Origin of the sequence: Curtobacterium sp. NPDC098951 (assembly GCF_044759965.1) — a bacterium.
In the GTDB taxonomy this organism is placed as follows: Bacteria; Actinomycetota; Actinomycetes; order Actinomycetales; family Microbacteriaceae; genus Curtobacterium.
In genome coordinates, this window is record NZ_JBIWAG010000003.1 from 595,614 (window position 1) to 644,859 (window position 49,246).

Sequence of the window (49,246 nt, forward strand, 5' to 3'; positions counted from 1 at the left end):
GGGGGGGGCCCCCGGGGCGGGGGGGGGGGGGGGCGGGGGGGGGGGGGGGGCGCGCCCCCCCCCCCCCCCCCCCCCCGCCTCCGGTGCGTGCGGCTGTCCGCCTACTTGCCGGTGGCGTCGTCCGACGGCGTGGCCTCGGGGGTCTCGACCGGCAAGGTGATCTCGCTGGTCGGCTCCGGCGAGGAGGTCGGCGCGAGGGTCGCGTACTCCTCCTGCTGGCTCGTCAGCACCGGGACGCTCGCCGAGACGCCCTCGGCGCCCGAGTACGAGAAGTAGACCTTGACGAGGGAGCCCGGCTTGGTGTCGGCGTCGTCGAAGACGACCTCGCGCGATTCGCCGGCGGCGGTGCCCTGCGTGGTGCCGTTGTCGTTCTGCGTCGACGTGGTGGCCTGCTCGGAGGGCTCGGCGGCACCGCCGAGGTCGATGTGCGTGTTCGCCGGGACGGTCACGGTCTGGGTGTCGCCGCCGACCTCGATCGAGAGCGTCACCTCGCCACCGTTGTTCACGAGCGTGCCCACGAAGCGGGCACCCTCGGAGTCGTCGGCGATGAGGAGGGCGTTGCGGATGTCGACCTTGCCCGTGGTGACGTTGACGCCGTCGGTGATCTGCTTGATCTCGGCCGTCTGTGCGGGCGACATGAACTCGCAGCCGGTGGCGCCGAGCGCGATGGTTGCCGCAACGGCGACGGACACGAGTACCCGAGCTCGCAAGAGATTCCTCCGGAAGATCACGATGTGGACCGGACGGTCCGGATCCATCCTACCGATGAGCGCGGGTGCCAGGTGTCACGAGCCCATTACCCGAACAACGCTTGTGGTAAACTGGGTGTCTCGGAACGGAGCCTGATACATGCAATTCGAGGTCGGCGAGACCGTCGTCTACCCCCATCACGGGGCGGCAACCATCTCTGAAGTCAAGACGCGCGTCATCAAGGGTGAGGAAAAGGTCTACCTGAAGTTGCGGGTCACCCAGGGTGACCTGACGATCGAGGTCCCGGCGGACAACGTCGACCTGGTCGGGGTCCGTGACGTGATCGGCAAGGAAGGCCTCGACAAGGTGTTCGAGGTCCTGCGTGCCCCCTTCACCGAAGAGCCCACCAACTGGTCGCGCCGGTACAAGGCGAACCTCGAGAAGCTCGCTTCCGGCGACGTCATCAAGGTGTCCGAGGTCGTCCGCGACCTCTGGCGTCGCGACCAGGACCGCGGCCTGTCCGCGGGTGAGAAGCGGATGCTGGCCAAGGCGCGCCAGATCCTCATCTCCGAGCTGGCGCTGGCCGAGAAGACCGACGAGGACAAGGCATCGACCGTCCTCGACGAGGTCCTCGCCTCCTGAGCGCACCGAACCACTGAACACGACCCCGACCGTTCTGTTCCCCTCCGGGGTGGACAGGGCGGTCGTCGTCGTTGCGGCCGGTTCCGGCACCCGGCTCGGCATCGGGACGGCCAAGGCGTTCGTCCCCGTGGCCGGCACGCTGATGCTCGCGCGGGCGCTCGAGCCGCTGTTCGCCCTGCCGTCGCCGACGCTCGTCGTGGTGGTCGCGCCGGCGGCGCTCCTCGACGACTGCCGACAGCTGGTCGCGTCCGTCGCCGGGGCTGCGGTCGCGTACACGGCCGTCGTCCCCGGAGGCGCGGATCGCCATGCCTCGGTCGAGGCCGGCCTGGCAGTGCTGCCGGACACCGTCACCGCGGTGCTGGTGCACGACGCGGCGCGGTGCCTGACGCCGGCCGCCCAGTTCGAGCGGGTCTTCGACGCGGTGGCCGGATCGCTCGCTGCCGGTGCCGGTGCCGGGTTCGTCCCCGCGCTGCCCGTCACGGACACCGTCAAGCGCGTCGAGGGGGACGTCGTCGTCGAGACCGTCGACCGCGCGGCGCTCGTCGGGGTGCAGACCCCGCAGGGCTTCCCGCTCGGAGCGCTCCGGCGGGCGTACGCGGTGTCCGAGCGCGCCGAGACCGACGACGCCGGGGTGTTCCAGGCCGCCGGTGGCACGGTGCGGTCCGTCCCGGGCGACGCCGACGCCTTCAAGATCACCACGGCGTGGGACCTCGGCCGCGCCGAGTCGATCGTCCGCGCCCGCAGCAGTGCGCCCGTACACACCCGGGTCGGCCTCGGGGTGGACGTGCACGCGTTCGACGACGCCTCACCGTGCCGGGTGGGGCTGCTCGACTTCCCCGGCGAGCCCGGGCTCTCCGGGCACAGCGACGGGGACGCGGTCGCGCACGCGGTCTGCGACGCCCTGCTCTCGGCGGGCGGACTCGGCGACATCGGCGGGACCTTCGGCACCTCGGATCCCGCCTACGCCGGTGCGTCCGGTGACGTCTTCGTCCGGGGCGCGGTCGCGATGCTGGCGTCCGCCGGACTCGTCCCCATGTCGGTCACCGTGCAGGTCATCGGGAACCGCCCGCGCATCGGCGCCCGACGCACCGAGATGCAGGACGCGCTCGGAGCCGTCGTCGGAGCCCCGGTCGCGGTCTCGGGCACCACGACCGACGGTCTCGGCTTCACCGGGCGCGGCGAGGGGCTCGCCGCGATCGCGACGGCCGTCGTCCGGGCGGCATGACGTCCGTCGTCCCGGCGACATGACGTCCGTCGTCCGGGCGGCCTGACGTCCTAGGCTTGGGGGCGTGACCGTTCGCCTCTACGACTCCCGCGCCGCTGCCGTCGTCGACCTCGTCCCGCTGGTCGACGGACAGGTGAGCATGTACGTGTGCGGTCCGACCGTGCAGTCGTCGCCGCACATCGGGCACCTCCGTTCCGCCCTCGTGTACGACATCTGGCGCCGCTGGCTCACCCACCGCGGCCTGCACGTCACGCTCGTGCGGAACGTCACGGACATCGACGACAAGGTGCTCGACCTGGCCGCCGGCACCGACGAGCCGTGGTTCGCACGGGCCTACCGCGTCGAGCTCGAGTTCACGGCCGCGTACAACGCGCTCGGCATCCTGCCCCCGACGTACGAGCCGCGGGCGACGGCGAGCGTGCCGCAGATGCACGACATCATCGCCAGGCTCATCGACCGTGGGCACGCGTACGCCGCCTCCGACGGCTCGGGCGACGTCTACTTCGACACCGGCAGCTGGGCGTCCTACGGTGCGCTCACCCGGCAGCGCCGCGAGGACATGGTCGAGGCCGCCGACGCCGACCCCCGCGGCAAGCGCGACCCCCGGGACTTCGCGCTCTGGAAGGGTGCCAAGCCGGGTGAGCCGTCGACCGCGAACTGGGACTCGCCCTGGGGACCCGGCCGACCGGGGTGGCACATCGAGTGCTCGGCGATGTCCCGCCGGTACCTCGGCCCGGCGTTCGACATCCACGGCGGTGGTCTCGACCTGCGCTTCCCGCACCACGAGAACGAGCTCGCGCAGTCCACGGCTGCGGGGGACGCGTTCGCGTCCTACTGGCTGCACAACGGGCTCGTGACCGTCGAGGGGCAGAAGATGTCGAAGTCGCTCGGCAACTCCATCTTCGCCGCCGACTTCCTCGGGTCCGCTCGGCCCGTGGTCGTCCGGTACTTCCTCGGCGCCGCGCACTACCGCTCGTCGATCGACCACCACGACGGCTCCCTGGCCGAGGCCGAGGCGGCGCTCGACCGCATCGACGGATTCCTGGCACGGGCCGCCGCGCGGCTCGAGGGCGTCCACCTGGCCGACGCCCCGGGTGTGCCCGATGCCTTCGCTGCGGCGATGGACGACGACCTCTCGGTGCCACAGGCCCTCGCCGTGCTGCACGAGACCGTGCGCGCCGGGAACGCCGCCCTGGACGCGGACGATGCGGATGCGCTCGGAACCGCGTACCATCAGGTGGCTGCGATGGTGGAAGTGCTCGGCATCGACCCGCGAGCCGCCCACTGGTCGGGCGGCGGCCACGACGCATCGGCCGCACCGCTCGCAGCACTCGTCGAACGCCTCGTGCAGGAGCGCGCCGACGCCAGGGCGGCACGCGACTTCGCCACGGCGGACCGCGTGCGCGACGACCTCGCATCCGCGGGCATCACGATCGAAGACACCGCAGCAGGTACACGCTGGAGCATCGCCTGACAACGGCAGTGCCGGACAGGAGAGAGCAATGAAGAACGTCTCGGGCAGCAAGAAGGGACGGCCGGGCGCCGTCCGCTCAGGCCGCAAGGGCAACAAGCAGGTCGGCTCCGGCGGCCAGGGCGCACAGGCGCTCGAGGGTCGCAAGCCGACCCCGAAGGCCGAGGACCGTCCGTACCACCCCGCCGGCAAGCGCAAGGCCGCGAAGGAGCGCTTCGAGGCAGCCCGTGGGCGTCACGGCGCGTCGAGCTCGCAGCAGCAGCGCTCCGGCCGCCCGCCGCAGCGCAAGACCGACGACTCCGAGCTGGTCACCGGCCGCAACTCGGTGCTCGAGGCCCTGCGCACGAAGACCCCCTCGACGACGCTCTACATCGCCGCCCGCATCGAGGTGGACGACCGCGTCAAGGAGATCCTCGCGCTCGCCAACCACCGCGGCGTCCCGATCATGGAGATCATGCGTCCGGAGCTCGACCGCATCACCGGACACGACAGCGTGCACCAGGGCGTCGCGCTCAAGGTCCCCGCGTACGAGTACGCCGTGGCCGAGGACGTCGTCGAGCGGGCGTTCGCGAAGGACGAGGTCCCGCTGCTCGTCGCCCTCGACGGCATCACCGACCCGCGCAACCTCGGTGCGATCATCCGCTCCACCGCGGCGTTCGGCGGCCACGGTGTCGTCGTTCCGCAGCGTCGGTCCGTCGGCGTGACCGCGTCGGCGTGGAAGACCAGCGCCGGTGCCGCCGCCCGCACGCCCGTGGCGATGGCCCCGAACCTCACGCAGACGCTCAAGTCGCTCAAGTCGATGGGCCTGTTCGTGCTCGGCCTCGACGGCGACGGTGACGTGGAACTCGACGGCCTCGCGCTCGCCGACCGACCGATCGTGATCGTCGTCGGGTCCGAGGGCAAGGGGCTGTCGCGCCTGGTCACCGAGACCTGCGACGCGATCGTCTCGATCCCGATCTCGAGCGCGACGGAGTCCCTCAACGCGGGCATCGCCGCGAGTGTCACCCTGTGGGAGGTCGCCCGGCGCCGTCGCGCCGAGTAGCCGCGCACGTCCGGCGCCCCGCGATCGTCCGGCGAGCGTGCAGGACACGCCGTCTGCGCGACGTCCGTCGGGCAGGATCTGCCGCTCGGATCGCACGAACGTGACAGAGAAGGCCCGCTCGCGGAATCGCGAGCGGGCCTTCCGCGTCTGCGCGGCGCGGCGCGGGGAGCGGGCGCGCGTCAGACGCCGGCGCGCCAGTCCTCGACGTCCTCGGACTCCGCCGCGTCGTCGACGACCGGGATCGGCAGCGTCATCGAGGACGTCGGCGGGTTGATCAGCAGCCGCTCGTCGCGGCGGTGCCGGAGCACGTCGTTGATGTACGCGGTCGTGGCCTCGGGGAGCGACACCGAGCGCTCCTCTTCCTGGGACATGAACCAGCGGTGCTCGAGCAGTTCGTGGAACACCTCGGCCGGCTCGAGCCGCCCGCGCAGGTCGCGCGGGATCGAGCGGATCACCGGCTCGAACACCCGCGAGACCCACTCGTGCGCCACCATCTCCTCGTCGAGGAGGTCGCGGCCGTTGCGCGCCCGGTACGAGTCGAGGTCGTTGAGGAGCCGTCGCGCCTGGTTCTCGCCGGCGTCGAGGCCGGTCAGACGCAGCAGCCGTCGCTGGTGGTGGCCGGCGTCGACGACCTTGGGCTGGATGCGGACCTGCGACCCACCCTCGGTCGTGTGGATCGACAGCTCCTCGATGTCGAAGCCGAGCGCGTTGAGGCGTTCGACCCGGTCGTTGATGCGCCAGCGTTCCCGGACGTCGAACTGCTCGGTGCCGGTGAGTTCCTTCCAGAGCGTCCGATACTGCGCGACGATCCGGTTCGAGACGTCCACGGCGTCGGCGTTCTCGTCGAGGCGACCGCCGGCCTCGAGGTCGAGGAGCTCGCCGGCGATGTTCACGCGCGCGACCTCGAGGTCGTTCTCCCGCTGCCCGTTCGACAGGCCGCCGGGGTAGAGCTTGCCGGTCTCGGCGTCCACGAGGTACGCGGCGAAGGCTCCGGCGTCGCGGCGGAACAGCGTGTTCGAGAGCGAGACGTCGCCCCAGTAGAAGCCGATGACGTGCAGCCGGACGAGCAGGAGCGCGAGGGCGTCGACCAGGCGGGTGGCGGTCTCGGGTCGGAGCGTCTGCGAGTACAGGGCGCGGTAGGGCAGTGAGAAGCGCAGGTGTCGGGTGACGAGGACGGGGTGCAGGGCCTCGCCGTCGGCGCTGACCCGGTTCGTGATCACCGCGACGGGGTCGACGCACGGCACGTCCATGCGCTGCAGCGTGCGGAGCATCTCGTACTCCGAGCGCGCCACCTCTTCACCGGTCTCCTTCACGGCGACGACGTACCCGCCGAGCTGCACGAACCGGACGAGGTGCCGGGAGATGCCCTTCGGGAGCGCGACGATCGTGGAGTCCGGCCAGTCGGCCAGCGGGAGGTCCCACGGCAGGTCGAGGAGTCCGGGGTCGACGGTGGCGGCGGTGATGGACATCGAGTCGGGCACGGTTGGTTCCTCTGGTACGTGTGCGACGGACGGGAGGCGCGGTGCCAGCTGGCACCGCGCCTCCTGTTGGGACCTTCCAGCGTTACGCGCTGACGACGGCCTTGTCGTCGAGGCGTTCGCCCGACTCGGTGTCGAATGCGTGCACGTGGCCCTGCTTCGGCGTGACGACGATCGTGTCACCGATCGACGGGTGCGAACGCCCGTCGACGCGGGCGACGATGTCGACGCGCGACCCGTTGACGTCGGCGTGACCGTAGAGGTAGCCGTCGGCGCCGAGCTCTTCGACCACGTCGACCGTGACCGGCAGGCCCTCGCCCGACTGTGCCACGACGACGTCCTCGGGGCGGATGCCCACGGTGATCTGGCCGGAACGCGCGTTCGAGAGCGTGTCGCGGTCGATCGGGTGGTTGAGCGTGCCGAACTTGATGCCGCCCTCGACCACGTCGGCCGGCAGGAGGTTCATGGCCGGCGAGCCGATGAAGCCGGCGACGAACACGTTGTTCGGCTTCTCGTAGAGGTCGCGCGGCGAGCCGACCTGCTGCAGGATGCCGTCCTTGAGCACCGCGATGCGGTCACCCATGGTGAGGGCCTCGGTCTGGTCGTGCGTGACGTAGACCGTGGTGACACCGAGGCGACGCTGCAGCGAGGCGATCTGGGTGCGGGTCTGGACGCGGAGCTTGGCGTCGAGGTTCGACAGCGGCTCGTCCATGAGGAACACCTGCGGCTGACGGACGATCGCGCGGCCCATCGCGACGCGCTGACGCTGACCACCGGAGAGCGCCTTCGGCTTGCGGCCGAGGTACTGCTCGAGGTCGAGGAGCTTGGCGGCTTCCTGCACGCGGGTGGCGCGCTCGTCCTTGCCGACGCCGGCGATCTTGAGCGCGAAGCCCATGTTCTCGGCGACGGTCATGTGCGGGTACAGCGCGTAGTTCTGGAACACCATCGCGATGTCGCGGTCCTTCGGCGGGACGTCCGTGACGTCGCGGTCGCCGATGCGGATCGCGCCGGAGTTGACCTCTTCGAGGCCGGCGAGCATGCGCAGGGAGGTGGACTTGCCGCAGCCCGAGGGGCCGACGAGGACGAGGAACTCGCCGTCGGCGACGTCCAGGTCGAGGGAGTCGACCGCGGGACGGTTGCCTCCGGGGTAGAGACGGGTTGCCTTGTCATAGGTGACGGACGCCATGAGCGTTCGGTCCTTCCTTCACCGGCAGGTACGTGCCGGACGATCCGAGTGAAGCGGTTGCCCGTGGGGGGCCCCGGATGGTCGCCGTCGACCATCGAGGTTCATACAACACGATCTCTCCCTGGAACGCCAGCGTTCACACCTGGTTGGGTGGTTCCCACCGGGCCCCGGTACGATCGGCGGGTCCGTCCGGCCCGCGGGGGAGGCCGTCCGGACGACGATCAACGTGAGGACACTCGACGCATGACCAACCGCCCCGAGGGTGACGCCCGCGCCGCGCGGAACGAACGACGCGAAGCCGCCCGACAGCGCGCCCAGCGTGCCCGTACCCAGCAGAAGCGCCGCCAGCGCGGACTCCGACTCGGCCTGCAGATCGGCATCGGTGCCGTCCTGCTCGCCGCCGCGACGGTCGTGACCCTCGTGCTCGTCGACTCGGTGCAGCCTGCCGGCCCCGGCCCGGCAAACACGTCGCAGGGCGGCATCACCATCGGGCAGGACCTCAAGGCGGTCACGCCGACGTCCGGGTCGCCAGCCCCGACCTCGACCGACGCCGCCGGTTCCGTGCGCATCACGATGTACATCGACTACCTCTGCCCGATCTGCGGCCAGTTCGAGGACGCGAACGGCGAGTACATCCAGAACCTCGTCGACTCCGGGGCCGCGACCGTCGACATCCACCCGATCGCGATCCTCTCGAACCGGTCGCAGGGCACGAAGTACTCGCTCCGTGCCGCCAACGCCGCCGCCTGCGTCGCCGACAACTCGCCGGACCAGTTCTTCGCCGTCAACCAGGCGCTGTTCGCGAAGCAGCCGGAGGAGGGCACCGCCGGCCTCACCGACGCGCAGCTGACCAAGGTCGTCACGGGTGTCGACGGCGTGCAGAAGCGCTCCGCGATCACGAAGTGCATCGAGGACCAGACGTACAGCAAGTGGATCGACGAGCGGACCACCGCGGTGACGAGCGGCGACATCCCCGGCTCGTCGCTCCAGGAGTTCCCGGGCACGCCCCTCGTGCTCGTGAACGGGCAGCGTTACGAGCTCACGTCACCGATCACGAACGACGACTTCCGGACGTTCGTGGTGACGGCGGCCGGCGCGACCGACGCGACGCCGACCCCGACGCCGACGCCGAGCGCCACCCCGACCGCGTCCCGGACGCCGAGCGCCACCCCGTCGAACTGAGCGGGTCCGGCCCGGCCTACAGGGACGAACCCGGCACGCTGAACGTGTCGCACGCCGTGGCGCCGCGCTGGTAGCCGCGCAGGAACCAGTTCTGCCGCTGCTCGCTCGACCCGTGCGTGAACGAGTCCGGGTCCACCCGGCCGCTCGACCGCTCCTGGATGCTGTCGTCGCCGACGGCACTCGCGGCGGACAGGGCGTCCTCGACCTGGCTCCGGGTGATCGGTTCGAAGAAGGTCCGGCCGTCCGCGTCCTTCGTGGTCGCGGCGTCGCCGACCCACGCACCCGCGTAGCAGTCCGCCTGCAGTTCGACGCGGACGCTGCCGGACGACGCCCCGGTCCCGGAGCGGTCGGTGTTCGCGAAGGTGCCCTGGAGCTGCTGGACGTGGTGGCCCCACTCGTGCGCGACGACGTACATCTGGGCGAGCGGGCCACCGGACGAGCCGTACGTCGACTGCAGGTCGTCGTAGAAGGCGGTGTCGAGGTAGATCGCCCGGTCCGGCGGGCAGTAGAACGGACCGGTCGACGCCGACGCCTGCCCGCACCCGGTGCTCGTCGACCCGTCGAACAGGACGAACCCGGGGGTCGTGTAGGCGATGCCGAGCTTCCGCGACTCGGCCGTCCAGTAGCCGTCGAGCGACTCGGCGGCACCCTCCATGCGGCACTCGATCTGCAGGTTCGCGTCACGACCGGTCCGGCACTCGGCGGCCGCGTCGACGGTCCCGCCCTCCTGCTGGATCTGCGTCGTCCCACCGCCCCCGTCGATGAACCCCGTCAGGTCGACGCCGGTGAACTGTGCGATGAGGAACACGACGATGGCGCCGACACCGACCGCCCCGCCGCCGATCGCAGCGCCGCGCCCGCGCCCGCGCCGCGTGACCTTGCCGCCTTGCAGCTCGGAGTCGTCGTTGAACGTCATGCCCCGAATGTACGGATGCCCGGGACATCGTGCCCGGTGCCGGGAGTAGACCGGAGGACATGCCCGTCCTCGACGAATCACACCCCCTGTTCCTCTTCGCGATGGACCAGCGCTCCTCGCTCCTCGAGCACACCTACGACGAGTCCGGCGGCGAGCCGCGGGACGAACCAGAGGCCGAGCGCGTGCGCGCCGGCAAGCAGCTCGTGTACCGCGGCGTCCTCACGGCGCTCGCCGCCGGGGCCGCCCGTGACCGCACCGGCGTCCTCGTCGACGAGCGCTACGGCGCCGACGTCGCCCGGCTCGCCAAGGAGGCCGGCCTCCAGCTCGCGATGCCGATCGAGCGGTCGGGCCGCGAGTGGTTCGAACTCGAGTACGGCGACGACTGGACCGCCCACGTGGACGCGTTCGACCCGGACTGGGTGAAGGTGCTCGTCCGGGACAACCCCGACTTCGACGCGGACCGCCGGGAGCGGCAGGCGTCCGACCTCGCCCGGGTCGCCGCGACGCTGCACGACGCGGGGCGGCCCTTCCTGGTCGAGCTGCTCGTACCGGCCACCGACGAACAGCGGGCGTCGGTCGAGGACTACGACCGCGACCTCCGCCCGGACCTCGTCGTCCAGGTCGTCGAGTACCTGCAGGACCACGGCGTCGAGGCGGACGTGTGGAAGCTCGAGGGCCTCGACACGCGCGCGGACGCCGAGCGCGTCGTCCGGACCGTCCGTCGGGACGGCCGCGACCGGGTGCAGTGCATCGTCCTCGGTCGGGACGCCCCCGCGGAGCAGCTCGACCACTGGCTGCGGACCGCCGCGCCGGTGGACGGGTTCGTCGGGTTCGCGATCGGTCGCAGCAACTGGGAGGAACCGCTCGACGACGTCGTCCGCGAGCACCTCGACACCGAGGCGGCCGAGGGGCTCATCGCCGCGAACTACCGGCACTTCGTCGACACCTGGCTCGAGGCGCGTCCCGACGTCGAGCACGGCGTGGACGCCGGCGGGGTCTGAACCGTCAGGTGCGGACCAGCGGCTCCACGGCCTGCAGGTCCGCACCGATCCCGACGTCGACCAGCTCGATCCGACCGGCGAGCGTCGCGCCCGGTCCGCGGAGGAGCCCGGCCTTCACCCCGGAACGTCACCGTGACGTCCGCCTGCAGCACGTGGTCGTCCGCGATCGCTCCGGTGTCGACGTCGATCCCGCTCGGCACGTCGACGGCGACCACGAACGGCGCGCGCTGGTCCCGTGCGAGCTGCCGGACCGCCGCCACGACCTCGCGCGCCGGGGAGCGGAGGGCCGCGGCACCCCGCACGCCGATCCCCAGGATCCCGTCGAGCACCAGGTCGGCGTCGAGCGCGGCGTCGGTCGCGACCGCCGCCGGACCACGGTCGCCCCAGCGGGCGACGGCGGCGAGCACGTCCGCCGCCGGGCGGGCCTGCCCCGGCGCACCCGACGGGTCGTCCACGAGCCGGGCGCCGGCGTCCAGCGCCGCTGCCAGGCCGGCCGCGTGGACCCGCGAGCCGACGCGCAGGACGGTGACGCGCCTCCCGTCCGCCGCCAGGCGTGCACCCGCGAACAGGGCGTCACCGCCGTTGTCGCCGCTGCCCACCAGCAGCAGGACCGACCCCGGGCCGTCTCCCGGACGCACGGCCGGGTCGTCGAGCAGGTCCCCGACGATCCGGGCCAGCCCGTCCGCCGCACGCTGCATGAGGGGCTCACCCGCGTCGAGGTGCGGCCGCTCCGCCGCCCGGATCTGATCGCCGCCGTAGCCGTCCATGCCGACCACCCTGCGCCGGTAGCCTGGAGGGGACATGTCACTCGTCCCCGAAGCGCCCCGTCCCCGCGTCGTGATGTCACCCGACGGGCTGAAGATCGCGACCTACGACTTCGGCGACCCCGAGGCACCGGCGGTCGTCGCCGTGCACGGGTTCGCCTCCGGGGCGCTGCTGAACTGGCACGCCTCCGGCTGGACGCGCGACCTCGTCCGGTCCGGCCACCGCGTCGTCGCCCTCGACCAGCGCGGGCACGGCGCCTCGTCGAAGCCGCGCGACCCGTCCGCGTACTCGATGGACCTGCTCGTGGCCGACGTCACCGCCGTGATCGACACCTACCTGCTCGACGACGTCGCGTTCCTCGGGTACTCGCTCGGCGCCCGCGTCGGCTGGCACACGGCCGAACGACTGCCGGACCGCATCACCCGCGCGGTGTTCGGCGGCATCCCGGACGCCGACCCGATGCGCCGCGTGCGCGTCGACCAGGCCAAGGCGTACCTCGCCGACGGCACGCCGATCGAGGACCGCGTGACGAACGGCTACCTCACGATGGCCGGGAACGTCGACGGGAACGACCTCGGCGCGCTCGTGGCGATGGTCGAGGGGATGCGCGACAGCATCGAACCGACGCCCGGGAACGCCCCCGCGCAGCCGGTGCTCATGGCCGCGGGCAGCGAGGACGGCATCAAGGACAGCGCCGTCCGGCTCGCGGCGGCCGCGCCCGACGCGTCCTTCTTCGAGATCCCGGGGCGGAACCACTTCAACGCGCCGACCTCCCGGGCCTTCCGGGACGCCGCGATCGCGTTCCTGACGGACCCGGACGTGTCCGCCGCGCGCTGAGGGGTACTCGCAGGTCCTCGCGGGCACGTTCGGCCGCGCGTACCGTCCCGGCCATGGACTACAGACTCCTCGGCAACAGCGGGACATCGGTGTCGACGCTGACCCTCGGCACCATGACGTTCGGCAGCGAAGCCGACGAACCCACCTCGCACACCATCATCGACACGTTTGTCGCCGCGGGCGGCACGCTCGTCGACACGGCGGACGTGTACTCCGGCAACGAGTCGGAGCGCATCATCGGGCGGTGGCTCGCCGCGCACCCCACCGAGGCGCAGCAGGTCGTCCTCGCGACCAAGGGGCGCTTCCCGCAGGGCGACGGGCCGAACGACCTCGGACTGTCCCGCCGGCACCTGCGGGTGGCGCTCGACGCGTCGCTCGAGCGGCTCGGCGTCGACCACATCGACCTGTACCAGATGCACGCCTGGGACGCCCTCACCCCGATCGAGGAGACCCTGCGCTTCCTCGACGACGCCGTGGCGGCCGGCAAGATCGGCACCTACGGGTTCTCGAACTACCTCGGGTACCAGATCACGAAGGCCGTGTACGAGGCGAAGGCGCACGGGTGGGCTCCGCCCGTGACCCTGCAGCCGCAGTACAACCTGCTCGTGCGCGACATCGAGCACGAGATCGTCCCGGCGTGCCTCGACGCCGGCATCGGTCTGCTCCCGTGGTCGCCCCTCGCCGGCGGCTGGCTCTCCGGCAAGTACCAGCGCGACGAGGCCCCCACCGGCGCGACGCGCCTCGGCGAGAACCCGTCGCGCGGCATGGAGGCGTGGGAGGCCCGGAACGGCGACGAGCGCACCTGGGCCGTCCTCGACGCGGTGTCCGACATCGCCGACGCGCACGGTGCCTCGCGGTCGCAGGTGTCCCTGGCCTGGCTGCTCGCCCGACCGGCGGTGACGAGCGTCATCCTCGGCGCCCGCACCGTCTCGCAGCTCGAGGACAACCTCGGCGCCGCCGACCTCGTGCTCGACGACGCCGAGCTCGCCCGGCTCACCGAGGTCAGCGCCCCGCGCATCGACGACTACCCGTACGGCACCGCCGGCGTCGCCCAGCGGGAGCGGAAAATCACCGGCGGGCGCTGAGCGTCCTCCGAGGAACGCGTGCGGCTTCCCGCGAGCTTGACGACGGGTGTGGACACTGCGTCGTCACCGGTGCCACGATCGCTGGAACGACCGGCTGGTTACCGTGTCGAGCGCTCGGAACGCCCCTGATCCGCGTCCCGACGCGCCGAAGGCCCCGGGTGCATCCACCCGGGGCCTTCGTCGTCGGGGCCGGCAGCGGGACTCGAACCCGCAACCCCCGTATTACAAGTACGGTGCGCTACCAATTGCGCCATGCCGGCTGACGCGCCCATCCTAGCGGCGGACGCGTCGGGCCTCACCCGCGGAGCGGCGCGTGCCTCACCCGCGGAGCGGCGCGTGCCTCACTCGCTCTTCTCGGAGAAGTTCAGCGAGATCGAGTTCATGCAGTAGCGGTCACCCGTCGGCGTGCCGAACCCGTCGGGGAACACGTGGCCGAGGTGCGAGCCGCAGTTGGCGCAGCGGACCTCGGTGCGGGCCATGCCGAGCGAGTTGTCCTCGAGGAGCTGCACCGCGTCCGGGTCGACCGACTCGTAGAACGACGGCCAGCCGCAGCCGGAGTCGAACTTCGTGCCGCTCTTGAACAGCTCCGCGCCGCACGCCGCACAGGTGTAGACGCCGGCGCGCTCCTCGTCGAGGAGCTCACCCGTCCACGGGCGCTCCGTCCCGGCCTGCCGGAGGACGGCGTACTGGTCCGGGGAGAGCTCCTCGCGCCACTGGGCGTCGGACTTGTCGACGTTGTATGCCATTGCTTCCTCCTGCTCTCGTCGCCGTTGCCGGACGACCACTTCGGGCCGTTGTCGGACGACCACTTCGGTAAACTCCAGACGATGTCCGAACATTCCGTGCACCACGCCCGTTGGGACCGTCTCACGACGGACGAACTGTACGGCATCGTGGTGCTCCGGAACCGCGTGTTCGCACTCGAACAACGCGTGACGGCCGAGGACTTCGACGGCCGTGACCGCGAACCGGACACCGAGCACTGGTGGTTCGGCACCGACGACGATGCGGTTGGGTACCTGCGGCTCATCCGTCCGGCTGCCGACGAGGTGCACCCCGACGGTGCCGCGGCGCCCGCCTGGGTGATCGGTCGGGTCGCCACCGACCCCGCGCACCGCGGGAGCGGGATCGCCGGTCGACTCGTCGCCGCGGTGCTCGACGCCCACGGACACGAGCCGTTCGTGCTGCACGCCCAGGAGTACGTCGCCGGGCTCTACGAACGCCACGGCTTCAGCCGCTTCGGGGAGCCGTACGACGAGGCCGGCATCCGGCACGTCGGCATGCACCGCCCCGGTGTCACCCCGACCGGGCGCTGATGGACACCCGCGCCCGGTACGCCGCCTACGCGGACCGCATCGCTCCGACGTCGCCGACGTACGCCGCGTGGGCGCGTTCGCTCGACGACGGGGTGGTCGCCGCGCTCGCCGAGGTCCCGGAGTCGAAGCGGCAGCCGGAGCTCCTCTTCGCGGTCGCCCGCCGCCTGGGTGCGGACCCGGCCGACGCCGGTGCGCTCCGCACGCTGGTCCGGGAGGCGCGACCCGCCCTGGTCTCGGCCCTCGCCTCCGCAACGGTGCAGGCGAACGACCCGCGACGCCTCGCCCCGGTGGTTCCCCTCTTCGCGGCGCTCGCCGCGCGGGTCGGCGGTCCGCTCGGCCTCGTCGACGCCGGTGCGGCGGCGGGGCTCTGCTCGATCCCGGACCGGGTGACGCTCGACTACGTCGTCCGCACCGACGCCGATCGCGCCCCGCGGCGAACCGTGCACCCCGGAACGACGGGGCGCGGTGTCCGGCCGGGGGCGCGGACCGCGGTCGTCCGGATGCACACCGCGCCCGGGGAACCCGCCCTGCACCTCGTCGCCGAGGCCCGCGGGGCCGTGCCGGCTCCGGCAGCGGGTCCGATCGACGTCCGGGCGCGTGTCGCCCTCGACCCGAACCCGATCGACCTGGCTCGACCCAGGGCGTTCGACCGGCTCGTCGAGGCCGTCCCGCCCGAGGCGACGGACCGCACCGCCCTGATGCGCGAGGCGCGGCGCGCGACGCTCGCCGTGCCTCCCGTCCGCATCCGGGGCTCCCTGCCGGGCGACCTTGACCGTGCACTCGACGCCCTGCCGGACGACGTCACCCCGGTCGTCCTGACCACCGGGACGCTCGTGTACGTCCCCGGGGCGGACCGCCAGCGCGTCGTCGACCGCATGCGTGAACGCGGCGTGCACTGGATCGCGCTGGAACGCACGGGGATCCTCGCCGGGGTCGCCCGGACCCTGCCGGACGACGTCGACCCCGCCGATCCGGGCGCGTTCGCGACCGCGTCGCTCGACGGTGTGGCCGCGGCCGTCTCCGATCCCTTCGGGGTCCGCGTCCGGTGGCTCGCCGACCCGAACCTGTGACCGGTCTTCGCGACAGTCCAGCGGCGTGCCAGGGTCCGGATGCCCTCCACCCCTACGATGTGCGAGACCCGCCCTGACCGCGATCGGAACCGCAGTGACCGCCACACCCGCCCACGAGCGCAGCGCTGACCAGCTCAGCGCCGACCCGCTCAGCGAGCTCGCGAGGCACGTGCTCGCGTTCGAGCAGGAGCGGGCGCGGCACGACCGCACGAAGGAAGCGGAGATCCGGGTCGAGTTCGACATGTCGCCGGCTCGGTACTACCAGGTGCTGAACCGCGTGATCGACTCGCCGGCGGCGCTCGCGTACGACCCGCAGCTGGTCTCCCGGCTGCAGCGGCTCCGGTACGCGCGCACCAGTGCCCGGGCAGCGCGCACCTTCGTCGCGCCCGGCCCAGCACCCGAAGGACGTGAAGAGGAACGATGACGACGAGATACCCCCGAGACCGGTTCGACGACGTCGCCGACGGCCCGCGGGTCGGGGCGCACCGTGGGGCGCAGCGGCGGGGACGCGGCTGGATCGCGTTCGCGTGGGCGGCCCTCGCCACCGGTGTCATCGTCGCGATCGGCGTCGGGGCGCTCGCGCTGCTGAACGGCACCTACTCGTTCGACAGCGCCGGATCGCCGTCCGCGTCGGCCTCGGCGTCGGCGTCCGCCTCGGCGAAGCCGTCGGCATCCGCGTCCTCCCCGGCGTCCCAGGCCCCGGCGGCGGCGACCCCGGCCGACCAGGGCGCGACGACGCTCGTCGTGCTGAACGGCACGTCGACGACCGGCCTCGCGGCGAAGGGCAGTGCGGCGCTGACCGCTGCCGGGTGGAAGGTGACCTCGACCGGTGACGCCGGCACGACCGGGACCACCGCGACGATCGTCTACTACCAGCAGGCGGCGCAGGCCACCCTGGCCCAGGGGATCGCGAAGTCGCTCGGGGTGACGGCCGTGCAGCAGTCGGCGGCGTTCCCGAACGCGGACATCAGCGTGGTGCTCGGCGCGGACTACGCCGGCTGATCGGTCCGGACGCATTCCGTCGGTCCCGACGCATTCCTGGGTGCGTTCTCCGGACGATTGATCGTGCATTTGTGACGAGTGTGTTTCCGGCACGTTGATTCTTGTCGGAATCGACGTTGAACAACGTCACACCTCTTGCCCTGTCGGCATTGTTCGGCAAGAGTCGTGCCGGGACGGCGACAGCGCCGTCCGCATCAGCACCACCGCAGGGAGCAAGAGATCATGGCCAACGGAACCGTGAAGTGGTTCAACGCCGAGAAGGGCTTCGGCTTCATCACCGTCGATGGAGGGGGCCAGGACGTGTTCGTGCACTACTCGGCAATCGACATGTCGGGTTACAAGGTCCTCGAGGAGGGCCAGGCAGTGACGTTCGACGTCGGCACCGGGGCGAAGGGGCCGCAGGCCGAGTCCGTCCGTCCCGCCTGAGTCCGAACCACCGCGAACGCGTCGTCCCCACCGGGGCGGCGCGTTCGTCGTGTCGGGACCGGTGCGTGACGCGCCGCTCGCGCCGGGGCCGGCGTGTGACGGGCCGGTGCGTGTCCTGGGAACTCGACCCGCGCCTCCCGGCGGTGTTGCACTCGACCCCTGCGAGTGCCAGAATCGGCGTTGGCACTCGCTCACGCTGAGTGCCAGCACGACCCCCATGACGACGTCCGGGAGGGACGAGAAACTCACATGGCTAAGATCATTGCTTTCGACGAGGAGGCCCGCCGTGGCCTCGAGCGCGGCCTGAACATCCTGGCTGACGCCGTGAAGGTGACGCTCGGCCCGCGCGGCCGCAACGTCGTCCTCGAGAAGAAGTGGGGCGCCCCCACGATCACGAACGACGGTGTCTCCATCGCCAAGGAGATCGAGCTCGACGACCCGTACGAGAAGATCGGTGCGGAGCTCGTCAAGGAGGTCGCCAAGAAGACCGACGACGTCGCCGGTGACGGCACGACCACCGCGACCGTCCTCGCCCAGGCCCTCGTCCGCGAAGGCCTCCGCAACGTCGCCGCCGGTGCCGACCCCGTGTCGCTCAAGCGCGGCATCGAGAAGGCCGTCGCCGCCGTCTCCGACCAGCTCCTCGCCAACGCGAAGGACATCGAGACCAAGGACCAGATCGCCGCCACCGCGTCGATCTCGGCCGCCGACCCGACCATCGGCGCGCTCATCGCCGAGGCCATCGACAAGGTGGGCAAGGAAGGCGTCGTCACCGTCGAGGAGTCGAACACCTTCGGCACCGAGCTCGAGCTCACCGAGGGCATGCGCTTCGACAAGGGCTACCTGTCGCAGTACTTCGTCACCGACCCCGAGCGTCAGGAAGCCGTCTTCGAGGACGCCTACATCCTGATCGTCAACTCGAAGATCTCGAACATCAAGGACCTCCTGCCGGTCGTCGACAAGGTGATCCAGGCGGGCAAGCAGCTCCTGATCATCGCCGAGGACGTCGACGGTGAGGCCCTGGCCACGCTCGTCGTGAACAAGATCCGCGGCATCTTCAAGTCCGTCGCCGTCAAGGCTCCGGGCTTCGGCGACCGCCGCAAGGCCATGCTGCAGGACATCGCGATCCTCACCGGCGGCCAGGTCATCTCGGAAGAGGTCGGCCTCAAGCTCGAGAACGCGACGCTCGACCTGCTCGGCAAGGCCCGCAAGGTCATCATCACCAAGGACGAGACGACCATCGTCGAGGGTGCCGGCGACGAGGAGCAGATCGCGGGCCGCGTCCGTCAGATCCGCTCCGAGATCGAGGCGACCGACTCCGACTACGACCGCGAGAAGCTCCAGGAGCGCCTCGCGAAGCTCGCCGGTGGCGTGGCCGTCATCAAGGCCGGTGCCGCGACCGAGGTCGAGCTCAAGGAGCGCAAGCACCGCATCGAGGACGCCGTCCGCAACGCGAAGGCCGCCGTCGAGGAGGGCATCGTCGCCGGTGGTGGCGTCGCGCTCATCCAGGCGTCCGTCGTGCTCGACACCCTCGAGCTCGAGGGTGACGAGGCGACCGGTGCGAACATCGTCCGCGTCGCGATCGACGCGCCGCTCAAGCAGATCGCGCTGAACGCCGGTCTCGAGCCTGGTGTCGTCGCCGCCAAGGTCCGCGAGCTCGAGTCGGGTCACGGCCTCAACGCCGCGACCGGTGAGTACGTCGACCTCGTCGCCGCGGGCATCATCGACCCGGCCAAGGTCACGCGCTCGGCGCTGCAGAACGCTGCGTCGATCGCCGGTCTGTTCCTCACGACCGAGGCCGTCGTCGCCGACAAGCCCGAGAAGTCCCCGGCCATGCCGGCCGGCGACCCCACGGGTGGCATGGACTTCTAGTCCGTCGTTCCGGAAGGGCCCCGCACGCTGCGCGTGCGGGGCCCTTCCGCGTGCGCGGGGTGGGGGTGGGGGGGGGGGGGGGGGCGTGCGGGTGCGTGTGCGGTGCGCGGGTGCCGGCCGGCCGTTGCACCGAGCGGCCGAAATACGTCACGCTCGGGGCGCTCCGGCGGCGTATCTCGCCCGCTCGGCGCTCAACGCGCGGCGCGTCCTGCCCGCCCGGTCCGCGGGTTCCTCACGCACAGGAGGCGCGGCCCGGCGGTTCTCCACAGGTTGCGGTTCCGAGAGCTCACGCCGAGCGCCTCGTCGAGACGATTGAGCGCATGCGTGATGCTTCCCGTCTTCCGGATCCGTTCCGCCATGCGCCGTTCCGTGTGCGGGACGCCCTCGCGCGGCACGTCCCTGCCGGCCGACTCCGCCGACGCGACCTCGAATCGCCCGTGCACGGTGTGCGCACCCGGGCGGGCTCGGCCACCAGTCGGATCGATGCGATAGCCGTGGTGCTCCGAATCGATCAGCACTTCAGCCACACGAGCGCCGCGGTCATCTGGGGTGCCCCGTTGCCGTCGGCTGTCCGGGAAGGGCCGGTCCACGTCACCTCGACCTCGGACACCGCGATGCGCCGCAACGGAGTGGTGGGCCATCGCTCCGCAGCACCGGACGTCCGGCAGCGTGGCGGCAAACGGGTGAGTGCGCCGGCGCAGGCCTGGTTCGAGTGCGCCGGGATCCTCGACCTTGTCGATCTCGTGGTGCTCGGCGACCACTTCGTGGGGCGGAGTGGACTCTCGACCGTCGATGAGCTGGCGAATGCGATCCGGCCTGGTGCGCGGGCGTCTCGAGCGGCACGCGCAGCGCTGGCCCTGGTCCGTGTCGGTGCAGAGTCAGCGATGGAGACGCGCTTCCGGCTCGCTGTGGTCCACGCGGGATTCGCCGAGCCGCAGCTCAACATCGACGTCCTCGATGAGGCCGGTGTCTTCCTCGGACGAGTCGACATGGCGTGGCCGGAGTACCGGATCGCACTGGAGTACGACGGCGACCACCACCGGGAGCAGGAGACCTTCCGGCACGATCAACGCCGCCGCAACGGCTTCGAGGTGAACGGGTGGCTCGTGATCCACGTCACCGCCGCGGATGCCGCGCGCCCGGCTGTCATGTTCGAGCGACTGCAGCAGGCGTTCGTGCTGCGAGCGGGCGGGACACGCCGCAACCTCGATGCCGAGCGGGCGCTTCTCGCCGATTCGGAGCGCCGAGTGTGACGTATTTCGCCCGCTCGACGACGCGTGCCGGCGGGGCGGGGCGGGGCGGGTGCGGTGGGCTCGGGCCCGGGCCCGCGCGGCGCCCGCGTCAGGCGCCGGCGGGCGCGGGGGCCGCGGGCGGGGTGTAGTCGCGGGGGAGCAGGGGGAGCCACACGCGGAAGGTCGCGCCGCCGCCCTCGGTGTCGAACACCTCGACCGAGCCGTTGTGCGCCGCGACGATGCCCGAGACGATGGCGAGACCGAGCCCCGAACCACCGGTGTCCCGGGCCCGCGAGGTGTCGGCACGCCAGAAGCGCTGGAAGATCTTGTCGCGCAGCTGCGGCGGGATGCCCTCACCGTGGTCGATCACGTCGATGTGGGCCATCCCACGCTCGTCGTCCACGCCGATGCCGATCTCGATCGGGTCGTCCTGCTCGGTGAACCGCATGGCGTTGCCCATCAGGTTCGTCACGATCTGACGGATCTTGTTCTCCTCCGCCAGGACGATCGGCGGACGCTTCGGCAGCACGACCGTGGGCAGCGGCGTCGTCTCGTCGGTCGGAGCGGACACGCCGTCGACGCCCATCGCGCGGGTCCGACGAGCGCGCAGGCGGGCGATCGTCTGCCGCGAGAACGCGATCGGCCCCGTCGTGTTCGCCGAGCTGGGCGACGCCGGGGGCCCGTCGACCGAGCCCGGAGCCAGTGCCGGCGCGGACCGGACCGCGTGCGGCACGCTCTCGCCGGTGACGGAGTCCTCGACGAGCACCTGGATCTCGCGGTCGGGGTTCGAGGCCATCGTGTCGAGCGCGGAGTCGCGGGCGATCGCCACGAGGTCGACCGGCCCGAGCTCGAGCGGCTTCGACTCGTCGATGCGGGCGAGCTGCAGCAGGTCCTGCACGAGGAGACCCATGCGCTGGGCCTCCTTCTCGATGCGGTCCATCGCCTGGGCGACGTCCTCTTCCTTGCGGAGGGCACCCATCCGGTAGAGCTCGGCGTAGCCCCGGAGCGACACGAGGGGCGTGCGGAGCTCGTGCGAGGCGTCACCGACGAACCGGCGCATCTGGTCGATGGTGCGCTGCCGGTCCTCGAACGCCGAGTCGATGCGCTCGAGCATGGAGTTCAGGGACCGGTTCAGTCGACCGACCTCGGTGTTCGGGGTGTCGGCTTCGAGACGCTGGTTGAAGTCCCCGGCGGCGAACCGGGCCGCGGTGTCCTCGACGTCGCGCAGGGGGTCGAACGTCGCCGTGACGAGCAGTCGGGTGAGCATGGCGCCGAGCAGGATCACCGAGATGCCGAACCCGAGGAAGATCACGGTGAACCGGGCGATCGTCTGGTCGGTGTCGGCGCTCGACACCGCGACCAGGACGTACCCGGTCTGCGTGGTGCCGCTCGACTGGTCCTGCAGCGACGCCGGGATGACCTGGGCGCGCCACTCGTGGTCGTGCTGGCTGTCGTAGAGCGAGAACCGGACGCCGCTCTGCGCCGCGGCCGCGAAGTCGAGCTGCCGGATGTCGGGCCGGCTCGAGGCCTTCGTCTGGCAGATGCGGTCGCTGCCGGCGTTGTACGCGGCGACGTAGGCGCTCTGCGAGAGCACGACGGAGAGCTTGCAGTACTGCTCGCCGTCGCTGATGTTCTGGCCTTCGAGCTGCTCCGTGGTGTTCTTCACGCTGGTGTCGAGCTGGGCCATCAGGTACGTCGACAGCACCGTCATCGTGCCGAGCCCCGCGACGAGCAGCCCGAGCGCCACCAGGAGCACCGTGATCCCGGTGATCTTGGTGCGCAGGGAGATCCCGTCCCACCAGCGGCTCATTCTCGTGTGCATGCTTCCCCAACGATAGACAGCGGTCGCCCGGTGAAACCGGACGACCGCCGTGAAGTCGAGCCCCGAGGAGCCCGGACGCGCTACGAGGCCTTGGAGGCCTTCAGCATGTAGCCGAACCCGCGCTTGGTCTGGATGATCGGCTCGGCCGAGTACTGGTCGAGCTTGCGGCGCAGGTAGGAGATGTACGACTCGACGATGCCGGCGTCGCCGTTGAAGTCGTACTCCCACACGTGGTCGAGGATCTGCGCCTTCGACAGCACGCGGTTCGGGTTGAGCATGAGGTAACGGAGCAGCTTGAACTCGGTCGGGGAGAGCTCGATCTGCGCGTCGCCGATGGTGACCTCGTGCGTGTCCTGGTCCATCGTGAGCTCGCCGGCGCGGATGATCGCGTCTTCCTCGTCGTTCATCGTGCGACGGAGGATCGCCTTGATGCGGGCGACGATCTCGTCGAGCGAGAACGGCTTCGTGACGTAGTCGTCGCCGCCGACGGTGAGGCCGGTGATCTTGTCCTCGGTGTCGTCCTTGGCGGTGAGGAACAGGATCGGGGAGGTGTAGCCCGACGACCGCAGGCGCTTGGTGACGCCGAAGCCGTTCATGTCGGGCAGCATGACGTCGAGGATGATCAGGTCCGGCTCTTCCTCGAGCACGGCGGAGATCGCCTGTGCTCCGTTGCCCACTGCGCGCACGGCGAAACCGGCGAAGCGCAGCGAGGTCGTCAGGAGGTCGCGGATGTTCGGCTCGTCGTCGACGATCAGGATCTTGGGGCCATCGCTCATGGTCCTATCTTCTGACCGTTCCCTAGTGGTTTCCTGAGAGCGGTTGGTGCGTCAGCCAACGACCGCCTGGACCTGATCGGCGTCGAGGATCGTGTAGGAGTACCCCTGCTCGGCGAGGAAGCGCTGTCGGTTCTGCGCGAAGTCCTGGTCGACGGTGTCGCGCGTCACCAGCGTGTAGAACGACGCCGGCAGCCCGTCCTTGTTCGGGCGCAGGAGTCGGCCGAGTCGCTGGGCCTCCTCCTGCCGGGAACCGAACGAGCCGGACACCTGGATCGCGACCGTCGCGTCGGGCAGGTCGACCGAGAAGTTCGCGACCTTCGAGACGACGAGCACGTCGATCGTCCCCTCGCGGAAGGCCTGGTAGAGCCGCTCCCGCTCGTCGACGGGCGTCGCACCCGTGATCTCGGCGGCGTCGAGGGACGCAGCGAGGTCGTCGAGCTGGTCGATGTACTGCCCGATCACGAGGATCTGCTCACCGCGGTGCTTCTCGATGAGCTCGCGGACCACCGGGGTCTTCGCCGGTGAGGTCGCCGCGAGCCGGTAGCGCTCGTCGTCGCTCGACGCGGCGTACTCGAGGCGGTCCTGGTGGGGCAGGTCGATGCGCACCTCGTAGCAGGCTGCGGGGGAGATGTACCCCTGCGCCTCGATCTCCTTCCACGGGGCGTCGTAGCGCTTCGGTCCGATGAGGGAGAACACGTCGCCCTCGCGGCCGTCCTCGCGCACGAGGGTCGCCGTGAGACCGAGTCGGCGCCGCGCCTGGAGGTCGGCGGTGAGCTTGAACACCGGTGCCGGCAGCAGGTGCACCTCGTCGTAGACGATGAGGCCCCAGTCGAGGGCGTCGAGGAGCGACAGGTGCGTGTACTCGCCCTTCCGGCGGGCGGTGAGGATCTGGTACGTCGCGATCGTGACGGGCCGGATCTCCTTCACGCTGCCCGAGTACTCGCCGATCTCGTCCTCGGTGAGGGTGGTGCGGCGCAGCAGCTCGGACCGCCACTGCCGGGCCGAGACGGTGTTCGTGACGAGGATGAGCGTCGTGGCCTTGACGGTCGCCATCGCGCCGGCACCGACGAGCGTCTTGCCGGCGCCGCACGGCAGCACCACGACGCCGGAGCCCTGTGCGAAGAAGGTGTCGACCGCCTGCTCCTGGTACGGCCGCAGGTGCCAGTCGTCGGTGTCGAGGTCGATCGGGTGCGGCTGGCCCGGCGTGTAGCCGGCGAGGTCCTCGGCCGGCCAGCCGAGCTTCACGAGCTCCTGCTTGATCTGCCCGCGTGCCCACGGCAGGAGCTCGACCTCTTCCGGGGACCGCATGTCGCCGAGCAGCGGCTTGATCCGCTTCGAGCGGATGACCTCGGCGAGGATGGTCGGCTCGGACGCGGTGAGGAGGAGCACCGGCTGCCGTTCGAGCTCCTCGGTGGGGGAGTTCGCGACGGCGGGCGCGTCTGGGCGTTCCTCGCGCCGGATGACGAGCCGACCGTAGCGCGCCACCGTGTCGCGGATGTCCACCGTCACGCTCTGCGGGACGGGGAACTTCGCGAAGTGCTCGAGCGTGTGGATCATGCTCTCGGCGTCGTGTCCGGCGGCGCGCGCGTTCCAGAGGCCGAGCCGGGTGATGCGGTACGTGTGCACGTGTTCCGGCGCGCGTTCGAGCTCGGCGAACACCGCGAGGTCGTGCCGTGCGTCCTCGGCGTCGGGGTGCGCCACCTCGAGGAGCACGGTGCGGTCGCTCTGCACGATCAGCGGTCCGTTCATGACGGATCAGCCTAGGCCGCTCGGCTGCGAGCCAGCGCGGATCGGCTCAGCGGTGGATCAGGCGTCGCTCTCGACGGCCACCACGAGGGAGAGCGGGAGCGTGCGCTCGACGTCGGCCGCCGTGTCGCGCCCCCGCACCCGGCCGGCCGCGACCGACGTCGGCACGATCGAGAACGGCCGCTCGGAGCCGTCCGGCATGCGCACGGTCAGGCGGATCGGCGTCCGCCCGCGGACGGCCAGGTCGATCTGCCGTCCCAGCCACTCCTGTTCGGGCTCGGCGTCGCCCCGCTCGGTCGTGACGCGGAGCCGCTCCACGAGTGCGTGCGCCGCCTGCTCCGGGTTGCGTCCGGTGGTGCGTCGTCGGACGGGAGGAACGGATCCCGCCGCGGGGCGGGCTGCGGCCGTCAGGACGGCCGGGTAGCGCTGGTCCTCGAGCGCCGTGTGGACCACGTGCGGCGGGTAGCGGGTCACCAGGGTCGTGAGGTCGCTGCGCTCCCACGCCAGCTGGCGGAGCTCGGCGTCCACACCGACCAGGTCGAGCTGGTCCGGGGTGCCGTGCACGCGGGCGCCGATCCCCTCGGGCCCGACGTCGACCACGATGCTGCCGTCGCGGGAGGACACCTGGTCGACGAGGTACGACAGCGGCTGCGGGACGTCCGTCGCCGACAGCCGTTCGAGCAGGGCGACGACGTCCTGCCGGGTGTGCCCGGCCCGGAACGCCCGGCGGAGCGAGTCCTCGGAGATGCGGTACCGCGCGGCGAGACCCGGGGCCTCGAGCACGGCGACGGTCCGGAGCGCCGCGTCGTCGACCGGGGCGAGCGGCCCCGGGGCGATGACGGTGAGGTCGTGCTGCAGGTACACGGCGTCCACCGTGCGGGGGAGGTCCTCGGCCGCGGGGGTCGGGTCCCCGTCGAGCAGTGCGCGCCCGGTGCTCGTCACGAGCCCGTCGTCGGTCACGCCGAGCGCCGCCGCGGTGCCCGCGACGTCGAGCAGCACCGCGTCGAGCCAGCGCGAGCCAGCGGGGTAGGCCCATCGGCCGACCGACACGAGGTCGCGGAGGTCGTCGCCTGCCACGTCGAGCACCGTCCGCACGGCGGGGTCGAGGGCGTCCCGCCACGCCGAGACGAGCGTCGACCAGCGGTCCGGCCAGCCGGCGACGAGCCAGGCGTCACCCGGTGCCGTCGTCGCCCACGTGCCGTCACCCGGCGCGGCGAACCCGACCCGGTCGAGCAGCGCCAACCGGTCGGGCACGAGGGTCGGGTCCGCCCCGGCCCGATCGCCGAGCGTCTTCGCGAGCGGCGTGCCGATGCCGCCCTTCACGAGCTCGCGGACGGCGCCCTCGGACACCGCCCGCAGCAGTTCGGCGAGCACGGTCATCGTCTCGAAGGCGCGCTCCGCGCCGGTCGTGCGCGACCGCTCGTCGTCGTCCGTCCCGCGGGCGGGAGTGACGGGGCGGGGCTGCGCCGCGCCTCCCGGGAGTCCCGCGACCTCGTCGTGGGCGGCCAGCCGGGCCGACACCGCGTCGTCGACGCCGCCGTCCTCGTCGGCGAGGCCCAGCGCGACCGCGGGGGCGAGGTCGTCGGCCGACCCCGCGCCGTCGCGCAGCGCGAGCAGCGTCCGGCGGGGCAGGTGCTCGATCGCGGCGTCCACCGCGTCGTCGGTGCGGAGCGCCTCGGCGAGGTCGAAGAAGTCCGAGATGCGCAGCGGACCGGTCTCGGCGAGGACCGCCGTGGGGAGTCGACGCGCCACGACGAGCCGTTCGAGGGCGTCGTCGGGCATCGCCCGGAGCCGGGCGGCCAGGTCTGCGGTGGTCGTCATCGTCCGCCGCGATCGTTCGACGCGGGCCTCAGCGACTCGCTCGGTTCTCACGGGCACGTCGAGTCCAGACGATGCCGAGGAGCACGAAGAGGAGGACCATGCCGATCGGGAACCCGTACAGCGGGATCGCGAGCACGACCGGCCACGGCATGGAGCCCGCGGCGCCCGGGGCCGTCAGCCAGACGACGATCATCGCGACGAAGCAGAGCAAGCCGAGGATGATGATCCCGCCGACCATGAACGCGAGGGCGCGTTCGGTACGATTGAACGTCACCGGGGGTTGCGCGGAGTCCTGCGTGTTCCCGGCGGATCGGGTCGGCTTGGCCATCGACCCAGGATATCCGACGCACCACGGCCGTTCCACGATCACGAGGAGACCGACGAATGCCCACCGGCAAGGTCAAGTTCTACGACGACCAGAAGGGGTTCGGGTTCATCACCGGCGACGACGGCGAACCCGTCTTCCTGCACGCGTCCTCGCTCCCGGACGGCGTCACGTCGGTGAAGGCCGGTTCGCGGCTCGAGTACGGCGTCGTCCAGGGGAAGAAGGGGTCGCAGGCGCTGTCCGTGCGGCTCCTCGACCCGCAGCCGTCGCTCGCGAAGATGTCACGCCGATCGGCGGACGACATGGCCGTCATCGTCGAGGACCTCGTGAAGGAGCTCGACCGGATCAGCGGGGACTTCCGGCACGGCCGGTACCCGAAGAACGGCACCCGAATCGCTGCGATCCTGCGGCACGTCGCTGACCAGTTGGACGCGTGATGACCGATACCTCCCCCGTTGCCCCGGCTCCCTCCGAGGACCTCACCGCGCTCGCCCGGACGGCGCTCGTCGAGGTGACCCCCGAGTCGACCGTCGGCGCGTTCGCCGGCACCGTCGACGAGGGCGACGGCGTCGTCTCGGTGCTCTTCGCCAACCGGATGGCCGGCTACCCCGGCTGGCGCTGGACCGTGTCGATCGCCCAGGTCGCCGGTGACGAGCCGACCGTGCTCGAGGTGGAGCTCATGCCGGGCGACGGTTCGCTGGTCGCACCGGAGTGGGTGCCGTGGTCCGAGCGGCTCGCCGAGTACCGGGCCGGGCAGGACGCCGACGGCGCCGCGGGCGAGCACCCCGACGAGGACGACGAGTTCGACGGCGACGAGGATGAGGACGACGACGCGGACGAGGACGCCGACTACGACGACTCGGACGACGACGAGTCCGACGACGACGAGTCCGACGACGAGGACGACTTCGACGCGGACGAGGACGACCTCGACGAGTCCGACGACGACGACATCGACGGGGTGGACGTCGACGAGCTCGACGGCTCGACGGAGGACGACACCGACGACGCCCCCGAGCAGGACGCACCCGCCGAGCCCGTCCGCGGCCGCCGACGGACCCAGCGGGTCCGCCCCGTCGACCCGGACGCCGACCTCGAGCTCGATCGACTGGACGCCGGCGAGGTCGACCCGGAGCACCACCGCTCCTGACCGGTGACCGACCGGTCCCCGGGACGGACAGGAGGCGCGGTGCCAGCTGGCACCGCGCCTCCTGTCACGAGGACCGACCGCCTCAGCGCAGGGCGTCCACCGTGAAGTCGATCGCCCGCACGAGCTTGGCGACGTCGTCCGGGTCGATCGCGGTGAAGGTCGCGATGCGCAGCTGGTTGCGACCGAGCTTCCGGTACGGCTCGGTGTCCACGATCCCGTTCTGGCGGAGGGTCGCGGCCACGGCCTTCGCGTCGATCGCGTCGTCGAGGTCGATCGTGGCGACGACCTGCGACCGGGCTGCGGGGTCGGTCACGAACGGCGTCGCGTAGTCGACCGACTCGGCCCAGTCGTAGAGCGTGGACGACGAGGTCTTCGTGCGCGCGTCGGCCCAGCCGAGCCCGCCGGACTCGTTGATCCAGCGGACCTGGTCGTCGAGCAGGATCAGGGTGGCGAGTGCCGGGGTGTTCAGCGTCTGGTCCAGCCGCGAGTTGTCGACGGCGTTCTTGAGCGACAGGAACTCGGGGACGTAGCGGTCGCTCGCGGCGATCCGCTCGACGCGCTCGATCGCCGCGGGGGAGAAGAGCGCGAGCCACAGGCCGCCGTCCGAGGCGAAGTTCTTCTGCGGGGCGAAGTAGTAGACGTCCGTGGCGCCGACGTCGAACCGGGCACCACCGGCGGCGCTCGTCGCGTCGACCACGGTCAGGGCGCCGGGGTCACCCGCGGCGCGGACGACCGGGGCCATGACGCCCGTCGAGGTCTCGTTGTGCGGGTAGGCGTAGACGTCGACGCCCTCGACCGGCTCGAGCGACGCGAGGGATCCGCCGGGGGCCTCGACCACGTGCGGTGCCTCGAGCCAGGGGGCACCCGCGGCCTTGGCGAACTTCGAGCCGAACTCGCCGAAGGACAGGTTCTCGGCACGGCGCTCGATGAGCCCGAACGCGGCGGCGTCCCAGAACGCGGTCGAGCCGCCGTTGCCGAGGACGACCTCGTAGCCGTCGGGCAGCTCGAAGAGGTCGGCGAGGCCGGCGCGGAGGCTGCCCACGAGGTCCTTGACGGGCTTCTGACGGTGGGAGGTGCCGAGGATCGTCGCGCCGCGGGTCACGAGGGACTCGAGCTGGGCGCCACGGATCTTGGACGGTCCGCAGCCGAATCGGCCATCGGTCGGGAGGAGTTCGGCGGGGATGACGATGTCTGCCATGCACCGATCCTAACGAGCGGTATCCCAGCGCGAGTGACCGTGTACCGGCCGGACGGGGCGGGCCGACACCGCGCCTCCTGGCCGCATCACGCACGTCCTTCCTTGCGTCGTGCAAGCGTCGGTCGCTCCATGTCGTCCCGAACAAGTAGGGTGGGGCGCGCTGGGCCCAGACATGAGAGGCGGACCGTGACCGATCTCGTCGACACCACGGAGATGTACCTTCGCACCATCCTCGACCTCGAGGAAGAGGCGATCGTGCCCCTGCGCGCCCGCATCTCGGAGCGCCTCGGCCACTCGGGTCCCACGGTCTCGCAGACGATCGCCCGCATGGAGCGCGACGGCCTCGTCGTCGTCTCGGGCGACCGTCACCTGGAGCTCACCGACGAGGGACGGTCCCGCGCGACGCACGTGATGCGCAAGCACCGGCTCGCCGAGCGGCTGCTCTCCGACGTCATCGGCCTCGACTGGGCGTTCGTCCACGACGAAGCATGCCGCTGGGAGCACGTGATGAGCGAGCAGGTCGAAGTCCGGCTGCTCGAGATGCTCGGCAACCCGACCGAGTCCCCCTACGGCAACCCGATCCCCGGCCTGGCCGAGATCGGCGGACCGGCGGCACCGGGCTTCCTCGACGGCGTGCAGAACATCGTCGCCGCGACCGAGGGCACCGACGCCGTGGCGACCGGGATCATCCGCCGCCTGGGCGAGCCCGTGCAGTTCGAGCCGGAGCTCCTCCACCAGCTGCGGTCCGCCGGGGTCATGCCCGGCCGGGTCGCGAGCGTGCAGCGCGCCGGCGCCTACGTGGCGGTGCGTGTCGACGGCGAAGACGCCGGCATCGAGCTGCCGACCGAGGTCGCGCAGCACGTCTACATCGAACGTTCCTGAAGCGTCTGCCCCCGGAACTGGGGCGAGGCCGATTCCTGCGCGCTGATCAGGGCTTCTTTACCGTTCTGTTACAAACGGGCGATTTCATCTCGACAAGGTAACGGTCGCCACGTACACTCGTCCGAGTCCGCCGGCCACCCACGAGGCCCAGGACCCGTGACAGGACGTCTCGAACCCGTCTCCTGTCTCGATCGGAAACGATGACGAACGGATGGGGTTGCACGGCCGGCGATCACCCCCGCTGGCAGTGGTGACGAGACGCCGGAGACACCCCTTGACGCAGACCGGTTCCGCCGCGGACGACCAGACGCCCGCGAACCCGACGAACACCGTGATCGCCACCGACGCCCCCGTCTCACGCCGCGCAGCGCGCACCGTGACCCCGGTTCGCGACGCCCCGCTCCCCGGCGGTCGCCGCGCAGCCCAGGCAGCCCGTGCCGCCGCGACGACCAAGGCGAGCTCGTCGGCCCGCAAGCGCCGGTTCCTCGCGCCGGTCGTCCTGACGGTCGCCGCCGGCATGTTCGGCACCGTCGCGGTCGCCCCCGCGTTCGCCGCGACGTCGCAGTCGACCGGCACCGACGCCGCCGCCGCGCAGCGCCAGGTCCGCACCACCCAGGCCCAGAACTTCTCCGTCTCCGACGCGGTCGCCCTCGCCGGGACGAGCCGCGACGGCTACGGCGCGACCTCCCAGTCGACGCTCGACGCCGAGGCCGCGAAGAAGGCCGCCGACGCCGCCGCGAAGCAGGCCGCCGCGCAGGCTGCGGCCACCCAGGCGGCCCGCGCCCAGACCGCGTCGCAGTACGCCTCGTACACGGGCCCCAGCGCTTCCGACTACGTCGCCTCGTCGACCGCCGCGAACACCCCGTTCTCGCTGCCGGCCGTGGTCGCCACCGCCAAGCAGTACATCGGCACCCCGTACGTCTTCGGCGGGGCCGACCCGTCGGGCTTCGACTGCTCGGGCTACGTCATGTTCGTGTACGCGCAGTACGGCATCAACCTCGCGCACTCCGTGCCGCTGCAGGACCAGGCCGGCACCACGATCCCCGAGTCCGAGGCGCAGCCCGGTGACGTCGTCATCTTCAACAACGAGGCGCACGACGGCTTCTACATGGGCAACGGCATGATCATGGACGCCCCGAAGCCCGGCGGCTCCGTCTCGATCCGTCCGATCTGGACCAGCGACTACCACATCGTCCGTTTCGGCATCTGACGTCGGAGTGCCCACGGGGCACCTCGCCTGCGACGCCCGAGCGTCGATCCCGTGAACATCGCCGGAACCGGCCCGTGCACCCTCGTGCCGGGCCGGTTTCTGACGTACCCTGACCCTGCACCGGCCCGAACGGTCCGAGCAGGGAGACCCCATGTCAGCGTTCCGCACGACCCGCACCATGGGTCGGCGCGCGCACGTCGACATATGGTCGACCACCGCCTGCGTGCACGAGCACGCCCCTGCATGACGAGAGCACTGCCCATCCGGGTGGTGCTCTTCGTGGTTCAGGGGCCGTTCGCGCGAGCGGAGGTCACCTGCGCGGTACCCCGGTCCGACGCACCCGCACAGCCTGGAAGCCGTCCAGGCACGTCGGAAGGGAACCCATGCGCACTCTCGTCCTCAACGCCGGTTACGAGCCCCTCGCGGTGATCTCGTTCCGTCGGGCCCTCGTGCTGGTCATGAACCAGAAGGCCGCCATCGTCGCCGCCGACCTCGACCACCCGGTCACGGGATCGACGTCCACCTACGACCGTCCGTCCGTCATCATCCTCACCCGGTACGTCCGCATCCCGCACTCGAGGCTCGTGCCGGTGTCCCGCCGAGGCGTCCTGCGCCGGGACGCGAACCGGTGCGCGTACTGCGACCGGCACGCCACGACGATCGACCACGTGCAGCCCCGCTCCCGCGGTGGCGAGGACTCGTGGGAGAACCTCGTCGCCTGCTGCCTGGCGTGCAACAACACCAAGGGCGACCGCACCCCGCAGGAGATGGGGTGGCGGCTCCGCTTCCGCCCGAAGGCGCCGCACGGGGCGTCGTGGGTGGTGCGGGGCATCGAGCGTCCGCAGTCGGAGTGGGACGAGTACCTCGTGGCCGCGTAGCGGCTGATGCCGCGGCTGACGCCGTGGCGGACGGGAGGCGCGGGTCGTCACCGGCCCGCGCCTCCCGTCCGCCGGGATCCGCGTCGGACTGTCGGGACCCGCGTCGGACGGTCGGGCGCCGCCTGCGCGCGCGATGCGTCCGCCGGGACCCGCGTCGGAGTGTCGGGTGCGCGGCGTAGCGTGCCGCCATGGCCGAGACCCCGAGGATCGACGACGACACCATCGCGGACCTCCGCATGCGGCTCCGGGCCACCCGGTGGCCCGACGCCCCGGTCGGCACGGGCTGGTCGCTCGGGATCGACGTCGACGAGCTGCGGGCGCTCGTCGCGTACTGGGCGGACGGCTTCGACTTCGCGGCGCACCGAGCGACGCTCGCCGCTCTGCCGTCGCGTCGGACGGTCGTCGACGGCATCGGCATCCACGCGCTGCACGCGCGGGCGACGACACCGGGGGCGCTCCCGCTGCTGCTGGCGCACGGCTGGCCGGACTCCGGGTGGCGGTTCCGCAAGGTGGTCCCGATGCTCGTCGACGCCGGGTTCGACGTCGTCGTGCCGGACATGCCCGGGTACGGCTTCTCGGACGCCCCGCCCCGCGTGCTCGACGCCCGCGAGGTCGCGGACCTGTGGGCCACGCTCATGACCGACCTCGGGTACGAGCGGTTCGCGGTGTCCGGCGGGGACATCGGCTCGCACGTCGCCCGGTACCTGGCGCTCGACCAGCCCGAACGCGTCGTCGCCGTGCACCGGATCGACGGCGGGCTCGCGTGGCCCGGCCTCGACGCATCAACGCTCTCCGCCGCCGAGCAGGAGTTCGTCGCCGCGACCGACCGCTGGCGCACCGCCGAGGGCGCCTACGCGATGCTGCACCGCACCAAGCCGCAGACCGCCGCGGTCGGGCTGACGGACTCGCCGTCGGGGCTCGCCGCCTGGATCGTCGAGAAGCTCCGGTCGTGGAGCGACTGCGGCGGCGACCTCTGGTCGGTGTACACGCGGGACGAGGTGCTCGCGCTCGTCACCGAGTACTGGGCGACGGCCACGATCGGGTCCTCGATGCGGATGTACCACGCCAACGCGGCGATCCCGGCGTCGCAGCTGGCCCGTCGGGTCGAGGTGCCGTCCGGGTTCTCGATCTTCCCGGGCGACATCGTGCGGGCGCCGGTGGAGTGGCTCAAGCGGACGACGAACCTCGTGTACCACCACGAGCTCGACCGGGGCGGGCACTTCGCGCCGTTCGAGCAGCCGGTGCTCTTCGTCGACGAGGTGCGGGCCTTCCTGGAGCCGTTCCGCCGCTAGAGTGGTGGGGCCAGCCTCTGTAGCTCAATGGAAGAGCAGTTCCGTCCTAAGGAAACGGTTGGGGGTTCGAGTCCCTCCAGGGGCACCGAATCATCGTGGGGGTTCGAGTCCCTGCACCGCGAGCGCGATGTACCGGCTGGACTCCCCGTACGATTGACGTCGTGTCCAAGGTCCTGAGCAGTCTCCCCGTCGGCGAACGAGTCGGCATCGCGTTCTCCGGAGGTCTCGACACCTCCTGCGCGGTCGCCTGGATGCGCGAGAAGGGAGCGGTGCCCTGCACGTACACGGCCGACATCGGCCAGTACGACGAGCCGGACATCGACGCCGTCCCGGGGCGCGCGCACGAGTACGGTGCCGAGATCGCCCGCCTCGTCGACGCGAAGAGCGCCCTGGTGGAAGAGGGCCTCGTCGCCCTGCAGACCGGCGCGTTCCACATCCGTTCCGGCGGCAAGACCTACTTCAACACGACGCCGCTCGGCCGCGCCGTGACGGGCACGATGCTCGTCCGCGCCATGAAGGAGGACGGCGTCGACATCTGGGGCGACGGATCCACCTACAAGGGCAACGACATCGAGCGGTTCTACCGCTACGGCCTGATGGCGAACCCGCGGCTCCGCGTCTACAAGCCGTGGCTCGACTCCGAGTTCGTCGAGGAGCTCGGCGGCCGCAAGGAGATGAGCGAGTGGCTCGTCGCCCGTGGCTTCCCGTACCGCGACTCCACCGAGAAGGCGTACTCGACCGACGCCAACATCTGGGGTGCCACGCACGAGGCGAAGAGCCTCGAGGAGCTCTCGAGCGGCCTGGACATCGTCGAGCCGATCATGGGCGTCGCCGCGTGGCGTGACGACGTCGAGGTCGCGACCGAGGTCGTGTCCGTCCGCTTCGAGGCCGGCCGCCCCGTGGCGATCAACGGCGTCGAGTACGCGGACGCCGTCGCCCTGGTGTACGAGGCGAACGCGATCGGTGGCCGCCACGGCCTCGGTGCGTCCGACCAGATCGAGAACCGCATCATCGAGGCGAAGAGCCGCGGCATCTACGAGGCGCCGGGCATGGCGCTGCTGCACATCGCCTACGAGCGCCTGCTCAACGCGATCCACAACGAGGACACGGTCGCGTCGTACCACAACGAGGGCCGCCGCCTCGGTCGCCTGATGTACGAGGGCCGGTGGCTCGACCCGCAGTCGCTCATGCTCCGTGAGTCGCTGCAGCGCTGGGTCGCCTCGGCGGTCACGGGCGAGGTCACCCTGCGGCTCCGTCGCGGTGACGACTACACGATCCTCGACACCACGGGGCCGGCGCTGTCGTACCACCCGGACAAGCTCTCGATGGAGCGCGTGGGCGACGCCGCCTTCGGTCCGGACGACCGCATCGGCCAGCTGACGATGCGCAACCTCGACATCGCGGACTCCCGGGCACGCCTCGAGCAGTACGCCGCCGCCGGCCTCATCGGTGGCGCGACGGGCGAGCTCGTCGGGCAGCTCGAAGCGGGTGAGTCGGAGGAGATCCTCGGCGGCGCGGTCGTCACCTCGGACGCCGACGACGCGCTCGGTCGTCGGACGGACCTCGCGTCCGAGGGTGCAGCGTTCGACTCCGGCACCGACTGACCACGACACACCACGACGAAGGGGGCCTCCGCCACGTGCGGAGGCCCCCTTCGTCGTGGTGTGCTGCGCCCGGGCCGGCGGACGGGCCGGGGTCGAACGACATTGTCGACGTCGTACGACATCGATGACGTCGCTGCCGGGCGTGTGCAACTGTTGCGGCCGCGGGCGAACGACATGGTCGACGTCGTACGACATCGAGGTTGTCGTTCCGGGGCAGCAGCGCGGACGGTGCAGACGACCCGAGCGCCCGAGCGCCCGAGCGCCCGAGCGCCCGACCGCACCCGCGCCTGACGCGGACGTACGACCCGCGTCAGCGCGCCTCCGCGGTCTCCTCGCGCTTCTGGCGCCACGGGCGTGCCGGCTGGTCGGGCCCGTCCCACACCTGGATCGCTCCCCAGGCGGCGGCGAGCAGCGGCACCGAGATGATCGCGCCGGTGATGCCCGCGAGCACCGTGCCGGCGGTCAGCCCGATCAGGATGACGAGGCCGTGCAGCTTCAGCGTCTTGCCCATCAGGACCGGCTGCAGCAGGTTGCCCTCGAGCTGGTTGACGAGCACGACGATGCCGACGACGATCAGCGCCGGGACCGGACCGAGTGCGACGAGGGCGACGAGCGCGGCGAGGATGCCGGCCGCGGTGGCGCCGACGATCGGGATGAACGCCGTGATGAACACGACGACGGCGAGGGGGAGCGCGAGCGGGACGCCCACGATCGCGATGCCGACCCCGATGCCGATCGCGTCGACCGCGGCGACGGTGGCGGTGCCGCGGACGTACCCGCCCAGGGTCAGCACCACCCGGTCACCCACGCGACGGGCCCGGTCGTAGCGTGCGCCGGTGAACGGGCGGAGCAGGAACTCCCAGATGCGCGGCCCGTCCTTGAGGAAGAAGAACAGCACCACGATCATCAGCACGAGACCGGTGAGGAAGTTCGCCGTGGCCGACGCCCCCGCGAGGGCGCCGGAGCCGAACTGCGAGCTGGTGACGAAGTCCTGGATGCCCTTGACGGCCTCGTCGATCTGCGACTGGTCGATCGAGATCGGCAGCGTCGACGCGAAGTCCTGCAGCTGGTCGAAGCCGCGCAACGCGGACTTCTGCAGGTCGGGCCACTGCGAGACGACGGCGACGACGATGAGCCAGCTCACCAGCCCGAGCACGACGAGCACGCCGATGAGGACTGCGAGGGTCGCGAGCACGGACGGCACCCGGTGCCGGCGCAGCCACGACACGACAGGGTGCATGGCGGACGCGATGATGAGCGCGAGGAGCACCGGGATCGTGACGACGCTCAGCGTGGCCGCGGCGTAGACGATGCCGATGACCACGACGAGCAGGACGATCAGCTGCAGGCAGCGGGTGGCCAGACCGCCGAACGAGTCCGACCAGAGCTTCGTCACCCTGCTCGGCGGAGTGTCGGGGTGCGGGGTGTGCGGGCTGCCGAACAATGGCATGGGGCTCCTCGGGGTACGGGTGTGCCCGCCCACCGTACCGGCGCGGCGACGATCCGGGCCGGGGTGTGTCGACGGGGCCTCGATGCGTGTTCCGGACGGTTCTCGTGCCGAGGGTCGCGCGACAGTACGCTGGTGGACATCGGACCGACTCAGGGTCCCGTCGTCATGATGCTCCTCGCGGTCTGCGGGGTCTGGCGTGACGGGACGGTCCGATCGGATCCGGAGTGCGCATCACTCCGACGAAGGGCTGGTCGACGTGACCGCCACGCTCCACACGTTCTCGCACCCCGTCGAACTGTTCGCCGGTTCGCCCCGCACGCCCCTCGGTCCGCTGGCCGTCTCCGTCGTCGAGCTGGTGCTCGCGTGACCGACCGCCGCCAGGAGGACTGGCACCGCCACGGCATGCGCTCGCCCGAGGACATCGCCGATCTGCTCGCCGCGCGGCTCGGTGGTTCGGACGAGACGCTCCGTGCGGTCGGACCGACGTGGGACGAGCCGTCCTACGCGGACTTCCTCGGCGAACAGCTCTGAACCGACCGCTGACGCGCTGACGCGTCTGACGGACGGGAGGCGCGGTGCCGGCTGGCACCGCGCCTCCCGTCCGTCGTGGCGTCCGGTCAGACCGCCGCCGCCTCCTCGAGCGCGGCGTCCGCCCGCTCCGGTGACCCCGCGGCGAGACCGCGGGTGATCCGTCCGCGGGACAGCGCCCACAGCACCAGCGCCGCGGCGAACACGAGCACCTCGGTGACGGTCAGTGCCCAGATGATCCCGGCGAGCCCGAACCACAGGTTCCCGACGAGCACGATCGGGATGAACAGCACGCCCTGCGCCATCGACAGGACCATGGCGGGCAGCACCATCCCGGTCGCCTGGAACAGCGACGTGAGCAGGCCGGTGAAGCCGTTCACGATCGTGGCGACGAGCTGCGCGGTCAGGATGGTCAGGCCGATCGCGAGCACCGAGCGGTCGCCCGAGAAGATCGTGAAGACCTGCTCGCGGAACACGAACACCGTGCCGGAGAACACCAGGACGATCGTCCCGACGGTGAACGCGGCACCACGGAGCGCGGCGCGGAGCCGGTCGGCGTCACCCTTGCCGAACGTGTAGGCGAGGAGCGGCAGGACGCCGATCGTGACGCCCATCACGAGGAACTCGGGCACCTGGGCGATGCGGACGGCGACGCCCATCGCCGCGAGCGGGTCGTCCCCGTACCCGGCAGCGAGGTTGTTCAGCACGAGGGTCGTCACGATGAGGAACCCGGCCTGCAGCAGTTCGCTCGAACCGATGCCGAACACCGGCCCGACGACGTCCCTCCGCAGCGTGAACCACTTCGGTGCGAAGCGCACGTTCGCACTGTTCCGCTGGAGCCAGACGATCCAGTAGCCGATCGCCACGACGTTGCCGAGGCCGACGGCGAGGGCGGCGCCGGCGACGCCCCAGTGCAGCACGAGGATGAAGAGCACGTCGAAGACGAGGTTGCCGACGGTCGACAGGACGAGCCCGATCATGGCCTGCCGCGCCGCCCCTTCGGAGCGGACGATCTGCTCCAGCGTGAACGACGCGGCGAGCACCGGGACGAACGCGAGCATGACCGAGACGTACGCGCTCGTGGCGGGCGCCGCGGCGGCGTCGGCACCGAGCACGGCGACGAGCGGGTGCAGGAACACCAGGCCGAGCACGGCGAGGACCACGCCGGTGGCGACGGCTCCCCAGAGGGCGAAGGCGGCGACGCGCTTGATGTCCTCGGCCTTGGCGGGATCGTGTTCCGAGGCCCCGAGCATGCGCGACATGAGGGCGCTGCCGCCGACGCCGAACACGCCGCCGACGGCCATGACGATGCCGAGGAGCGGGGTGCCGAACGTGATCGCCGCGAGCAGCGAGGTGTCGTGCTGCGATCCGACGAAGCCGGCGTTGATGACGTTGTAGACGGCGCTGACGACCATCGCGGCGGCCATCGGGACGCACAGGTGGACGAGGGCGCGGCCGATCGGGGCGGCGGACAGGTACCAGCGGTTCCTCGCCGCGGCGGTGTCGGGTGCGGTGGTGCTCATGGCTGCCTCCTTCTGGGCACGGCGGAGCGCGCGCCGACCGTCGGTCGGCGCCGCAGGGCATGACGGATGACGCGATCGGCGTGGGCCGACGCGCGTGGGTGGGTCGCGCCTCCTGGACGGGCCTGGAGGCGCGGGTCAGGTCACCGGGTGGGTTCCGGCAGTTCCGCGGTCACCTTGTGCAGGAGTTCCTGCAGGGTGGCGCGCTCGTCGGCGTCGAGCGGTGCGAGCAGGACGTCGTCGAGGGCGACCATGGCGTCCTCGAAGCCGGCGATGAGGGCGATCCCCTCGTCGGTGGCGAAGACGCGCTTCGTCCGGGCGTTCCGGGCGTCCGCCCGGCGTTCGACGAGCCCGCGCCGCTCGAGCCCCTGCAGGAGGCTCGAGACGCTCGCCGCGCTCGTCCGGGTGATGTCGGCGATGTCCCGCTGGATCGCGCCGGGTGTGTGCTGCAGGTACCCGAGGACGAAGCTCTGCTCCTGGGTGAGGTCGCGTTCGCGGACCCACTCCTCGGCAGCCTTCCGTTGGGCCCACCCGATCCAACGCATCTGCTGGAGGGGAGAGTCGAGCCGAGGTGCCTGGTGCGTCATGATCAGAACACTAACCGTTCGACATCTAACTGTCAACGATCGAACATCGAATCCCGCGTGCCCCCGAACGGGGGTATCGCCAGCACCGGGGAAGCGCCTTGTAGATTGCTCAGGAAGCGCGGTCTCACCAACCGCACATCCTCAGCTCGACGACGTCGCCGAGCCCACCCCGGGGGGATCAGGACATGGCACGAGGACGAACGATGCGCGCACGATCGATGCGCCCGTCCGTGGACGCTGCCTGCACCGCTCCCCGCCTCGCCGGAGGTGATCACTCCGGATAGCCGCGCCCGCGCGCAGCACGACGCGCACACGTGACTCCGGGCCGCCCCACCAGCGCGCCCGTCGGATCCCCCGCCCCACCAGCGGGGGATGGATCAGCAGGCGGACGACCTCCGCCTGGAGGAAGAGGCACCATGCCACGCACTGCAACACGCTTCGCGCTCCGCGCGGGCGCCACGGCCACCGTCGCGGCCGTGATCATCGGGGGAGCAGCCCTCCCCGCGCACGCCGCCGCGAGCGACGTGACCCAGGCCGAGGGTCGGCTCGTCGCCGGCAGCGGAACCGTCGACCTCGACACCGTCGCGGCGCTCGCCGGGTCCTTCGGGGCCACAGCGCCCGGCGGGACGACCGCCGGGCAGTCGGACCCGCTCGACCTCTCGGTGCTGGACAGCCTCGGGATCACCGTCCCCGGCGGCATCCAGCTGCTCGGCCAGAACGGCCTCGTGAACGTCGGCGTCGCCGGCCAGGTCGCGAGCACGGACACCACCTCGGCGGTCGCCGCGGCCGGCGCGGTCGGTGCCGACGGCGCGATCCAGGTCGGCCCGGGCACCCCCGGCGCCGGCGCGACCGTGAACCTCACCCCGCTGCTCGGCGGGCTCGACGTCGACGACGTCGTGAGCGAGCTCTCGGTCGGTCTCGGTGCCCTGTCGGCCCGTGCCGAGGCGACGCGCACGTTCGACGGCTCGGACGTCACCACCGACTACCAGGTCGCGGGTGCGCAGGTCCGGCTCGTGAGCCCGGCCGTCCAGCAGCTCGTGACCTCGCTGGACACGACGCTCGGCACGACCGACGACACCGTGAACACGGCGATCGGCGAGGACGGTCGCACCACCGAGCTCACCGACGCGCTGCTCGACCCGGTGACCGACGCGGTGAACACCCTCGGGCTCGGCACGCTGACGCTCGAGGACACCACCGCCCAGCTGACCGCGGACATCGACCTGCAGGGCGCGCTCGCCAGCGTGACGCAGCAGCCGCTCACCGACGGGCCGGTCACGATCGACCTGTCCTCCGGCGTCGTCACGATCGACCTCGCGCAGCTCTACACGCTGAACGACCTGCCGGCGAACACCACGCTGCTCGACGACGCGACGATCAACGCCCAGATCACCGGCGCGATCTCGGACATCCTGACCGACCAGCTCCCCGCGCTGCTCACCACCAGCCTCACGAACGCGCTGGACGTCGCCGACGTGCAGCTCGTCGTCAACACGGGCGTCGACCTCCTCGGCGCGGACGTCGCGGGCCTCACCCTGACGGTCGACACCACGGTCGGCGACCTGCTCGGCACCGGCGACGGCGCCACGCTCGCGGTCGCCGGGACCGGGATCCTCGCCCCGGTGCTCGACGAGCTCGACCCGCTGCTGCAGCCGCTGCTCGGGTCGACCATCGTCCCGGGGCTCACCGGCATCCTCGGTGACGTCCTCGGCGGCGACTTCGTCGCGGAGACCGTGCAGACCCTGGTCGCGACGATCACCTCGACCGTCACCGCTCTCGACCCGCTGCTCGACGTCGTGAACGAGGTCGTGTCGGTCACGATCAACTCGCAGACCGACCCGTCCTTCACCGAGCCGACGGCCGACGACACCGGGGCCACCACGGTCCGGGCCGTCCGCCTGCAGCTCGTCCCGGCGGCCGACCTGGCGACGGTCGACCTCGCCACGGCGACCGTGCAGGCCGACCCGTTCGCGGGCATCGTCATCACCTCGCCCGAGGACGGCACGGACTACGCCGTGGAGACCGACGACGACACCACCGACGTCCCGGTGACGGGGACCGCCGAGCCGGGCGCCGACGTCGACGTCACGCTCGACGGTGACGACGAGGGCACGCAGTCGACCGTCGCCGACGAGGACGGCACCTGGACCGTCACGTTCCCCGGGGTCGCCGTCGGTGACCACGAGGCCGAGGCGATCGAGACCATCGGCACGCTCGTGAGCGACCCCGACACGGTGACCTTCGCGGTCGCCGCGGCCCCGGTCGACCCGACCGACCCGACCGACCCGGGCACGCCCGGTACGCCCGGCACGCCGGGTGCCGGCGGCGGCACGGGCGGTGGCGGTGTCGGCGGTGTCGGGAACGGCAGCGGTGCTGGGACCGGCAACCTCGCCTTCACCGGTGCCGAGGTCCTGCCGATGCTGCTCCTCGCCGGGCTGCTCCTCGCAGCCGGTGGCGGGACGCTCGTCGCCCGTCGCATGCGTCGGGTCTGACCCTGACGGGCGTCGGTCGTGACCGGCGCCCGTCTCCCGGGCCCGCGGCGCGTTTCGGGTCGTCGCGGTCCCGCCGGTGCGGTGGTGGTTCGGGCCACCACCGCACCGGCACCCCTCCTGCTGCTCCTCCGGCCGACCGGTCCCACCGGTCGGCCGCTCCCGCTCCCGCTCCCGCTCCTGCTCCTGCTCCTGCTCCTGCTCCTGTTCCCGCTCGCGACGTGAGGACCTCCGTGCACGACCACGACACCCACCCGCTCGACCGCCACGTCGGACCCCCGCACGTCGAACGCTTCGTGCTGACCCGGGCCCAGGAGACCATCGGCGTCGTCTGCACCTGCGCGATCGGTGCGGACCACGACAACACGATCCGGCCGATCGGCGCGGATCGCGTGCACTGAACCCTGTGCACGCGGCCGGTGCAGCGGGATACTGGGGTGGTGCGTGAACTCCAAGCCCAGATCGCGGCGGACCTCGACGTCCAGCCGACCATCGACCCGCAGCAGGAGATCGACCGCCGGGTCGGGTTCCTCCGCGACTACCTGCTCACCACCGGCGCGAAGGGGTACCTCCTCGCGATCAGTGGCGGGCAGGACTCGACCCTCGCCGGCAAGCTGACCCAGCTCGCCGTCGAGTCGCTCCGTGCCGACGGGCACGACGCGTCCTTCACGACCGTGCGCATGCCGTACCGCGTGCAGGCCGACGAGGACGACGCCCAGCTCGCGCTGCGGTTCATCGGCGCCGACCCGGGCATCACCGTCAACATCGAGCACGGCGTCGACGGCGTCGTGCAGGACACCGCGGCCTCCGGCGTGGAGCTGAGCGACTTCGTCAAGGGCAACGTGAAGGCCCGCATGCGCATGGTCGCGCAGTACGCCGTCGCCGGGCAGCGCGGCCTGCTCGTCGTCGGGACCGACCACGCGGCCGAGGCCGTGACCGGCTTCTTCACGAAGTACGGCGACGGCGGCGTCGACCTCACCCCGCTCACGGGCCTGACGAAGAGCCAGGGCCGACAGCTGCTCGAACACCTCGGCGCGCCGGCGCGGCTGTACGAGAAGGCCCCCACCGCCGACCTGCTCGACGAGACCCCCGGGCAGACGGACGAGGCGAACCTCGGCCTGTCCTACGCCGAGATCGACGCCTACCTGCAGGGCCACGACGTCCCGGTCGAGGTGGCCGAGGCGATCGAGTCGCGCTACCGGGCGACCGAGCACAAGCGCCAGGTCCCGGCGACACCCTTCGACGCGTGGTGGCGCCAGGGCGCGTAGACGCTCGAGCCACCCCGTCCAGGAGGCGCGGTGCGGGTCCGACCCGCACCTGGGCCCCGCCGGCCGGTTCCGGAGCGACGCGCCAGCGGCGGTTCGGCCGTGCCCGGTGGGAGCCTCCTGTCCGGCCCCGCGCGCTCCTAGGATGGAGACCGACAGAACAACAGATGCGGAATCCAGGTCGCCGCCGGTGACCCGTTCCGCGAGGGGGAGTCATGGAAGTCCTGTTCGCACTCGGAGCCGTCCCGCTGATCGTCGTGGGGATCGTCGTCCTGGCGGTCGTCGTCCTGATCTACGCGAAGCTCGTCTACCGGAACGCCGGCGCCGACGAAGCACTCATCATCACCGGCAAGCGGTCCCGCAAGGTGAAGAACCCGGACGGCACCGAGACGGTCGAGTCCGGCATCAAGGTCGTCCTCGGAGCTGGTGTGCTGGTCCGGCCGTTCTTCGAGCGGGTCGCCAAGATCTCGCTGAGCTCGCGGGCCATCGACATCAACGTCAACGCCCAGGACTCGCGCGGCGTGACCATCGACGTCGAGGCCGTGGCACTCGTCAAGGTGGGCGAGGCCGACGCCTCGATCCGGGCGGCAGCACAGCGCTTCCTCGGCCAGGAGAAGAAGATCGACGACTTCGCGCGCGAGGTCCTGTCCGGTTCCCTCCGTGCGTCGATCGGTGCGACCGACGTGTCGACGATCATCCGCAACCGCGACCAGCTGACGGTCGCCGTGCTCGACGTCGCGAAGGACGCGCTGCACAGCCAGGGGCTCGACGTCGACTCGTTCGAGATCAAGGGCATCTCGGACCGCAACGACTACATCAGCGACCTCGGCCGTGCCGAGCGCGCCCGGGTCCGGCTCGAGGCCGAGAACGCCGAGGCCCAGGCCGACCGCGAAGCCCGCGAGGCCCGTGCCACGGCCGACCAGGCGATCGCCGAGGCGGAGAACACGCTCGCGATCCGCCGGGCCGCCCTGCAGCTCGACGCCGATCGTGCCTCTGCCGAGGCGGCCGCCGCCGGCCCGCTCGCCCAGGCGCGTGCCGCCCAGGGCGTCGTCGAGCAGGAGCAGCTGACCGCGCAGAAGCGTGCCGAGCTCCGCCGCGCCGAGCTCGAGTCCGAGGTCTCCGCCGTCGCCGAGGCCCAGGCCCGCAAGACCCGTGTCGAGGCAGAGGCCGCCGCCGCCGCCCAGGTGGAGACCGCCCGTGCCCAGGCCGAGGCCCGACGCATCTCGGCCGAGGCGATCGCCGCCGAGGCCCAGGCGGAGTCCGAGGCTCGCAAGCTCGCCGCCGACGCCTCCCGCGCCGAGGGCGAGGCGGCAGCCGACGCGATCCGTGCCAAGGGTCAGGCCGAGGCCGACGCCACCAAGGCCCAGGCGGACGCCCTCGCCCAGCACTCCGAGGCGGTCCTCCGGGTCAAGGCCATCGAGACGCTGCCGAGCATCGCCCGCGAGCTGGCGGCACCGATGGGCAACATCGACAAGCTGACCGTCGTGTCCTCGGACGGTGCCGGCGCGCTCTCGAAGAGCGTCGTCAGCCAGTTCAGCGAGGTCGACGCCCTGCTCGGGACCACCGCGGGCTTCACGTTGAGCGACATCGTGAAGAGCACCACGACGGGGCAGGCCGCGGCCCGTGCGGTCGTGCGTGAGCAGGAGTCCGCGACGGCCGAGTAGCCGGTCACGCGCCAGGTGCGGGCGCGGCGGGGATCAGTCCTCGTCGCGCCCGTCGTCGTCCCGACGGTCGCGCTGCTGGCCACCGGCGTCCTCGCGCTCGCCCCGACCGTCGTGCTCGCCCGGGTCGCGCTCCGCGCCCCGACGCTGGTCCGCCAGCCGTTGCTGCCAGACGACGCTCCGCGCGGCCCCCTCGAGGACGTCGTCCACGCTCCGGCCGGTCTGTGCGGCGAGGGCTCCGCCGAGGCCCGCCGTCAGGGTGCCGCCGGCGGACGCGAGTCGTTCGACGACCTGCTCCTGCCGGTCGGTCAACGGTTCGTCGATCATCTCGTCGACGGTGTCGCGGATGTTTTGCTCGCTCGCGTCCAGGGCCGCCTCGTCACCCGAGTGCAGCGCTGCCGCCTCGCCGACGACGACGAGTCCGAGCCGCGCGGCATCGTCTTCCGGGCGCTGGCCTTCGTGCTCGTCAGTCATGAGCGGGACCGTACGCTCGACCGGATCACGCTTCCTGGACAGCGGGGTACGCCGGCGGTTCCCCCGACGGCCGTTCCGCCCACCGTCGGAGCAGCCACTCGGCCGCGGCCAGCCCTTCGCGCCGCTGGAAGTCCCGGAGCGTCGGCATGTGCGGGATGTCCGGCCGCGCCGCCTTCTCGAAGAACGTGCCGGCCAGTCCGGCGAGGACCGCGTCCACGCTCGCCGACGACAGACCGGTGAACACCGGGTGGGTGGCGAGGTGGTGCTCGACGTCGGTGTCCTCTCCGCGGACGAGCACGTCGAGCAGGTACGTGAGCGGGTCGAGCCAGTGCGCGCCGACCGAGGCCCACGGCCAGTCGACGATCCAGACCACGTCGTCGGCGTCGACGAGCAGGTTGTCGGCTCGGCAGTCCACGTGCGCCAGCGACTGCCCGTCCGTCGCCGCGGCGGCTCCGCGAGCGGCCTCGGCGAACGCCGGTGCGGCGGCCACCACGTGGGCCGGGACGACCCCGGGGAACCCGCCGTCGAGCATCCGGTCCCACGCGGCGAACTCGACGACGAGGTCGTCCGCGACCCGGGGGAGCCGCGCGAGGGCTCCGGCGGCGGGCGGCAGGGTGTCGAGGGCGTCGAGCACCGCACCGATGTCCGAGCCGTCACGGGCGCCGCCCGGGTGGCGACCGTCGACGTCCTCGATGACGAGGGCGATCCAGTCGTCGCCGTCCACGGTCGCGCGGAGCACCGTGTGGAGCCGCGGTGCCTGCACGGTGGACGGCAGGTGCCCGAGCACCTCGGCCTCGCGCTCGTGCATCCCGAAGCCGTCCGGGTTGCGGGACCGTGCCAGCGTCTTCACGAATGCGCGTCGACCGCCCTCGGTGACCACCCGGTCGGCACCGCCGGGGGAGTACCCGCCCGCTTGCGACACGGCGTGCACCACCGCGCCGCCGAGCGCCGTCTCGATGCCCGTTCGTACCACCGCCGGCACGTCGGTCCAGGTCGTCCGCCCCATGCCGTCCGACGATACCTGCGAAGACGTTCACCAAGCATGCACAATGGGAAACATTGCGTTGCGGGCAAACCTGCTGGTGGTGTAAAGTTGCAGCGTCTGCAAGGTTGACCCGCCGTCATCGGCCCGCCACACGCTCCGGCGTCCCTCGCGACCACCTCCAGCCACCACACGCATCCCTGAAGGACCCGCATTGTCCACTGCCACCGCTCCCGTCGAGGTCCAGCGCGGGCGACAGGACTCCCCGGCCAGCGCGCCGGGGAAGCCGATCATGTCGCACCGCCAGATCCTCCTCGTCATCTACGGCCTCATGGCCGGCATGTTCCTGTCGTCGCTCGACCAGACGATCGTCGGCACCGCGATCCGCACGATCGGTGACGACCTGCACGGGCTCGACCAGCAGGCCTGGGTCACCACGGCCTACCTGATCGCGTCGACGATCACGACGCCGATCTACGGCAAGCTCTCCGACGTCTTCGGTCGTCGCCCGCTCTACATCTTCGGCATCGCGGTCTTCATCATCGGCTCGCTGCTGTCGACGATGTCCACGTCGATGATCATGCTCGCCGCGTTCCGTGCCTTCCAGGGCATCGGCGCCGGTGCGCTGATGTCGCTCCCGCTGGCGATCATGGGCGACATCCTCGCCCCCCGCGAGCGAGCCAAGTACCAGGGCTACTTCCTCGCCGTCTTCGGCATCTCGAGCGTCATCGGCCCGCTCATCGGCGGCCTGTTCTCGGGCGCCTCCACCATCCTGGGCGTCACCGGCTGGCGCTGGGTCTTCCTGATCAACGTCCCGATCGGCATCGCCGCACTCCTCATGGTGATCGCGTTCCTGCACCTGCCGAAGTTCGGCGACGCCAAGGCGAAGCCCCGCATCGACTGGTGGGGTGCCACATCGGTCATCGTCACGCTCGTCCCGCTCCTGCTCGTGGCCGAACAGGGCCGCACCTGGGGCTGGGGCTCGGCCGGCGCGATCGCCTGCTACGTGATCGGCGCCCTCGGCCTGGTCGCCTTCCTCGTCATCGAGACGCTCATGCAGGACGACGCGATCATCCCGCTCAAGCTCTTCCGCTCGGGCACCTTCTCGATGGCCACGGTCCTCGGGTTCCTGGTCGGCTTCGCGATGTTCGGCGCCATGCTGACCATCCCGCTGTACCTGCAGATCGTGACCGGCCTGACGCCGACCGAGTCGGGCTTCGCGACCCTGCCGATGATCGGTGGGCTCATGATCGCCTCGATCGCGTCCGGCCAGATCGTCGCCCGCACCGGCCGCTACCGGATCTTCCCGGTGATCGGCACCGCGCTCGTGTCGCTCGGCTACGTCGTCCTGACGTTCATGACGATCGACAAGCCGCTCTGGTTCCTGATGATCGGCATGTTCCTGATCGGCCTCGGGCTCGGGCAGCTCATGCAGAGCATCACCCTCGCCTCGCAGAACTCGGTGCAGCCGCGTGACATGGGTGTGGCGACCAGCTCGGCGACGTTCTTCCGCCAGATCGGTGGCACGCTCGGCACCGCGGTGCTCCTGTCCGTGCTCTTCTCGATCATGCCGGCGAACATCCTGCACGCCACCGCCGACCAGGAGAACCTCACCGGTGCGCTCGACGCCGCGCTCGACCCGACCGTCGCCACGGCGAAGGCGAACCAGGGCGTGATGGACCAGATCTGGAACCCGATCGTCACGCCGATCAAGCAGCAGGTCCAGTCCGGCCTCGACCAGGCCACCGCGCAGGTGACCCAGGCCACCGCCGGCGCCCCCGAGGCCGTGCAGCAGCAGGCACTCACCGCGGCGGCCGACAAGGCCCACGCGTCGGTGCAGGACGGCAAGCTCGTCGTCGACTGGTCGGACGACGCCCAGCGCACCTACTGGGTGAACGACCTCGCGCCGACCCTGTCGAAGCAGATCGAGAAGGGCACGGGCGACTCGGCCTCGTCGAGCAGCGAGACGAGCGACACGTCCTACCTGAACGGCGCGGACGCGGCGCTGACCCGCCCGTTCATGTCCGGGTTCAACGCCTCGGCCGTCACGGTCTACTGGGTCGGCTTCGCGGTCATCCTGCTCGCGTTCGTCCTGAGCTGGTTCTTCAAGGCGCCGCCGCTCCGCAAGAGCTCGGCCCTGCAGGAGCAGGCGGACAGCGCGAGCACCGCGGACGACCTCGAGGTCCAGGCGGTCAAGGCCGCCGACACCATGGGCTCGCCGACCGCCCCCGGCACGGGGTCGATCCCCGTCCAGCGGGACCGCGTCTAGCAGCGGACACCGGGGCCTCTCGTCACCGGACGGGAGGCCCCGACCCGCACCAGGAGCAGCAGTGAGCACGATCGAGTCCCACCCGGTGGCCGACAGCGGCCTGCGGGAGCGCAAGAAGCAGCAGACCCGGGCTGCCATCCACCGGTCCGCCCTCGAGCTCGTCACCGAACGCGGACTCGCCGGCGTCACCGTCGAGGAGATCTGCGCGGCCGCCGACGTCTCGCCACGGACCTTCTTCAACTACTTCCCGTCGAAGGGCAACGCGGCCCTCGGACTGCCGTCGACCACCGTCCCGGACGACGCCCGCGCGCGGTTCCTCGCCGGTTCCGGTGTGCTCGTGTCCGACCTCTGCGATCTCGTGGCGCAGACCGTGACCCTGCCCGAGGACCGCCGCCGGATGAAGGCGCTCGTGCAGGCACGGCCGGAGATGGTGCCGACGATGCTGCAGTGGACGGCCGACGCGCGGACGGCGATCGTCCGGGTGGCTGCTGAGCGGGCTGACGCCGACACGGCCCGGACCGCGGTGACCCTCGTCATGGCCGCGGTCATCGAGGCCGCGCACCGGTTCACGGTCGCGTCCCGCGACGACCTGGCGGACCGGCTCCGCGGTGTGGTCGCGGAGATGGGTCTGCTCGCCACCGCCTGAGCGGCGCGACCACGTCCACGAGGAGCGCCCCGCCGGCCGGTACCGGCGCGACGAGCCGGCGGCGTGGCGGCCGTGACAGGAGGGGGGGGGGGGGGGGGGGGGGCCCCCCCCCCCCCCCGCCCCCCCCCCCCCCCCCCACCCCCCCCGCCCCCCCAACCCCCCCCCCCCCCCCCCCCGCCCCGCCCCCGACTAAGCCCCCGAAGACACCCCACCAGATCTTTTACTGGATTACTACC

General features: G+C 71.6%; 47 protein-coding genes and 2 tRNA genes. 31 read left to right on the forward strand and 18 right to left on the reverse strand.

Features of this window, described 5'->3' with window-relative positions; translation table 11 throughout:
- Nucleotides 1-101: 101 nt before the first annotated feature.
- The gene (locus tag ACIQUC_RS11885) at nucleotides 102-692 is read right to left on the reverse strand and encodes a hypothetical protein (protein WP_022906623.1); all 591 of its coding nucleotides are present in this window, start codon (nucleotides 690-692) and stop codon (nucleotides 102-104) included.
- Nucleotides 693-849: 157 nt separating this feature from the next.
- Between ACIQUC_RS11885 and ACIQUC_RS11890 the strand changes: the two genes are divergently transcribed.
- The 4 genes from ACIQUC_RS11890 to rlmB all read left to right on the forward strand — a co-directional run bounded on the left by ACIQUC_RS11890 (nucleotide 850) and on the right by rlmB (nucleotide 5,070).
- Nucleotides 850-1,332: a CarD family transcriptional regulator gene (locus tag ACIQUC_RS11890; protein WP_017888066.1), complete on the forward strand. Its 483-nt coding sequence runs from the start codon at nucleotides 850-852 to the stop codon at nucleotides 1,330-1,332.
- Between the two features lie 49 nt (nucleotides 1,333-1,381).
- Nucleotides 1,382-2,557 carry a 2-C-methyl-D-erythritol 2,4-cyclodiphosphate synthase gene (ispF, locus tag ACIQUC_RS11895; protein ID WP_402267038.1) on the forward strand — a complete coding sequence of 392 codons (1,176 nt, stop codon included), beginning with the start codon at nucleotides 1,382-1,384 and terminating at the stop codon, nucleotides 2,555-2,557.
- 64 nt (nucleotides 2,558-2,621) lie between these two features.
- The gene (gene cysS, locus ACIQUC_RS11900; protein ID WP_402267041.1) at nucleotides 2,622-4,031 is read left to right on the forward strand and encodes a cysteine--tRNA ligase; all 1,410 of its coding nucleotides are present in this window, start codon (nucleotides 2,622-2,624) and stop codon (nucleotides 4,029-4,031) included.
- A gap of 28 nt (nucleotides 4,032-4,059) precedes the next feature.
- Nucleotides 4,060-5,070: a 23S rRNA (guanosine(2251)-2'-O)-methyltransferase RlmB gene (gene rlmB / locus ACIQUC_RS11905; RefSeq protein WP_022906620.1), complete on the forward strand. Its 1,011-nt coding sequence runs from the start codon at nucleotides 4,060-4,062 to the stop codon at nucleotides 5,068-5,070.
- A 179-nt stretch (nucleotides 5,071-5,249) separates the two neighbouring features.
- Here the strand turns inward: rlmB and ACIQUC_RS11910 are convergent, their stop codons facing one another.
- Nucleotides 5,250-6,551, reverse strand: coding sequence for a DUF4032 domain-containing protein (locus ACIQUC_RS11910; RefSeq protein WP_402267045.1), 1,302 nt, complete (start codon nucleotides 6,549-6,551; stop codon nucleotides 5,250-5,252).
- An 82-nt stretch (nucleotides 6,552-6,633) separates the two neighbouring features.
- Complete coding sequence (locus ACIQUC_RS11915; protein WP_022906618.1) at nucleotides 6,634-7,734, reverse strand: ABC transporter ATP-binding protein; 1,101 nt, start codon at nucleotides 7,732-7,734, stop codon at nucleotides 6,634-6,636.
- Between the two features lie 243 nt (nucleotides 7,735-7,977).
- Between ACIQUC_RS11915 and ACIQUC_RS11920 the strand changes: the two genes are divergently transcribed.
- Nucleotides 7,978-8,916: a thioredoxin domain-containing protein gene (locus ACIQUC_RS11920; RefSeq protein WP_042723716.1), complete on the forward strand. Its 939-nt coding sequence runs from the start codon at nucleotides 7,978-7,980 to the stop codon at nucleotides 8,914-8,916.
- A gap of 16 nt (nucleotides 8,917-8,932) precedes the next feature.
- Here the strand turns inward: ACIQUC_RS11920 and ACIQUC_RS11925 are convergent, their stop codons facing one another.
- Nucleotides 8,933-9,832 carry a neutral zinc metallopeptidase gene (locus tag ACIQUC_RS11925; protein ID WP_402267049.1) on the reverse strand — a complete coding sequence of 300 codons (900 nt, stop codon included), beginning with the start codon at nucleotides 9,830-9,832 and terminating at the stop codon, nucleotides 8,933-8,935.
- Nucleotides 9,833-9,891: 59 nt separating this feature from the next.
- Between ACIQUC_RS11925 and ACIQUC_RS11930 the strand changes: the two genes are divergently transcribed.
- On the forward strand, nucleotides 9,892-10,833 hold the full coding sequence (locus tag ACIQUC_RS11930; RefSeq protein WP_402267051.1) for a 2-deoxy-5-keto-D-gluconate 6-phosphate aldolase domain-containing protein: 942 nt from the start codon (nucleotides 9,892-9,894) through the stop codon (nucleotides 10,831-10,833).
- Here ACIQUC_RS11930 and ACIQUC_RS11935 read toward each other — a convergent pair.
- Nucleotides 10,758-11,600, reverse strand: a complete 843-nt coding sequence (locus ACIQUC_RS11935) for an NAD(P)H-hydrate epimerase (RefSeq protein ID WP_402267054.1) — start codon at nucleotides 11,598-11,600, stop codon at nucleotides 10,758-10,760. The genes ACIQUC_RS11930 and ACIQUC_RS11935 overlap by 76 nt on opposite strands.
- Nucleotides 11,601-11,634: 34 nt before the next feature.
- Here ACIQUC_RS11935 and ACIQUC_RS11940 point away from each other — a divergent pair, with 34 nt between their 5' ends.
- On the forward strand, nucleotides 11,635-12,435 hold the full coding sequence (locus ACIQUC_RS11940; protein WP_402267057.1) for an alpha/beta fold hydrolase: 801 nt from the start codon (nucleotides 11,635-11,637) through the stop codon (nucleotides 12,433-12,435).
- 53 nt (nucleotides 12,436-12,488) lie between these two features.
- A complete protein-coding gene (locus ACIQUC_RS11945) occupies nucleotides 12,489-13,520 on the forward strand; it encodes an aldo/keto reductase (RefSeq protein ID WP_022906612.1) in 1,032 nt (343 codons plus the stop codon).
- 187 nt (nucleotides 13,521-13,707) lie between these two features.
- On the opposite strand, the gene ACIQUC_RS11950 is transcribed toward ACIQUC_RS11945, so the two are convergent.
- Nucleotides 13,708-13,780 (reverse strand) — tRNA-Thr (locus ACIQUC_RS11950).
- A gap of 81 nt (nucleotides 13,781-13,861) precedes the next feature.
- Complete coding sequence (gene msrB / locus ACIQUC_RS11955; protein WP_022906611.1) at nucleotides 13,862-14,266, reverse strand: peptide-methionine (R)-S-oxide reductase MsrB; 405 nt, start codon at nucleotides 14,264-14,266, stop codon at nucleotides 13,862-13,864.
- Between the two features lie 81 nt (nucleotides 14,267-14,347).
- Here msrB and ACIQUC_RS11960 point away from each other — a divergent pair, with 81 nt between their 5' ends.
- The 7 genes from ACIQUC_RS11960 to ACIQUC_RS11990 all read left to right on the forward strand — a co-directional run bounded on the left by ACIQUC_RS11960 (nucleotide 14,348) and on the right by ACIQUC_RS11990 (nucleotide 20,456).
- Nucleotides 14,348-14,836, forward strand: coding sequence for a GNAT family N-acetyltransferase (locus ACIQUC_RS11960; RefSeq protein WP_402267061.1), 489 nt, complete (start codon nucleotides 14,348-14,350; stop codon nucleotides 14,834-14,836).
- Nucleotides 14,836-15,906: a DUF2332 family protein gene (locus ACIQUC_RS11965; protein ID WP_402267063.1), complete on the forward strand. Its 1,071-nt coding sequence runs from the start codon at nucleotides 14,836-14,838 to the stop codon at nucleotides 15,904-15,906. Before ACIQUC_RS11960 ends, ACIQUC_RS11965 begins: the two co-directional genes overlap by 1 nt.
- A 94-nt stretch (nucleotides 15,907-16,000) precedes the next feature.
- On the forward strand, nucleotides 16,001-16,330 hold the full coding sequence (locus tag ACIQUC_RS11970) for a DUF3263 domain-containing protein (protein ID WP_022906608.1): 330 nt from the start codon (nucleotides 16,001-16,003) through the stop codon (nucleotides 16,328-16,330).
- On the forward strand, nucleotides 16,327-16,908 hold the full coding sequence (locus ACIQUC_RS11975) for a LytR C-terminal domain-containing protein (protein WP_402267066.1): 582 nt from the start codon (nucleotides 16,327-16,329) through the stop codon (nucleotides 16,906-16,908). Before ACIQUC_RS11970 ends, ACIQUC_RS11975 begins: the two co-directional genes overlap by 4 nt.
- 222 nt (nucleotides 16,909-17,130) lie before the next feature.
- Nucleotides 17,131-17,334 (forward strand): cold-shock protein, encoded by a 204-nt coding sequence (locus ACIQUC_RS11980; protein WP_058740472.1) that lies wholly within the window; start codon nucleotides 17,131-17,133, stop codon nucleotides 17,332-17,334.
- 249 nt (nucleotides 17,335-17,583) lie between these two features.
- Complete coding sequence (gene groL / locus ACIQUC_RS11985; protein ID WP_402267070.1) at nucleotides 17,584-19,203, forward strand: chaperonin GroEL; 1,620 nt, start codon at nucleotides 17,584-17,586, stop codon at nucleotides 19,201-19,203.
- 320 nt (nucleotides 19,204-19,523) lie between these two features.
- Nucleotides 19,524-20,456, forward strand: a complete 933-nt coding sequence (locus tag ACIQUC_RS11990; protein ID WP_402267073.1) for a hypothetical protein — start codon at nucleotides 19,524-19,526, stop codon at nucleotides 20,454-20,456.
- 88 nt (nucleotides 20,457-20,544) lie between these two features.
- Here ACIQUC_RS11990 and ACIQUC_RS11995 read toward each other — a convergent pair whose 3' ends face one another.
- From ACIQUC_RS11995 to ACIQUC_RS12015, 5 genes are all read right to left on the reverse strand, one after another.
- A complete protein-coding gene (locus ACIQUC_RS11995; RefSeq protein ID WP_402267075.1) occupies nucleotides 20,545-22,257 on the reverse strand; it encodes a sensor histidine kinase in 1,713 nt (570 codons plus the stop codon).
- An 80-nt stretch (nucleotides 22,258-22,337) separates the two neighbouring features.
- Complete coding sequence (locus tag ACIQUC_RS12000; protein ID WP_017888045.1) at nucleotides 22,338-23,033, reverse strand: response regulator transcription factor; 696 nt, start codon at nucleotides 23,031-23,033, stop codon at nucleotides 22,338-22,340.
- Nucleotides 23,034-23,084: 51 nt separating this feature from the next.
- Complete coding sequence (locus ACIQUC_RS12005; protein WP_402267079.1) at nucleotides 23,085-24,782, reverse strand: DNA repair helicase XPB; 1,698 nt, start codon at nucleotides 24,780-24,782, stop codon at nucleotides 23,085-23,087.
- Nucleotides 24,783-24,839: 57 nt separating this feature from the next.
- Complete coding sequence (locus ACIQUC_RS12010) at nucleotides 24,840-26,600, reverse strand: helicase-associated domain-containing protein (protein WP_402267082.1); 1,761 nt, start codon at nucleotides 26,598-26,600, stop codon at nucleotides 24,840-24,842.
- 28 nt (nucleotides 26,601-26,628) lie between these two features.
- Nucleotides 26,629-26,928 (reverse strand): hypothetical protein, encoded by a 300-nt coding sequence (locus ACIQUC_RS12015; RefSeq protein ID WP_402267084.1) that lies wholly within the window; start codon nucleotides 26,926-26,928, stop codon nucleotides 26,629-26,631.
- A gap of 56 nt (nucleotides 26,929-26,984) precedes the next feature.
- Here ACIQUC_RS12015 and ACIQUC_RS12020 point away from each other — a divergent pair, with 56 nt between their 5' ends.
- Both ACIQUC_RS12020 and ACIQUC_RS12025 read left to right on the forward strand, forming a co-directional pair.
- The gene (locus ACIQUC_RS12020; RefSeq protein WP_022906598.1) at nucleotides 26,985-27,362 is read left to right on the forward strand and encodes a cold-shock protein; all 378 of its coding nucleotides are present in this window, start codon (nucleotides 26,985-26,987) and stop codon (nucleotides 27,360-27,362) included.
- Nucleotides 27,362-28,075: a DUF3027 domain-containing protein gene (locus ACIQUC_RS12025; RefSeq protein WP_402267088.1), complete on the forward strand. Its 714-nt coding sequence runs from the start codon at nucleotides 27,362-27,364 to the stop codon at nucleotides 28,073-28,075. Before ACIQUC_RS12020 ends, ACIQUC_RS12025 begins: the two co-directional genes overlap by 1 nt.
- Before the next feature lie 82 nt (nucleotides 28,076-28,157).
- On the opposite strand, the gene serC is transcribed toward ACIQUC_RS12025, so the two are convergent.
- Nucleotides 28,158-29,273 carry a phosphoserine transaminase gene (gene serC / locus ACIQUC_RS12030; protein ID WP_402267090.1) on the reverse strand — a complete coding sequence of 372 codons (1,116 nt, stop codon included), beginning with the start codon at nucleotides 29,271-29,273 and terminating at the stop codon, nucleotides 28,158-28,160.
- Between the two features lie 186 nt (nucleotides 29,274-29,459).
- On the opposite strand from serC, the gene ACIQUC_RS12035 reads away from it, so the two are divergent.
- From ACIQUC_RS12035 to argG, 6 genes are all read left to right on the forward strand, one after another.
- Nucleotides 29,460-30,155 (forward strand): metal-dependent transcriptional regulator, encoded by a 696-nt coding sequence (locus ACIQUC_RS12035; protein ID WP_402267092.1) that lies wholly within the window; start codon nucleotides 29,460-29,462, stop codon nucleotides 30,153-30,155.
- Nucleotides 30,156-30,429: 274 nt separating this feature from the next.
- Nucleotides 30,430-31,365, forward strand: a complete 936-nt coding sequence (locus ACIQUC_RS12040; RefSeq protein WP_402267095.1) for a C40 family peptidase — start codon at nucleotides 30,430-30,432, stop codon at nucleotides 31,363-31,365.
- Nucleotides 31,366-31,748: 383 nt separating this feature from the next.
- Complete coding sequence (locus ACIQUC_RS12045) at nucleotides 31,749-32,243, forward strand: HNH endonuclease (RefSeq protein ID WP_022906594.1); 495 nt, start codon at nucleotides 31,749-31,751, stop codon at nucleotides 32,241-32,243.
- Between the two features lie 188 nt (nucleotides 32,244-32,431).
- Nucleotides 32,432-33,535, forward strand: coding sequence for an epoxide hydrolase family protein (locus tag ACIQUC_RS12050; protein ID WP_402267098.1), 1,104 nt, complete (start codon nucleotides 32,432-32,434; stop codon nucleotides 33,533-33,535).
- A gap of 13 nt (nucleotides 33,536-33,548) precedes the next feature.
- Nucleotides 33,549-33,620, forward strand: a tRNA-Arg gene (locus ACIQUC_RS12055).
- Nucleotides 33,621-33,696: 76 nt separating this feature from the next.
- Nucleotides 33,697-35,139: an argininosuccinate synthase gene (gene argG, locus ACIQUC_RS12060; RefSeq protein ID WP_402267101.1), complete on the forward strand. Its 1,443-nt coding sequence runs from the start codon at nucleotides 33,697-33,699 to the stop codon at nucleotides 35,137-35,139.
- 310 nt (nucleotides 35,140-35,449) lie between these two features.
- On the opposite strand, the gene ACIQUC_RS12065 is transcribed toward argG, so the two are convergent.
- Entirely contained in the window at nucleotides 35,450-36,589 is a 1,140-nt protein-coding gene (locus ACIQUC_RS12065) for an AI-2E family transporter (protein WP_402267104.1), read from the reverse strand.
- Between the two features lie 363 nt (nucleotides 36,590-36,952).
- Between ACIQUC_RS12065 and ACIQUC_RS12070 the strand changes: the two genes are divergently transcribed.
- Nucleotides 36,953-37,120 (forward strand): hypothetical protein, encoded by a 168-nt coding sequence (locus ACIQUC_RS12070; protein WP_022906582.1) that lies wholly within the window; start codon nucleotides 36,953-36,955, stop codon nucleotides 37,118-37,120.
- An 86-nt stretch (nucleotides 37,121-37,206) separates the two neighbouring features.
- Here ACIQUC_RS12070 and ACIQUC_RS12075 read toward each other — a convergent pair whose 3' ends face one another.
- Nucleotides 37,207-38,640 carry an MATE family efflux transporter gene (locus ACIQUC_RS12075; RefSeq protein WP_402267106.1) on the reverse strand — a complete coding sequence of 478 codons (1,434 nt, stop codon included), beginning with the start codon at nucleotides 38,638-38,640 and terminating at the stop codon, nucleotides 37,207-37,209.
- 140 nt (nucleotides 38,641-38,780) lie between these two features.
- Nucleotides 38,781-39,224, reverse strand: coding sequence for a MarR family winged helix-turn-helix transcriptional regulator (locus tag ACIQUC_RS12080; protein WP_402267109.1), 444 nt, complete (start codon nucleotides 39,222-39,224; stop codon nucleotides 38,781-38,783).
- A gap of 416 nt (nucleotides 39,225-39,640) precedes the next feature.
- On the opposite strand from ACIQUC_RS12080, the gene ACIQUC_RS12085 reads away from it, so the two are divergent.
- From ACIQUC_RS12085 to ACIQUC_RS12105, 5 genes are all read left to right on the forward strand, one after another.
- Nucleotides 39,641-41,716: a choice-of-anchor G family protein gene (locus tag ACIQUC_RS12085; RefSeq protein WP_402267111.1), complete on the forward strand. Its 2,076-nt coding sequence runs from the start codon at nucleotides 39,641-39,643 to the stop codon at nucleotides 41,714-41,716.
- Nucleotides 41,717-41,800: 84 nt separating this feature from the next.
- Entirely contained in the window at nucleotides 41,801-41,938 is a 138-nt protein-coding gene (locus ACIQUC_RS12090) for a hypothetical protein (RefSeq protein WP_402267114.1), read from the forward strand.
- 8 nt (nucleotides 41,939-41,946) lie between these two features.
- Nucleotides 41,947-42,114, forward strand: coding sequence for a hypothetical protein (locus tag ACIQUC_RS12095; protein WP_022905701.1), 168 nt, complete (start codon nucleotides 41,947-41,949; stop codon nucleotides 42,112-42,114).
- A 39-nt stretch (nucleotides 42,115-42,153) separates the two neighbouring features.
- A complete protein-coding gene (gene nadE / locus ACIQUC_RS12100) occupies nucleotides 42,154-42,981 on the forward strand; it encodes an ammonia-dependent NAD(+) synthetase (RefSeq protein WP_031261309.1) in 828 nt (275 codons plus the stop codon).
- Nucleotides 42,982-43,193: 212 nt separating this feature from the next.
- Nucleotides 43,194-44,642, forward strand: coding sequence for an SPFH domain-containing protein (locus ACIQUC_RS12105; protein ID WP_022905699.1), 1,449 nt, complete (start codon nucleotides 43,194-43,196; stop codon nucleotides 44,640-44,642).
- Between the two features lie 33 nt (nucleotides 44,643-44,675).
- On the opposite strand, the gene ACIQUC_RS12110 is transcribed toward ACIQUC_RS12105, so the two are convergent.
- The gene (locus ACIQUC_RS12110; RefSeq protein ID WP_402267119.1) at nucleotides 44,676-45,113 is read right to left on the reverse strand and encodes a hypothetical protein; all 438 of its coding nucleotides are present in this window, start codon (nucleotides 45,111-45,113) and stop codon (nucleotides 44,676-44,678) included.
- 25 nt (nucleotides 45,114-45,138) lie between these two features.
- Nucleotides 45,139-46,119 carry a hypothetical protein gene (locus ACIQUC_RS12115; protein ID WP_402267121.1) on the reverse strand — a complete coding sequence of 327 codons (981 nt, stop codon included), beginning with the start codon at nucleotides 46,117-46,119 and terminating at the stop codon, nucleotides 45,139-45,141.
- A gap of 268 nt (nucleotides 46,120-46,387) precedes the next feature.
- Between ACIQUC_RS12115 and ACIQUC_RS12120 the strand changes: the two genes are divergently transcribed.
- Nucleotides 46,388-48,364, forward strand: coding sequence for an MDR family MFS transporter (locus ACIQUC_RS12120; RefSeq protein ID WP_402267269.1), 1,977 nt, complete (start codon nucleotides 46,388-46,390; stop codon nucleotides 48,362-48,364).
- A gap of 61 nt (nucleotides 48,365-48,425) precedes the next feature.
- Nucleotides 48,426-49,010, forward strand: a complete 585-nt coding sequence (locus ACIQUC_RS12125) for a TetR/AcrR family transcriptional regulator (RefSeq protein ID WP_402267124.1) — start codon at nucleotides 48,426-48,428, stop codon at nucleotides 49,008-49,010.
- Nucleotides 49,011-49,246: the final 236 nt, after the last annotated feature.

What these genes read in the sequence shown, in the direction of transcription:
- ACIQUC_RS11890 (WP_017888066.1), top strand. Translation starts at nt 850, where the DNA reads ATGCAATTCGAGGTCGGCGAGACCGTCGTCTACCCCCATCACGGGGCG.
- rlmB (WP_022906620.1), top strand. Translation starts at nt 4,060, where the DNA reads ATGAAGAACGTCTCGGGCAGCAAGAAGGGACGGCCGGGCGCCGTCCGC.
- ACIQUC_RS11915 (WP_022906618.1), bottom strand. Translation starts at nt 7,734, where the DNA reads ATGGCGTCCGTCACCTATGACAAGGCAACCCGTCTCTACCCCGGAGGC.
- ACIQUC_RS11920 (WP_042723716.1), top strand. Translation starts at nt 7,978, where the DNA reads ATGACCAACCGCCCCGAGGGTGACGCCCGCGCCGCGCGGAACGAACGA.
- ACIQUC_RS11925 (WP_402267049.1), bottom strand. Translation starts at nt 9,832, where the DNA reads ATGACGTTCAACGACGACTCCGAGCTGCAAGGCGGCAAGGTCACGCGG.
- ACIQUC_RS11930 (WP_402267051.1), top strand. Translation starts at nt 9,892, where the DNA reads ATGCCCGTCCTCGACGAATCACACCCCCTGTTCCTCTTCGCGATGGAC.
- ACIQUC_RS11935 (WP_402267054.1), bottom strand. Translation starts at nt 11,600, where the DNA reads ATGGACGGCTACGGCGGCGATCAGATCCGGGCGGCGGAGCGGCCGCAC.
- ACIQUC_RS11940 (WP_402267057.1), top strand. Translation starts at nt 11,635, where the DNA reads ATGTCACTCGTCCCCGAAGCGCCCCGTCCCCGCGTCGTGATGTCACCC.
- ACIQUC_RS11945 (WP_022906612.1), top strand. Translation starts at nt 12,489, where the DNA reads ATGGACTACAGACTCCTCGGCAACAGCGGGACATCGGTGTCGACGCTG.
- msrB (WP_022906611.1), bottom strand. Translation starts at nt 14,266, where the DNA reads ATGGCATACAACGTCGACAAGTCCGACGCCCAGTGGCGCGAGGAGCTC.
- ACIQUC_RS11960 (WP_402267061.1), top strand. Translation starts at nt 14,348, where the DNA reads ATGTCCGAACATTCCGTGCACCACGCCCGTTGGGACCGTCTCACGACG.
- ACIQUC_RS11965 (WP_402267063.1), top strand. Translation starts at nt 14,836, where the DNA reads ATGGACACCCGCGCCCGGTACGCCGCCTACGCGGACCGCATCGCTCCG.
- ACIQUC_RS11975 (WP_402267066.1), top strand. Translation starts at nt 16,327, where the DNA reads ATGACGACGAGATACCCCCGAGACCGGTTCGACGACGTCGCCGACGGC.
- ACIQUC_RS11980 (WP_058740472.1), top strand. Translation starts at nt 17,131, where the DNA reads ATGGCCAACGGAACCGTGAAGTGGTTCAACGCCGAGAAGGGCTTCGGC.
- groL (WP_402267070.1), top strand. Translation starts at nt 17,584, where the DNA reads ATGGCTAAGATCATTGCTTTCGACGAGGAGGCCCGCCGTGGCCTCGAG.
- ACIQUC_RS11990 (WP_402267073.1), top strand. Translation starts at nt 19,524, where the DNA reads ATGCGTGATGCTTCCCGTCTTCCGGATCCGTTCCGCCATGCGCCGTTC.
- ACIQUC_RS11995 (WP_402267075.1), bottom strand. Translation starts at nt 22,257, where the DNA reads ATGCACACGAGAATGAGCCGCTGGTGGGACGGGATCTCCCTGCGCACC.
- ACIQUC_RS12000 (WP_017888045.1), bottom strand. Translation starts at nt 23,033, where the DNA reads ATGAGCGATGGCCCCAAGATCCTGATCGTCGACGACGAGCCGAACATC.
- ACIQUC_RS12005 (WP_402267079.1), bottom strand. Translation starts at nt 24,782, where the DNA reads ATGAACGGACCGCTGATCGTGCAGAGCGACCGCACCGTGCTCCTCGAG.
- ACIQUC_RS12010 (WP_402267082.1), bottom strand. Translation starts at nt 26,600, where the DNA reads ATGACGACCACCGCAGACCTGGCCGCCCGGCTCCGGGCGATGCCCGAC.
- ACIQUC_RS12015 (WP_402267084.1), bottom strand. Translation starts at nt 26,928, where the DNA reads ATGGCCAAGCCGACCCGATCCGCCGGGAACACGCAGGACTCCGCGCAA.
- ACIQUC_RS12020 (WP_022906598.1), top strand. Translation starts at nt 26,985, where the DNA reads ATGCCCACCGGCAAGGTCAAGTTCTACGACGACCAGAAGGGGTTCGGG.
- ACIQUC_RS12025 (WP_402267088.1), top strand. Translation starts at nt 27,362, where the DNA reads ATGACCGATACCTCCCCCGTTGCCCCGGCTCCCTCCGAGGACCTCACC.
- serC (WP_402267090.1), bottom strand. Translation starts at nt 29,273, where the DNA reads ATGGCAGACATCGTCATCCCCGCCGAACTCCTCCCGACCGATGGCCGA.
- ACIQUC_RS12045 (WP_022906594.1), top strand. Translation starts at nt 31,749, where the DNA reads ATGCGCACTCTCGTCCTCAACGCCGGTTACGAGCCCCTCGCGGTGATC.
- ACIQUC_RS12050 (WP_402267098.1), top strand. Translation starts at nt 32,432, where the DNA reads ATGGCCGAGACCCCGAGGATCGACGACGACACCATCGCGGACCTCCGC.
- ACIQUC_RS12065 (WP_402267104.1), bottom strand. Translation starts at nt 36,589, where the DNA reads ATGCCATTGTTCGGCAGCCCGCACACCCCGCACCCCGACACTCCGCCG.
- ACIQUC_RS12075 (WP_402267106.1), bottom strand. Translation starts at nt 38,640, where the DNA reads ATGAGCACCACCGCACCCGACACCGCCGCGGCGAGGAACCGCTGGTAC.
- ACIQUC_RS12080 (WP_402267109.1), bottom strand. Translation starts at nt 39,224, where the DNA reads ATGACGCACCAGGCACCTCGGCTCGACTCTCCCCTCCAGCAGATGCGT.
- ACIQUC_RS12085 (WP_402267111.1), top strand. Translation starts at nt 39,641, where the DNA reads ATGCCACGCACTGCAACACGCTTCGCGCTCCGCGCGGGCGCCACGGCC.
- ACIQUC_RS12105 (WP_022905699.1), top strand. Translation starts at nt 43,194, where the DNA reads ATGGAAGTCCTGTTCGCACTCGGAGCCGTCCCGCTGATCGTCGTGGGG.
- ACIQUC_RS12110 (WP_402267119.1), bottom strand. Translation starts at nt 45,113, where the DNA reads ATGACTGACGAGCACGAAGGCCAGCGCCCGGAAGACGATGCCGCGCGG.
- ACIQUC_RS12115 (WP_402267121.1), bottom strand. Translation starts at nt 46,119, where the DNA reads ATGGGGCGGACGACCTGGACCGACGTGCCGGCGGTGGTACGAACGGGC.
- ACIQUC_RS12120 (WP_402267269.1), top strand. Translation starts at nt 46,388, where the DNA reads ATGTCGCACCGCCAGATCCTCCTCGTCATCTACGGCCTCATGGCCGGC.